This is a genomic window from Xanthomonas sp. JL1 (assembly GCF_038405005.1).
Genome location: NZ_JBBYGR010000054.1, coordinates 1 through 42,939, shown reverse-complemented (window position 1 = coordinate 42,939; position 42,939 = coordinate 1). Strand labels below are relative to the sequence as shown.

At 64.6% G+C, this 42,939-nt stretch carries 42 protein-coding genes and 2 other RNA genes; 21 read left to right on the top strand and 23 right to left on the bottom strand.

Annotated features, from left to right (window positions below):
- A partial coding sequence (locus WJW29_RS12970; protein ID WP_054061577.1) for an IS5 family transposase occupies nucleotides 1-300 on the bottom strand: 300 nt, incomplete at its 3' end.
- A gap of 412 nt (nucleotides 301-712) precedes the next feature.
- On the opposite strand from WJW29_RS12970, the gene WJW29_RS12965 reads away from it, so the two are divergent.
- The gene (locus WJW29_RS12965) at nucleotides 713-2,221 is read left to right on the top strand and encodes a S10 family peptidase (RefSeq protein ID WP_011259536.1); all 1,509 of its coding nucleotides are present in this window, start codon (nucleotides 713-715) and stop codon (nucleotides 2,219-2,221) included.
- Nucleotides 2,222-2,278: 57 nt separating this feature from the next.
- Here WJW29_RS12965 and WJW29_RS12960 read toward each other — a convergent pair whose 3' ends face one another.
- The 3 genes from WJW29_RS12960 to WJW29_RS12950 form a co-directional block, all read right to left on the bottom strand.
- Nucleotides 2,279-3,040: a YdcF family protein gene (locus tag WJW29_RS12960; RefSeq protein ID WP_012444542.1), complete on the bottom strand. Its 762-nt coding sequence runs from the start codon at nucleotides 3,038-3,040 to the stop codon at nucleotides 2,279-2,281.
- Nucleotides 3,041-3,116: 76 nt separating this feature from the next.
- Entirely contained in the window at nucleotides 3,117-4,244 is a 1,128-nt protein-coding gene (locus tag WJW29_RS12955) for an inorganic phosphate transporter (RefSeq protein WP_011259538.1), read from the bottom strand.
- A gap of 9 nt (nucleotides 4,245-4,253) precedes the next feature.
- On the bottom strand, nucleotides 4,254-4,880 hold the full coding sequence (locus tag WJW29_RS12950; protein ID WP_012444540.1) for a DUF47 family protein: 627 nt from the start codon (nucleotides 4,878-4,880) through the stop codon (nucleotides 4,254-4,256).
- 272 nt (nucleotides 4,881-5,152) lie between these two features.
- On the opposite strand from WJW29_RS12950, the gene WJW29_RS12945 reads away from it, so the two are divergent.
- Together WJW29_RS12945 and WJW29_RS12940 are read left to right on the top strand one after the other, a co-directional pair.
- Complete coding sequence (locus WJW29_RS12945) at nucleotides 5,153-6,493, top strand: hemolysin family protein (protein WP_011259540.1); 1,341 nt, start codon at nucleotides 5,153-5,155, stop codon at nucleotides 6,491-6,493.
- Nucleotides 6,477-7,145: an exopolysaccharide biosynthesis protein gene (locus WJW29_RS12940; protein WP_011259541.1), complete on the top strand. Its 669-nt coding sequence runs from the start codon at nucleotides 6,477-6,479 to the stop codon at nucleotides 7,143-7,145. The genes WJW29_RS12945 and WJW29_RS12940 overlap by 17 nt, the downstream gene beginning before the upstream one ends.
- 31 nt (nucleotides 7,146-7,176) lie before the next feature.
- Here the strand turns inward: WJW29_RS12940 and WJW29_RS12935 are convergent, their stop codons facing one another.
- Both WJW29_RS12935 and WJW29_RS12930 read right to left on the bottom strand, forming a co-directional pair.
- Nucleotides 7,177-7,677: a pyridoxamine 5'-phosphate oxidase family protein gene (locus WJW29_RS12935; protein ID WP_011259542.1), complete on the bottom strand. Its 501-nt coding sequence runs from the start codon at nucleotides 7,675-7,677 to the stop codon at nucleotides 7,177-7,179.
- Between the two features lie 60 nt (nucleotides 7,678-7,737).
- Nucleotides 7,738-8,739 (bottom strand): LLM class flavin-dependent oxidoreductase, encoded by a 1,002-nt coding sequence (locus WJW29_RS12930; protein WP_011259543.1) that lies wholly within the window; start codon nucleotides 8,737-8,739, stop codon nucleotides 7,738-7,740.
- A 315-nt stretch (nucleotides 8,740-9,054) separates the two neighbouring features.
- Here WJW29_RS12930 and WJW29_RS12925 point away from each other — a divergent pair.
- Nucleotides 9,055-9,131, top strand: a non-coding RNA gene (locus WJW29_RS12925) — sX9 sRNA.
- A gap of 412 nt (nucleotides 9,132-9,543) precedes the next feature.
- Entirely contained in the window at nucleotides 9,544-10,959 is a 1,416-nt protein-coding gene (locus WJW29_RS12920) for an MFS transporter (protein WP_011259544.1), read from the top strand.
- Between the two features lie 116 nt (nucleotides 10,960-11,075).
- On the opposite strand, the gene WJW29_RS12915 is transcribed toward WJW29_RS12920, so the two are convergent.
- The 3 genes from WJW29_RS12915 to WJW29_RS12905 form a co-directional block, all read right to left on the bottom strand.
- Nucleotides 11,076-11,152, bottom strand: a non-coding RNA gene (locus WJW29_RS12915) — sX9 sRNA.
- A 114-nt stretch (nucleotides 11,153-11,266) separates the two neighbouring features.
- Entirely contained in the window at nucleotides 11,267-12,988 is a 1,722-nt protein-coding gene (locus tag WJW29_RS12910) for an ABC transporter ATP-binding protein (protein ID WP_012444535.1), read from the bottom strand.
- Nucleotides 12,989-13,081: 93 nt separating this feature from the next.
- A complete protein-coding gene (locus tag WJW29_RS12905) occupies nucleotides 13,082-14,140 on the bottom strand; it encodes a hypothetical protein (protein ID WP_011408904.1) in 1,059 nt (352 codons plus the stop codon).
- Between the two features lie 132 nt (nucleotides 14,141-14,272).
- On the opposite strand from WJW29_RS12905, the gene WJW29_RS12900 reads away from it, so the two are divergent.
- Nucleotides 14,273-15,793 carry a radical SAM protein gene (locus tag WJW29_RS12900; protein ID WP_012444533.1) on the top strand — a complete coding sequence of 507 codons (1,521 nt, stop codon included), beginning with the start codon at nucleotides 14,273-14,275 and terminating at the stop codon, nucleotides 15,791-15,793.
- An 89-nt stretch (nucleotides 15,794-15,882) separates the two neighbouring features.
- A complete protein-coding gene (locus tag WJW29_RS12895) occupies nucleotides 15,883-17,097 on the top strand; it encodes a nucleotidyltransferase family protein (RefSeq protein WP_011259548.1) in 1,215 nt (404 codons plus the stop codon).
- Nucleotides 17,098-17,200: 103 nt separating this feature from the next.
- Here the strand turns inward: WJW29_RS12895 and WJW29_RS12890 are convergent, their stop codons facing one another.
- From WJW29_RS12890 to WJW29_RS12825, 14 genes are all read right to left on the bottom strand, one after another.
- Nucleotides 17,201-18,313 (bottom strand): glycosyltransferase family 4 protein, encoded by a 1,113-nt coding sequence (locus WJW29_RS12890; protein ID WP_011259549.1) that lies wholly within the window; start codon nucleotides 18,311-18,313, stop codon nucleotides 17,201-17,203.
- Nucleotides 18,310-19,440, bottom strand: coding sequence for a glycosyltransferase family 4 protein (locus WJW29_RS12885; protein ID WP_041182180.1), 1,131 nt, complete (start codon nucleotides 19,438-19,440; stop codon nucleotides 18,310-18,312). The genes WJW29_RS12890 and WJW29_RS12885 overlap by 4 nt, the downstream gene beginning before the upstream one ends.
- A gap of 121 nt (nucleotides 19,441-19,561) precedes the next feature.
- A complete protein-coding gene (locus WJW29_RS12880; protein ID WP_011408908.1) occupies nucleotides 19,562-20,260 on the bottom strand; it encodes a class I SAM-dependent methyltransferase in 699 nt (232 codons plus the stop codon).
- On the bottom strand, nucleotides 20,257-21,492 hold the full coding sequence (locus tag WJW29_RS12875; protein ID WP_027703449.1) for an amidohydrolase family protein: 1,236 nt from the start codon (nucleotides 21,490-21,492) through the stop codon (nucleotides 20,257-20,259). Before WJW29_RS12875 ends, WJW29_RS12880 begins: the two co-directional genes overlap by 4 nt.
- A gap of 12 nt (nucleotides 21,493-21,504) precedes the next feature.
- On the bottom strand, nucleotides 21,505-22,347 hold the full coding sequence (locus WJW29_RS12870; protein WP_011259553.1) for a class I SAM-dependent methyltransferase: 843 nt from the start codon (nucleotides 22,345-22,347) through the stop codon (nucleotides 21,505-21,507).
- A gap of 280 nt (nucleotides 22,348-22,627) precedes the next feature.
- Nucleotides 22,628-23,479, bottom strand: a complete 852-nt coding sequence (locus tag WJW29_RS12865; protein ID WP_011259554.1) for a Wzz/FepE/Etk N-terminal domain-containing protein — start codon at nucleotides 23,477-23,479, stop codon at nucleotides 22,628-22,630.
- 45 nt (nucleotides 23,480-23,524) lie between these two features.
- Entirely contained in the window at nucleotides 23,525-24,658 is a 1,134-nt protein-coding gene (locus tag WJW29_RS12860; RefSeq protein ID WP_041182463.1) for a hypothetical protein, read from the bottom strand.
- The gene (locus tag WJW29_RS12855; RefSeq protein WP_011259555.1) at nucleotides 24,655-25,605 is read right to left on the bottom strand and encodes a glycosyltransferase; all 951 of its coding nucleotides are present in this window, start codon (nucleotides 25,603-25,605) and stop codon (nucleotides 24,655-24,657) included. The genes WJW29_RS12860 and WJW29_RS12855 overlap by 4 nt, the downstream gene beginning before the upstream one ends.
- Entirely contained in the window at nucleotides 25,602-26,855 is a 1,254-nt protein-coding gene (locus tag WJW29_RS12850) for an O-antigen translocase (RefSeq protein WP_011259556.1), read from the bottom strand. The genes WJW29_RS12855 and WJW29_RS12850 overlap by 4 nt, the downstream gene beginning before the upstream one ends.
- Nucleotides 26,852-27,976, bottom strand: a complete 1,125-nt coding sequence (locus tag WJW29_RS12845) for a DegT/DnrJ/EryC1/StrS family aminotransferase (protein ID WP_011259557.1) — start codon at nucleotides 27,974-27,976, stop codon at nucleotides 26,852-26,854. The genes WJW29_RS12850 and WJW29_RS12845 overlap by 4 nt, the downstream gene beginning before the upstream one ends.
- Nucleotides 27,964-28,896: a GNAT family N-acetyltransferase gene (locus WJW29_RS12840; RefSeq protein WP_011408912.1), complete on the bottom strand. Its 933-nt coding sequence runs from the start codon at nucleotides 28,894-28,896 to the stop codon at nucleotides 27,964-27,966. The genes WJW29_RS12845 and WJW29_RS12840 overlap by 13 nt, the downstream gene beginning before the upstream one ends.
- On the bottom strand, nucleotides 28,883-29,836 hold the full coding sequence (locus WJW29_RS12835; protein ID WP_011408913.1) for a hypothetical protein: 954 nt from the start codon (nucleotides 29,834-29,836) through the stop codon (nucleotides 28,883-28,885). The genes WJW29_RS12840 and WJW29_RS12835 overlap by 14 nt, the downstream gene beginning before the upstream one ends.
- A 3-nt stretch (nucleotides 29,837-29,839) precedes the next feature.
- The gene (locus tag WJW29_RS12830) at nucleotides 29,840-30,511 is read right to left on the bottom strand and encodes an acetyltransferase (RefSeq protein WP_011408914.1); all 672 of its coding nucleotides are present in this window, start codon (nucleotides 30,509-30,511) and stop codon (nucleotides 29,840-29,842) included.
- On the bottom strand, nucleotides 30,508-30,939 hold the full coding sequence (locus tag WJW29_RS12825; protein ID WP_011259561.1) for an FdtA/QdtA family cupin domain-containing protein: 432 nt from the start codon (nucleotides 30,937-30,939) through the stop codon (nucleotides 30,508-30,510). The genes WJW29_RS12830 and WJW29_RS12825 overlap by 4 nt, the downstream gene beginning before the upstream one ends.
- Before the next feature lie 304 nt (nucleotides 30,940-31,243).
- Here WJW29_RS12825 and WJW29_RS12820 point away from each other — a divergent pair, with 304 nt between their 5' ends.
- The 14 genes from WJW29_RS12820 (at nucleotide 31,244) to WJW29_RS12755 (ending at nucleotide 42,782) form a co-directional block, all read left to right on the top strand.
- Nucleotides 31,244-31,864, top strand: coding sequence for a cytochrome b/b6 domain-containing protein (locus WJW29_RS12820; RefSeq protein ID WP_011408916.1), 621 nt, complete (start codon nucleotides 31,244-31,246; stop codon nucleotides 31,862-31,864).
- Nucleotides 31,865-31,947: 83 nt separating this feature from the next.
- Entirely contained in the window at nucleotides 31,948-33,288 is a 1,341-nt protein-coding gene (locus WJW29_RS12815) for a hypothetical protein (protein WP_012444527.1), read from the top strand.
- 25 nt (nucleotides 33,289-33,313) lie between these two features.
- Nucleotides 33,314-33,706, top strand: a complete 393-nt coding sequence (locus WJW29_RS12810) for a c-type cytochrome (protein ID WP_011408918.1) — start codon at nucleotides 33,314-33,316, stop codon at nucleotides 33,704-33,706.
- Nucleotides 33,707-34,148: 442 nt separating this feature from the next.
- Complete coding sequence (locus tag WJW29_RS12805; protein WP_041182181.1) at nucleotides 34,149-34,937, top strand: hypothetical protein; 789 nt, start codon at nucleotides 34,149-34,151, stop codon at nucleotides 34,935-34,937.
- Nucleotides 34,938-34,988: 51 nt separating this feature from the next.
- Nucleotides 34,989-35,582, top strand: coding sequence for a sigma-70 family RNA polymerase sigma factor (locus WJW29_RS12800; RefSeq protein WP_011259566.1), 594 nt, complete (start codon nucleotides 34,989-34,991; stop codon nucleotides 35,580-35,582).
- Nucleotides 35,579-36,235: a zf-HC2 domain-containing protein gene (locus tag WJW29_RS12795; protein WP_012444524.1), complete on the top strand. Its 657-nt coding sequence runs from the start codon at nucleotides 35,579-35,581 to the stop codon at nucleotides 36,233-36,235. The genes WJW29_RS12800 and WJW29_RS12795 overlap by 4 nt, the downstream gene beginning before the upstream one ends.
- On the top strand, nucleotides 36,232-37,557 hold the full coding sequence (locus tag WJW29_RS12790) for a S8 family serine peptidase (RefSeq protein WP_011259567.1): 1,326 nt from the start codon (nucleotides 36,232-36,234) through the stop codon (nucleotides 37,555-37,557). Before WJW29_RS12795 ends, WJW29_RS12790 begins: the two co-directional genes overlap by 4 nt.
- A 10-nt stretch (nucleotides 37,558-37,567) precedes the next feature.
- Complete coding sequence (gene ccmC / locus WJW29_RS12785) at nucleotides 37,568-38,326, top strand: heme ABC transporter permease CcmC (RefSeq protein ID WP_011259568.1); 759 nt, start codon at nucleotides 37,568-37,570, stop codon at nucleotides 38,324-38,326.
- Nucleotides 38,323-38,529, top strand: coding sequence for a heme exporter protein CcmD (gene ccmD, locus WJW29_RS12780; RefSeq protein WP_041182182.1), 207 nt, complete (start codon nucleotides 38,323-38,325; stop codon nucleotides 38,527-38,529). The genes ccmC and ccmD overlap by 4 nt, the downstream gene beginning before the upstream one ends.
- Entirely contained in the window at nucleotides 38,526-38,996 is a 471-nt protein-coding gene (gene ccmE / locus WJW29_RS12775; protein WP_011259569.1) for a cytochrome c maturation protein CcmE, read from the top strand. Before ccmD ends, ccmE begins: the two co-directional genes overlap by 4 nt.
- 63 nt (nucleotides 38,997-39,059) lie before the next feature.
- On the top strand, nucleotides 39,060-41,048 hold the full coding sequence (locus WJW29_RS12770; protein ID WP_011259570.1) for a heme lyase CcmF/NrfE family subunit: 1,989 nt from the start codon (nucleotides 39,060-39,062) through the stop codon (nucleotides 41,046-41,048).
- The gene (locus WJW29_RS12765; RefSeq protein ID WP_011259571.1) at nucleotides 41,045-41,587 is read left to right on the top strand and encodes a DsbE family thiol:disulfide interchange protein; all 543 of its coding nucleotides are present in this window, start codon (nucleotides 41,045-41,047) and stop codon (nucleotides 41,585-41,587) included. Before WJW29_RS12770 ends, WJW29_RS12765 begins: the two co-directional genes overlap by 4 nt.
- Nucleotides 41,587-42,078 (top strand): cytochrome c-type biogenesis protein, encoded by a 492-nt coding sequence (locus WJW29_RS12760; protein ID WP_011259572.1) that lies wholly within the window; start codon nucleotides 41,587-41,589, stop codon nucleotides 42,076-42,078. Before WJW29_RS12765 ends, WJW29_RS12760 begins: the two co-directional genes overlap by 1 nt.
- Complete coding sequence (locus WJW29_RS12755; protein WP_011259573.1) at nucleotides 42,072-42,782, top strand: hypothetical protein; 711 nt, start codon at nucleotides 42,072-42,074, stop codon at nucleotides 42,780-42,782. Before WJW29_RS12760 ends, WJW29_RS12755 begins: the two co-directional genes overlap by 7 nt.
- The last annotated feature ends 157 nt before the right edge of the window (nucleotides 42,783-42,939 follow it).

Genomic DNA, 42,939 nt, shown 5'->3' with positions numbered 1-42,939 from the left:
CCCTGTTTCTCGCGGGCCGCGCCAACCTGATTTTTTAAGCGCCCGCTCCAGCAGGCTCATTCCTTCATCGTCCACTTCGCTCCACTTGGCAAAGTAGGAATGCACCGTGCGCCACTTCGGAAAGTCACTGGGCAACGCACGCCACGGGCAACCTGTCCGTAGCAGATACAGCACTGCGCACCACACCTCATACATATCCACTGTCACAGGCTTGGTGCGCTTGCGGGCTTGCTCCAGAATCGGGCGGATTTGCTCGAACCGCTCACGGCTCACGTCACTTGGATCGTTCTTCTCGCGCATTCGTGGAGTTTGCACGGCTTGAATAAGATCGTGAACAGGTTCTAGGCGTTGAAAGCCCCCCTCCCCTCGGGAGAGGGGGTGGCGTGAGGGTACGGGCAAAGCCTTGTGCAATTGAACATTGCGAGAGCTTCGCCCGTACCCTCATCCGCCCCTGCGAAGCACCTTCCTCCCCGGTGAAGGAGGACGATGTCCCGATCTGAGAAGGGCGTGTTATCGATTTTCTTTGACGTCGATGCTGATTGCAGCGGACTGCGCCCCCCCCCCCTTGAGTCAGACGGCTGCCTGCTGCGGCACACACTGCTCCAGGCCAGGCAAGCCGCATCGGTCAACGCGCCATCCATGCCTTCCTGCACATCCACCGGACTCTGCAGCGGCCTAGCATCGGCACTCCCCTGCTCCGACGTCGATGCCCATGCCCTCCTTTCTCCGTGCCTGCCTGCTGACCTGTGTGTTACTCAGCGGAACGGCGCTGGCCGATGCGCCAGATACAGCCGATAAAAGCGATGCGAAAAGCGACGCCAAATCCGATGCCGCCGCCAAACAGGCGCCCCTGCCGGCCGATGCCAGCGTGCGTCAGAGCACGCGCGTGGCCGGCCGTAGCCTGAGCTACACCGCCACGGTCGGCACGTTGCCGGTGCGCGATGCACAGGGCAAGACCACCGGCGAGGTGGTGTTTACCGCCTACACCGTCGATGGCAAAGACCGTCCAGTGACGTTCGCATTGAACGGTGGGCCGGGCGCCGCATCGGTGTATCTCAACATGGGCGCGATCGGGCCGAAGATCGTCGATTTCGGCACCGAAGGCGACAGCGCGTCGGCACCGGCCGCGCTGCGCGACAACCCGGGCACGTGGCTGGACTTCACCGACCTGGTCTTCATCGACCCGGTGGGCACCGGCTTCAGTCGCGCATTGATTGGCGACGACGATGCCAAGAAGCAGTTCTACAACCCGCAGGCGGATGTGGAATATCTCTCGCGGATAATCTACGACTGGCTGCTCAAGAACCGCCGCCTGCAGGCACGCAAGTATCTGGTCGGCGAAAGCTATGGCGGCTTCCGCGGCCCACGCATTACCCATTACCTGCAGACACAGCTGGGCGTGGCGATGAACGGCGTGGTGCTGGTGTCGCCATACCTCAACCCGACCCTGGACGACAACAGCGACGTGTCGCCCCTGGCATGGATGCTGACATTGCCGTCGATCACTGCTGCGCACCTGGAGCGCCAGGGCCAGCTCAGCGACAGCGCGATGCGCCAGGTGATCGACTACACCCGCGGCGACTACGCGGTGGCGCTGATGAAAGGACGCACCGACCCGCAGGCGACCGAAGCGATGTTGCAGCAGGTCACCCGCATGACCGGGCTGGACCCGGCGTACGTGCGGCGCTCCGGCGGGCGCCTGGAAACCCAGGCGTATCTGCGCGAGGTGTTTCGCGACAAGGGCGAATTGGGTAGCCGTTACGACTCCAACGTGACCGCCTTCGACCCGTTTCCCAACGATGCCGAACAACGCGCCAACGACCCGCTGCTGGACAGCATCATTGCGCCCACCACCACCGCGATGGTGGATTTCGTCACCCGCGTGGTCGGCTGGAAAATCGATGCGCAATATCGCGCGCTCAACTACGACGTCAACAAACTCTGGGACTGGAACGACGAACTGCGCAAGGGTGCGGTGACCCAACTGCGTCAGTCGGTGGCGATCGATCCGAAGTTGCGCGTATTGATCGCGCACGGCTGGAACGACCTCTCCTGCCCGTTCATGGGTTCGGTCTTGACGGTGGATCAGATGCCGGCGATGGGCAGCGACCCGAAACGCGTGCAGGTACGCGAATATCCGGGCGGCCACATGTTCTACAACCGCGCCGACAGCCAGAGTGCGTTCCGCAACGACGTCAAGGCGATGTACGAAACGCGCTGAATGCATCCATCGCCGGACGTCTCAACGTCCGGCGATGGATGCGAAATAGCGTGGCGCCTACACTGCGCCAGGCGCGGTTGCTTTTACGTTCGAACCCATCCATTGGTAGAGCCGATAGCGCGCCATGCCCAGGTATTCGTGCAGCGCCACATCGGCCAGGGTGAAGTTGTAGCTCTGCGGCAGGATCGACCAAGTGGCAGTCAGCCAATCCGCGCGCACCGGCGTGGCATCGATGCCGAAATGGCGGAAATACAATTCGGCGCGGCACAGATGCGTGGCCGATGACACCAGCACGATGCGATCGGGCCGGTATGCGCGCAGCAGGGGCTGGCTGAACTGCGCGTTCTGCAAGGTGTTCATGCTTGAGGGCTCCATGATCACGTCCGCCTGCGGAATCGCCAGGTCAACCAACACACGCCGATACACCACCGCCTCAGACAACCCCAGCCCGCGTGGATCGCCGCCGCTGATTTCGATCTTGCAATCGCCACCGCTGTGCCGACATTGCTGATACAGCCGCGCCGACTCGACGATGCGGCCATAGGCGAACATGTTGGCTTCGGCTACCGCGTCACGCCCTTCCGGACGCACGGTGCCGGCGCCGAGCAACACGATGACGTTGCGCGCACCCCATGCGTTGAAATCGTTGACCCCGGTGTGCTGCAGGTGGTGCAGCATCCAGGAAGGCAATGGGCCGCAACCGACCGCAAACACCAGCAACACACTGGTAAGACCCAGCACGCGGGAAAAGCGCCGCAATCCGAGGCGGTCGATCAACCAGGCGAACCCGAACAATACGCACACCAGGGCCAGCATCATCGCGGAAGGATCTCATTCATAACGGGCGGTTAGAATCGCAGCGCGCCCACGGTGCGTGACCGTACCGCGACACAGCTCAGGTCCAGCCGAACAGTTCGAACAGCATCAGGATCAGGTACGCCACGCCGCCAGCGGCCGGGATGGTCAAAATCCACGCCCAGACGATGCGCTCGATCACGCCCAGGCGCAGCGACCGCGGGTTCTTGGCAAAACCCACGCCCATGATGGCGGTGGAAATGCTGTGCGTCGTGGAAACCGGCATACCGAAATGCGCCGCCACGGTCAGCACCGTTGCCGAGCTGGTTTCTGCGGCAAAACCGTGGATGGGATGCAGCTTGACCATCTTGTGGCCGAGCGTCTTGATGATCTTCCAGCCGCCCGAGGCGGTACCGGCGGCCATCACCACCGCGCAGGTCAGCACGATCCACATCGGGATGCCGGCGCCAGCCGCCAGGCCGGTACCCGGATGCAGGAACGACAGCCAGCTCGGCAGATCGTCCAACCCACCGGCCGACTGCGCGCCGATCAAGGTCATCGCGATGATGCCCATGGTCTTCTGCGCGTCGTTATGGCCGTGGGCGTAGCCCATGTAGGCGGCCGAGGCAATCTGCGCCTTGCCGAAGAACGCATTGACCCAGCGCGGCCGCGCCAGCCGCCCGATCGGCCCACCGAGCCTGGACATGCCGGCGATGATCGCCCACAGCAGCAGCATCACCACGATGCCGAGCAGGAAGCCGGCGATCGGCGAGGTGATCATCGGCACGAACACCTTCCACAACAGGCCCTTGTTCTTGGCCCAGTTGCCGATGTTTTCCGACCAGATCAGCGCGTCCCAGTTGTTGTGCGCCGCGGCCAGGCCAGCGCCGCACAGGGCGCCGATCAAGGCGTGCGAGGACGACGACGGCAGGCCCTGCCACCAGGTGACCAGGTTCCAGATGATCCCGCCCAGCAACGCGCACAGAATCACCTGGGGGGTGACGTCGACCACATTGGTGTTGAGCAAGCCCGAGGCGATCGTCAGCGCGACCGCGGTGCCGGTCAGCGCGCCGATCAGGTTCATTCCGGCGGCCAGCATCACCGCCCAACCTGGCGAGAGCACCTTGGTGGCGACCACAGTGGCGATGGAGTTGGCAGTGTCGTGGAAGCCGTTGATGAACTCGAACACCAACGCAGCCAGGATCACAACCAGAACGAAGGTAAGCACGCGGCGACCTCAGCTGTTCTTCAGCACGATCTGGTAGACCACCACACCGGCCTCGCGGCAACGGTCGATGGCCTTTTCCAGAATCTCGAAGAACTCCTTGAGCAGGAACATCTGCAACGTGTCCAGGCGGCCGGAATAGATGTCGCGGTACAGCTCCAGCATCAGCCGGTCGGCTTCGTTTTCGAGCATGCGCAGCTTGTCGTTGAGCGCGCTCACGCGATCGATGTTCATCTGCGGCAGGTATGTCACCATCTCCACGACCACACTGGCGGCCTGCTCCAGCATCGCGGCGCGCGGAGCGAAGTCGATATGTTCCAGGTGCTTGGTGGCCAGCGAATAGCGGTCGGCGAATTTCTCGACCTGCTTGGGAATCTTGTACAGCGCCGAGCCCAGCGCTTCGATGTCTTCGCGCTCGATGGGGGTCATGAAGCTGTCCACCAGCGCCTGGCCGATCTTGTCGGAGGCGGCGCGTTCGCGCAGGCGGGCCAGCTTGAAGGCATCCAGCGCGGGTTGGCGGTCGGACTCGCGCATCATGGCGTGCAACGCATTGGTGCTGTCGTAGGCAGCCTGCGCCGCTTCGTTCAGAAGCCAATAGAACTGCTTGCCGGAACCGAAGATGGTCTGCAACGAGAACATGGGTGGACAACTTCCTGCCGTCAAGGGAGAGACGGCGCCGGGCGCGAATTATGACCGTTCCATGACCTCTCTGGGTATCTCACGCCGGGAACCGCCCTTCACATCGGCATTTCCCGGCTCGAACCACCCTGTGGTTTGGTACCATGACCCGCGCCTTTGGGCGCCCCCTATGGAAGACGACCCTATCCCCCCGTGTTGCCGCCCGGCCTGTTCGCCCGCCGGCACACCCAGTGCTCCCCAGCCCTCCCCTTCACTGACCGGGGAAGACGCCCGTGGTTGAGTTTCTGATCGTCATCGCCCTGATTGTGTTGAACGGCTTCTTCGCCATGTCGGAGATGTCGTTGATGACCTCGCGCAAGAGCCGCCTGAAGCAGATGGCCGGCTCGAGCAAACGCGCTGCGCGGGCCCTGGCATTGGCCGAAAGCCCGGAAAACTTTTTGTCCACGGTGCAGATCGGTATCACCCTGATCGGCATCCTGACCGGCGTGTTCGGGGGCGAAGCGATCGGTGAGGCCATCGCCAGCTGGCTGCAGGGCGTGTTCCCGGCCCTGGCGGCCTCGTTCGAACTGGTCGGCAAGCCGCGTCCGTATTCGGTCGTCATCGGCAGCACCCTGGCAGTGGCGCTGATCACCTTCCTGACGCTGATCTTCGGCGAGCTGGTGCCCAAGCGGCTGGCGCTGCGCAATTCCGAAGACGTCGCAGGGGTGGTCGCAGTACCGATGGGCTGGCTGGCCAAGATTGCCGCGCCCGGCGTGTGGGTGCTGGCGCGCTCCACCCGGCTGGTGTTGCGCATGTTGGGCATGGGCAAGAACGAGTCGGCATCGATCACCGAAGAAGAGATCCGCATGCTGGTGGCCGAAAGCCACGAGGCCGGGGTGATCGACGCCCACGAGCGCGACATGATGAATCGCGTGATGCGGCTGGGCGACCGCACCGCCGACAGCCTGATGACCCCGCGCAACCGCATCGCCTGGCTGGACGCCAACGCCGAGCCGGAACGCAATCTGCAGGTGATGCGCGAGCACGAATTTTCGCGCTACCCGGTCTACCGCGGCAGCGACCAGGACATTGCAGGCGTGCTGGAAGTCAAATCGCTGGTCACGCGCATGGGCGGGCACGGCGAGAATCTCTTCCAGGCGCTGCGCGACACGTTATTCGTGTCCGAATCCACGCATGCGATGAAGCTGCTGGAAATCTTTCGCGAAGAACAGCAGTCGATGGCACTGGTGGTCGACGAATATGGCGAGATCCGCGGATTGGTGACCATCAGCGACCTGATGGGCGCGGTGGTCGGCCGTTTGCAGGCGGTGGAAAACACCGACGAAGATGCGCTGGTGATCACGCGCGCCGACGGCTCGCTGCTGATCGACGGCTCGCTGCCGGTGGAAGAACTCCGCGAAGTGCTGGGCGCCGATTTGCCGGACGCCGACGAAGGCGATTACCACACGCTTGCGGGCCTGTGCATTTATTACTTCGGGCGCATTCCGCAGGCCGGTGAATTCTTCGATTGGGCCGGTTGGCGCATCGAAATCGTCGACCTGGATGGTGCGCGCGTGGATAAGTTGCTGTTGAGCCGAGTGGGCGACGAGGACAGCGATGACATCGTCGGATGACGGCAGCGCGCCGCGCCACGACAGCAGCGAGCAGATGCGTTACCGCAACGAACGCATTCGCAGCTTGCTGGCGGCCTTCAGCGAGAGAGACCCGGACCAGGTGTTACGTGTCCGCCAGATCCTGGCCGATCTGCAACAAAGCGCCTTCGGCGTATTTTTGTTTCTGGCGATCCTGCCCTCGTTCATCCCGATTCCCGGCGTTGCCGGTGGCATCAGCGGACCACTGACGATACTGATCGGGCTGCAGATGATGTGCTGCCTGCGCAAGCCGTGGGTAACGCGCTTCATCGGCGAGCGTGGGCCGCGCCGTCGCACCAGCCAGCGTTTCGTCTCCACATTCGGGCCGACAATGCAGCGCCTGGATCGCCTGCTCAAACCGCGTCTGCACGGCATGCTGGACAGGATGCCGGCGCAAGTATTCACCGGCCTGCTGCTGGTACTGATCGGCAGTTTGCTGACGCTGCCGATCCCGTTCACCAACTATCTTTTCGGATTGATCCTGCTGCTATTTGCCCTGGCCCTGCTCGAGCGCGATGGCGCGCTGATGCTGGCGGGCTGGGCCGCCGCGCTGATCTCGGTGGCCGTCTTCGGCGTCACTTCCGACCAGCTGGTAGACCTGATTCGCGACTGGTGGCCGGACGCCTGGCGCTGAGCGCGAAGCGTGCGGCGCGTGTCTGACGCCGTTACTTCAGATCGACCACGCGGTTATCCGACAGGCTGGCGGTATCGTCAGTCACTGCCGTCATCACGAAGTACAGCGCCTTGCCGAGCAGCCCGCTGGGGCCATCCCAATATTCGGCCGATTCGGCGCGCACGTGGATCAAACGCAGGTTCGGGTCGTCCTTGCCGCCCGGGAAGAATATTTTCATGGCAGGCGACCACAGTGCGTCGATCTTGGCGCGGTCGTGAACCACGCGCGCAGTGCCGGCCACCGAGACATAGGTGTTCTTCGATGCCAAGGCATAGGCCACGTTGACGCGCGGATCGGCGGCGATTTCCGTCACTTTCGGGCTGTCGGCAGCAGTGGCGAACCACAGGTCGCCATCGAACTCGACTTGCTGCGTGCCCAGCGGGCGGCTCACCAGTTTGCCGTCGGCCGAGACGGTCGTGAACATCGCGATGTCCACGCCGCGGATCAATTCGGCCAGCTGCTTGATGCTCTCGCTGCGTGCCTGAAATTGCATGCTGATCTTCCCAATGGATGGGCATGCATCACAGCGGATCGTTGCGCAAAGCGACGTGAATCACGCCAAAGTCACATCCAGCTCGCGGCATGCCGCAGCGGCGATTTCGAAGGAGCGCAAACGCGCGGCGTGGTCGTAGATGTTGGCGGTGAACAACAGTTCGTCCGGCGTGTGGCGCTCGATGAAATCAGCCACGCCTTGGGTGATCTGCTCAGCATCGCCAAGCACCGTGCAGGCCAGTGCACGCTCTACACCCGCGCGCTCATGCGGCTGCCAGAAGCTGTCGATATCATCGATGGGCGCGGGAATCTTGCCCGGCTTGCCGCGACGCAGATCGACGAAGCTCTGCTGCTGGCTAGTGAACAAACGGCGTGCCTGCGCTTCGGTGTCGGCCGCCACTACGTTCAAAGCCAGCATCACGTGCGGCGTGGCAAGCTGTGTGGATGGGCGGAATTCGCGGCGATAGATTGCCACCGCTTCGTCCATCGCGTCGGGCGCAAAATGCGAGGCAAACGCAAACGACAAACCCATCGCTGCCGCCACGCGTGCACTGAACAGGCTCGACCCCAGCAACCACACCGGCACCTCCAGCCCGGCGCCGGGCACGGCCTGCACCAGCTGCCCTGGCACCGCTGGCGCGAAATAGCGCATCAAGTCGGCCACGTCCTGCGGGAAGTGGTCGGCGCTGTCGAAATCGCGGCGCAAGGCGCGTGCGGTGGGCTGGTCGGTGCCGGGTGCACGGCCCAAGCCCAGGTCGATGCGCTGCGGATACAGCGAAGCCAGCGTGCCGAATTGTTCGGCCACATGCAGCGGGGTGTGGTTGGGCAACATGATGCCGCCGGCGCCCACACGGATGGTCTTGGTGCCGCCGGCGACATGGCCGATCAGTACGGCGGTGGCGGCGCTGGCGATGCCCGGCATGTTGTGGTGCTCGGCCAGCCAGTAGCGTTGATAGCCCCAGCGCTCGGCGTGCTGGGCCAGATCGAGCATGTTGGCGAAGGCCTGGGTGGTGTCGCTGCCTTCGCAGACTGGCGCCAGATCGAGCACGGAAATGGGGGGCATCGGATGACTCCGGAGAAACTGATGGGCCACAGATGGGGCTGGTCTGGCAGGTTTGCCAGCGGCTTGGTTGGTGGCGAGGGGGATTACAGCATTCCAGCAGTCGGACAACGGCTGGGTTGGTGGGCTACGACCAGCCGTAGCTGCGTTGTTGAGCTTGCTGATGGGCGAGCGCATTGCGTCTGCGGGTTGGGTGATGCTTCGGTAACGATGTGGTCGCGTTCGCTCAGTCTCTGCGAGTGCCTCATTTCGATATAAGAGCGGCTAACAAAACGACTGCGCAGCTGCCAGGCGGGCGCGGCCGGTGCTCGGTGCGGGATGTACCACGCGTCCACTGCGGTTCTGAGCGCGCCGTGTGCGCCCACCTGACAGCGGCTCGCGACGTGTTGTTAGCCGCTCTAAGTGTCTGCGCATGCGAGCACTGGAGCGGCAGCCAGCAGAGCGGAGTGAGCCGCGGCCTGCTGGACCATGTGCCCTGGCATCCTCACCCCAACCTCCGCTGCGCGCCCCGGCCCGCGCTTGCAGCACGGACGCTCCAAGGCACGCGCGCTCATCGCGCGCAAGGCCGTGCCTTCTCGCCCCGAGGGGAGAGGAGCTCTTCGCTGGGCACGTTGGTGGTCAGTGCAGGCGGATCGCCTTCTGGCTGCTGATGTTGCGGGTGAAGATTGCGAATTGCACCTGCTCCGTGCGCGATACTCGGCGCCCCCGGCCCCGGAGACGAACGCATTGACTGCGCGACGAAGCTCGGACGCTGTGGGAGCTGGACGCTGGCTATGATGACCATGCCCTTGCTGCGGTTGTTCGCCCATGTCTCCGAATGCCCCGCCTGCCCTTGCACAGCTCTCGCCTTCCGCACAGATCGCGGCACGGATCGATCGGTTGCCGGCCAGCGCGACGCTTTGGCGGTTGGTGGGGTTGCTCGCACTAGGCGGGTTTTTCGAGTTGTACGACCTGTTCCAGACCGCCTACATCAGCCCCGGGCTGATTCGCGATGGGATTTTTTCCAGCGGTGCGGACGGGGTGTTCGGCATGTCCGATCAGGCCGCATTTGCGGCGGCCACCTTCCTTGGGCTGTTCGTCGGTGCCGCATTATTGAGTCCGTTCGCCGACCGGTTCGGGCGTCGTCCGGTGTTTACCTTCGCCTTAATCTGGTACACCGCCGCGACCGTGGCGATGGGCTTGCAGAGCACCGCCGCCGGGGTCATCGTGCTGCGCTTTGTGGTCGGTATCGGGCTGGGAATCGAGCTGGTCACCATCGACACCTATCTGTCTGAACTGGTGCCGCGGCACATGCGCAGTGCGGCGTTCGCGTTTGCATTTTTCGTGCAATTTTTGGCGGTGCCCACTGTTGCGCTCACCGCTTGGCTGTTGGTGCCACATGCGCCATTGGGTGTGAGCGGCTGGCGCTGTGTGGTGTTGCTGAGCGGCGCGTTTGCGCTGGCGATCTGGTGGCTGCGTAGCCGCTTACAGGAATCGGCGCGCTGGCTGGCCGCACACGGCCGGCATGCGGAAGCGGATGCAGTGGTGACCGAGCTGGAGGCGCGCTGCATGCGCGATGCGGGTGCGCCATTGCCCGAGCCGCAGACGGCCACATCGTTGCCTGCTGGCGTCGTGCCGACAGCGCTGCTATGGCGCGCGCCGTATCGCGCGCGCATCGGGATGTTGGTGGTCTTCCATGTGTTTCAGGCCATCGGCTTCTTCGGTTTCGGCAACTGGCTGCCGGCGCTGATCTCGGCACAGGGTGCTGGGGCAGGGGTGACCAAAAGCCTGGCGTATTCGTTTGCGATCTCGCTGGCCTACCCGCTGGCGCCCTTGCTGTTGCTGCGGTTTGCGCAGCGCTGGGAAAACAAATGGCAGATCACTGCATCGGCGTTGGGCGCGGTGCTATTCGGTGGGCTGTTCGCGTTACAGCATCAGGCTGTCGGCATGGTGCTGTGCGGAGCGATGGTTGCGTTCTGCAACGCCTGGATGAGCTTTGCCTATCACGGCTATCAGGCCGAGCTGTTCCCGACCGGCTTGCGCGCGCGCGCGGTGGGCTTCTGCTATTCCTTCAGCCGCCTGTCCACGGCAGTCAGCAGCGTGCTGATCGGTTGGCTGCTTGCGCAAGTCGGCAGCCAGGGTGTCCTGGCCTTCATCGCACTCAGCATGTCGATCGTGGCGAGCGTGATTGCCGTGTTCGGGCCACGCACGCGCAATCGGGCGTTGGAAGAGATTGCGGGCTAAAACGGCTAACCCAGTGCCAGGCGCGCGCCTGGCGTGCGCAGCCGGTGCGCCGCGTACCCGGCCCATCCGGTGCCTGCGTGTCTTCGACTCAAGCCTGATGATTGCGCGCAAAGAGCGGCTAACAACACGTAGCGAGCCGCTGTCAGGTGGGCGCGGACGGCGCGCTCAGAACCGCAGTGCACGCGTGGTCCATGCCGATCCCGAGCACCGTCCGCGCCCGCCTGGCGGTGAGCGCAGTCGTGTTGTTAGTCGCTCCAAGTGTTGTCAGCGACTTGCGGAGCGACCGACCCGCCAGCGTGTCACGCGCCTAGCGCACGTCGTACGGTGTGGCCATTTCCGACGAACTCATATGCATCCGCCGAACAGGCGTACCATTCAGGTTCACCGTGCGATCCGCCACGGCGGCCAAGCTGGTGCGATGCGAAACCACCAACAGCACGGTAGTCGGCAGACGCGCGCGCAAGGTGCTTAGCACCTGATGTTCCGCATCGGCGTCCAGCGCGCTAGTGGCTTCGTCCAACACCGCCAGGGTCGGCCGACGCAGCAGCACCTGCGCCAGCAACAGGCGTTGCGATTCGCCGCCGGACAGGCGCCCGTCCTGCGCGTCGATCGGCGTGTCCAGGCCTTGCGCATCGCGCTGCAGCCGCGAACACAGGCCAACGTCGGCCAGCACCTCCCACATGCGTGCATCGGAAGCTCCGGGCAGCACCCACTGCAGGCAATCGCGCACCGTGCGCTGCCACGGCCGTACGCCTTGGCCGATGTAGGCGCTGTGTCGCACCAGATGTCGATACGCGGAAAACGTCAGCCGGCGCCCGCACATGTGCGCAACGAACTGCGCCGGCGGTGTCTGACCGGAAAGCACATCCATCAGACTGCTCTTCCCCACGCCGGAGGCGCCGACCACTAGCATCATCTGACCTGGCACCAGCCACATCGACTCGAGCGCGAGCTGGGGTAACGGCGACGCCAGCCCGATGTGTTCGATATGCAGTGTGGCCGGCAGTGGCTCGGCCGTTTGTTCCGGCGCATGTGCACGCGCAACGCCAAGGTCCACATAGCGGCGCCACAGCTGCAGCGCCGGCCATGCCGAACGCAATTGCTGCACGCTTTGCCGCGTGGTGACCAGGTACGGCAGCAAACGGCCCAGCAACAGACTGACGGTGATCAGCGCGGCGCGATCGGCACCCTGCCAGCGATTGGCCAACACCAGAATGCCGGCGATGGCGACCACCGCAGTGAGCTCGAGCAGCAGTCGACTGCCGGCAACCAGTTCCTGCTGTTGCGCATACCCGTGCCCCAATCGCGCCGAAATGCGTTCGTAATGCGTGCTCTCGACGTTTTCGCGCTGAAACGAACGCACGTGGCGCAAACGACGCGGAAAATCTTCGCTCAGCCAGAACAGCTGCGTCATGTCCGCCACATAGGCACGGCTGATGCGCGCCTGTGCATCGCTGCTGGACATACGCACGCCCAAGCACGCCAGAACCGCCAGCAGCGGTGTGGCGATCAACAGCGCAGGGGCGATCAGCACCGCGATGCACACGCTCACCAGCGCAGTGATCGCCGCGACCAACAGCTGCAGCACCGCGCTAAAGCCTTGCGTGGCGATCTCGATGTTGTAGGTGAGCACATTGGCGATTTCTGCCGAGCTGGCACCGGACAAGGCAGGCAATGGCGCGTCGATCAGTGCCGCATGCACGCGTCCGCGCAGGCCGATGGCATAGCGGCTGGTCAAGCGTGCGGCCAGCCGTGCGCTCTGCCAGCGCAATGCGGCAAACAGCAGGCTCACCCCCACAAACATGCCTGCCTGCATGGCTAGTCCGCCCGGTAATGCCAAGCGATAGCCAGCCAGTTGCACGCCATGGCCGGGCTGCACCAGCGGCAGCAGGCACACCGCCACGATGCTGCCGACCAATGCGGCGGCCAACGATAACGCGACGTAAAGTGCAATCGTCGGCATGTCTGCCGGCACCAGGGTGCTCACGAAGTGATGCAGCACGGTGCGCATGCGCTGCTGCGCAGTCATCGCCCACCGCTCAGCCGCGCGTAACATGCAGTCTCCGCCACGCTGCCAAAGCCTTCGGGCCATTGCCTCTGTAGTGCGCTTGCATGAAACGGCTCATTGCAATAGCTGCAGCAACGCATCCACCGACGCTTGCGGATGCGTGCCACGGTGCAGCGTGAACATGCCGATGCGCTGCACTTGTTCCACAAACCGCTGCCAGCCGGGCTGACCGGTGGCATAGGGTTGATCGTGGGCCAGGCAGGCTGCGACCTGCTCGTTCGGCACCGCGACCAGGCGTTGCGTCGAGACGCTGGCCGGCACCCTGGACAACATCACCACCGCCTGCAACTGCATGGGCCTGGGCGCGAGATGCGCATGGCCATGGCGGATATCGACCTCGAATTTCTCAACGCTGCTGCGGCGCCGGATCACCGGCGATGCGCTGATCCAGGCGCGCGTCTGCGCGTCGACCAAGCCCAGCGCTGCGGCACGCAAATGGAGGAAATTGGCGACGCCGGTGGTAAGCAGGCTGTCCGGTGCCACGAACACGCCGTCTTCGGAGAGGACCTCCAGGCCATGCAGCAGGCTGTGCAAGGCCAGCGTCGATTTGCCCGCACCGCTGGCGCCAAGCAGCAACACGCTACGGCCGCGTTGACCGACGCAGGCGCCATGCAGCGGCACCAGCCCGATGCCACGTGCGGCCAGCAGGAACACGGCAAATTCGATCAACTCGTAACGCAGGTGATACGCGTGGGCGAGCATGTCTTCGGACACCACCAGCATTGCGTGGCGCTGCGGCACCGACAGCATCAGGTAATTGCAGGCATCAATGACGCCGCACAACAGGCCACCACTGGCGTGCGTGCGTACCGCCGGCGGTTCTGCATCGATGCTGCCGGGCGCACGCGGCAGCAGGTCCAGCGTGACATGAAATTCCGGCGCGCCCGGCAAGCGATGCGCGGGCAAGCCGGCATAGGCAGCATCGACCAGTGCCAGTAGCGCTTCGCTATCGCTTTGAAAGTGGAACAGCGCGCCAAGAATCTGCCGACGCACGGTCAAGCGCCGTGGACGCTGTTCGCCGAACGGATCTTCCGCCACTGCAGCCCCAGTTGCGATAGCCGTTGTGCCACCGCTCAACGGCGTGTGTTGCGCCCATGTGGCCGACTGCGGCATGCCTGTATCCAATGCACTGAATCAGCCGGTGTGTGTCGCTTCTCTAGCGAAAGGTTGCATCACCTGTTGCCGTGCCTGCGCACAACGCTACGCAACCAAAGGCGCCCGCGTGCGCACCTACTGCCGAGCCGAATGCCGGTGTCCGCGCACGCCGCCGCTGCGCTCACCTGGCGACAGAACGAGAGCCTTGTGCAGATGCTAAATATCCAGGTCAGTCATTCGTATTTCCTGCGTTACGACCCCAAGCAATGGGAGCGCGGCAAGCCCTATCCCCCATTGGCCACGCTGCAGATCGCTGCGCTGCTGCGCGAACGCGGGCATGCGTTGAGTCTGTTCGATGCGATGCTGGCCGACGATGTGGAGGACTACACCCCTGCCCTGCGTGCGGCGCAGCCGGATCTGGTGGTGTTCTACGAAGACAACTTCAACTTCCTCACCAAGATGTGCCTGAGCCGCATGCGGGACGCTGCATGCCGCATGATCGGGCAAGCCCGCGCGGCCGGTTGCCGCGTGTTGGTGGCAGGCTCGGATGCCTCCGACAACCCGGATGTCTTCCTGGCTGCAGGCGCGCATGCGGTGTTGATCGGTGAAGGCATCGCCCCGTTGATCACCTTGCTTGCGCGCGTCGAAGCGCAGCCGGACATCGCCACCGATCAATGGCTGGCAGGCGTGGCGCAGATTGCCACCAGCCAACCTGCGGTTGCGCGTGTGCATCCCGGCGCGCAACCGCCGGACGCACGCCTGAGCGGCCTGCCGGCATGGGATCTGGTCGACATGCCGCGTTACCAGCGCTTCTGGCAGCAACGGCATGGCTACTCCAGCCTGAACATGGCGGCCTCGCGCGGCTGTCCGTTCCGTTGCAACTGGTGCGCCAAGCCGATCTGGGGCAATCACTACAAGCGCCGCGGCGCCGAAGAGGTGGCCACGGAAATGATTCACCTCAAACGCCGTTTTCAGCCCGACCATATCTGGATGGCCGATGACATCTTCGGCTTCCACATCGATTGGGTGGAGACGTTTGCGCAGCGGTTGAGCGATGCCGATGGCGCGATTCCCTTCACCATCCAGACCCGCGCCGACCTTGCCAGCGAACGCATGGCCGCAGCGCTGGCTCGCGCTGGTTGCATGGAAGCCTGGATCGGTGCCGAAAGCGGCAGCCAACGCATTCTCGACAAGATGACCAAGGGAACGCAGGTTGGTGAAGTGATCGCTGCGCGTGAGCGCCTGGGTGCGCAGGGCATCCGCGTAGGTTTCTTTATCCAGCTCGGCTATCTGGGCGAAGAGCTCGACGACATTCTGGCCACGCGAGCACTGGTAACGCAGGCCAATCCGGACATCATCGGCGTCAGTGTGTCGTATCCCCTGCCAGGCACAAAATTCTACGAAGAAGTGAAAAATCAGCTCGGCAGCAAAACCCATTGGCAGGATAGCGACGACCTGGCGATGATGTTCCGTGGCGCTTACGATTCCGAGTTCTACCGCAGCGTGCGCGATCTGTTGCACACGCAGGTCGATCTACAACACGCACGCGCCACGATGACGGCCAGTGCATTTGCGCAGGCATCGGAACAGCTGGAAGCACGCTGGTCCGCCTTGATCGCCAGCGAAGGTCAGCACCGCACCGAGCCGCTGATCCACTGTGCTGCGCGTTAGCCACGGCAATTGGCCACCGTACTGGTGCGCTAGCCCTCGCCTGCTCTCACGTTGTTTCCTCCATCGTTTCGCCTGACCGGACCACACGCATGCAGCCCTCCCTTCGCATTATCAAGCACTGCCTGTACACCGCGACTGAGCGGCTGGCGCAGGAGCTGGCCCAGCCGGGCGATGCATTGCCGCAATGGGACCGGCTGCAATGGCAGCTGGCGGCGGCGGCAGCGGCGGCACATGGCGTGTCGCCGCTGCTGCAGCGCCGCTCGTTGTGGCAGAACGCCGAATGGAACACCTTCCTGAGCGAGCAGCGTGGCCATGTCGAAGACCGCCATCGGCGCATCGCGCTGTTGCTGACCCGTATCGATGCCGCTGCGCGCGGTGCCGGCATCGCACTGGTGGGCCTGAAAGGCACTGCGCTGCATCGACTGGGCGTGTATCTGCCCGGCGACCGCCCAATGGCCGATATCGATCTGCTGGTGGAGCCGGAAGACGCGCCTGCGGCGGCCACGCTGTTGTGCGAACTCGGTTATGTCGCTTCTTTCGAACAATGGAAGCATCAGGTGTTCAAGCCGATGCAGGGCGAGGCTGTTGCCGGGTTGGGCGAACACCGCGATGCGCCGATCAATATCGAGTTGCATACGCGCATCCAGGAACGTTTGCCGGTGCGCAGTGTGGAGATCACTGCCCGGATCCGGCCGGAGCGCCCGCAACCGGGTTTGAACCCCTATCCGTCCATCGGTGCATTGATGTGTCACTTGCTGCTGCACGCGGCCGGCGGTATCTGTCACCGCAGTATTCGCCTGATGCATTTGCATGATCTTGCCTTGCTGGCCACGCGCATGGGTCCGCGCGATTGGGAAGAATTGTGGGAAGACGCCTCCATGCCACCGTGGTGGGCGCTGCCGCCATTGCTGTTGCTGCAGCGTTATTACCGCGCAGTGGTCCCGGCTGCGCTGATGGCACGCCTGCATGGGGTCTGTCCTGCGCTGCTGCGCCTGAGCGCGGCACGGCAAACGCTCACCGCCGCATCGTGCTCCCACCTGTGGCTGTCGGCGTTGCCTGGGATTGAATGGTCGCGTTCGTTTGGCGAGGCGCGGCAGTATCTGCACAACCGCGTGGTGCCTTCGGCAGAAAGCCGCAAGGAACGCGCAGACATGCTGCAGACCCAGTTATGGCTGCAGGATCAGCCGTGGCTGCGGCAGACCCAGGCGCGACGTCTAATAACGCGCCTGACTCGGCCAGTGCCGCGCACCGACATGTTGTACGTGGTGCGTGCGGCGCTGGATGGCTATCTGCAGCCGGCGTGAGATTACATTTCACGATGCGGCACGCGCCACACTGTGCCTTCAAAGAGCGAGTGCAAGGTCTCCGACAACAGCGCACCCTGCGTTACCACGCACATCAGCGCACTCAACGCAGCTGTTGCGGCTCACACAACTGACGATACACCTGCTCGAACAACCGCGTCGTCGATGCAGCGTCTTCACGGACGGCGCGGCACTGCGCCGCCCAGGCCAGACGCAAACGCAGTTCGTCGTCGCCGAGCACCTGACGGATGGCCTCAGCCATCCCGGCCCAATCGCCCGGTGGCACTGCCAGTGCCGAGATCGGTGCCCATTCGACCAAATGCCCGACGGCAGTGCCCACCGTCGGAACACCGGCAACGGCAGCTTCCAACAGCACCAACGGCCCGGCCTCGTGCAGCGAAGACATCACCAGCAGGTCGGCCGACAGCATGATCGGGCGCAACTCGCGCTGGGTCTTGAAGCCGAGAAAACGCACCTGTTGCTGCAAGCCGAGTTGCCGCACCAGACATTGCATGGCGCCATCTAATGTGTCGACGCCCACCATGTCCAGGGTGAAGGCGACACCGGCGCGCGTGAGTGCGGCCATCGCCTGCAACAAGGTGGTCTGATCCTTGACCGGGTTGAGGCTTGCGACATGCAGCAAGCGCGCAACGGATGCAGTGCGTGCCCGCGGCGCCACCGGTGGCCAGGCGCGCAGATCCACGCCCAGCGGCACGCGTTGCGCCGCGATGCCGAGCGCTTGCAACGACTCGATAATGGGCGCGCTTGCAGCCGTCACCTGATCGGCAAGCCGCAGGATCACTGCCTCGCGCAGACGCCCGCGCCAACGCCGGCGGCCGCCGTAGCCGATGCGATGCAACGCGACCAGCTCGCCGCCAGCGATATGCACCACGCTGGGACAGCGCAACAACTGGGCAGCGGTCACCGCGATCAAGCTGCAATAGCCCGAAAAAATGGCCTGGATCACATCGAACGACGCACGCCGGTGTTCATCGCCGATGGCAGCGATCGCACGTAGCCTTGTACGGTGAGCGCCGATGTTATGCACCTTTGCGCCGCGCAGGCTCCAGGTGGCGGGCAGCGGCTCTTGGTGCAGCACGAAGACGTGCACCTCGTGACTGCGTGCCAGCCACTCGATCAAGGTCAGAAATACCGGTATCACGCGGACTTCCCCGCTGCGATCCACACCACCCGGGACCACCAGTGCCAGTTTCATGCGCTGGGCCCCGGCGCGGCAGCGCGCAATTGCATGTAGGCCTGCACCCAGCGCTGGCCCACTGCGGCAAACGACAGGCGCGCGTCGAAGTGCGCGCGCACCTGAGTGCGTGAGGGACGCTGCCGCGAGACGCGTAGCAACAGTTCCGACAGTGCCGATGCATCGCCTACCGACCACAACTCGCCCACTGCGCCGTCATCGCTAAGCGCACGGAACGACGGAATTGCACTAAGTAGCGGCAGGCAACCGCAGGCGTAGGCTTCCAATGCGGCATACCCGCAGCTTTCTGCGTGGCTGGCAGAAACGAAGATGTCGGCCGCGCGCAACAGTTCCTGCACGCGCGCATGCTCGACCTTGCCCAGCAAATGCACGCACTTCGCCAGCTGCGGGTTTTCGCGCAGGCGCTGCTGCACCTGCTCCATCAGCGGTGCCTGGTCGAACACGCACCACAACCGCAAGCCGGGCACCATGCGCGCAGCCATGGCTACCGCGTCGAGCACGCAAAGCGGGTCCTTGGCTGGGCTTAAATGCCCGATCCACAACACACACGGATCGCCGTGCAAGCGCGTCTGCTCGCGTGCCTGCAACCGATCGCCCGGCGTAAAGCGGCTGCTCGATTCGGGGATCGCAAACAACTGCGTGCTGCTGCGAAACAGCCGTGCGCGCGTGAACGGCTGCGCCAGCTCCAGCGAGGTGAACGCAATGCCGGCCGCGGCAGCATAGCGGGCGCGCCATCGGCTTCTGCTCCAACAGCGCGGCGGTCGGTTGGCGTGATCCTGCAGCAGGATCGGCACATGCGGCAGCAGGCGTTCCAGACGCCGCGCATCACCAGCGAACTCCAGGCCGTGCACATGCAGGACATCCGCCTCGATCTCGCGCACCAACGCGGCAAGCGTGCGCGCACGAGGTGCGCTGCCACGCTGTTGCAGATCGGCAAAGCGGTAGTGCACGCCCTGCCGGCGCAGCTGGGTGTTCAAGGCAGATTCCTGGATGACCGACACACGCACCCCCGCGCTGGCGACGGCCTCGGCAATGTCGGCCAGCGTTGGCCAGTGCGCGAACACCTGCTCCGCACTCAGACCATCGGGTGTGGGAACCAGATTCAGCTGTGCGACGTGCAGGCTCATGTCGTCGACAGCGCTTGCACGTCGACTAACGCAACCTCGCCGCAATGCGCTGCGCTCGTAGCGTGCCACTGACGGGCAGCGTCTACGTCACAGACAGCCGATGCCGCGTGCAACATCTTGCTCACGCGACGCGTCGCAGCCGCAGCACCAGCGCAACCGGCACCTGCAACGCCGTCTGGTCGAAACGCGCACCGGCCGGAATATCCGCAGGGTCCAGCATCGGCTCGGCAACGGCTTCGATTGCGAAGCCGAGTGCGGTGCACGCCGAATGCCAGTGGCTGTAGAGATGTTGCGTATGCCGCACAGCGTAGTGCTGCCGGTCCGCTTTGAAATCGCGTCGCCAGCCCAGCGCGTGGCCGATCGGATGCACGTCGCTGCACAGCACGATGCCGCCGACGCGGGTGACGCGATGCAGTTCTTCCAGGGCGGGCCACAGCCGTTGCAGATGCCCCACCACCAGACCGCACACGCTGAGGTCGGCTACCGCATCGGGCATCGGCAACTGATCCAGCCTGCCTTGTTGCAAGCCAATCCGCGCGGCCTGCCACTCCTGCGCCAGCTCGGCGCCGGCACGTTGCAGCATCTGCGGCGACAGATCGACACCGGTGACATGCCTTGCGCCGCGGCGCAATGCGTGCAGCATGTAGCGGCCGCTGCCGCAACCGGCGTCCAGCACGTGCTGGCCCTGCAGGCTGGCCGGCATCAAGTCGAGCATGGCGCGTTCTTCGGCCAGCATCACCGGGTTGTGCGCGTGCGGCGGATACGCCTGCGCCCACAGCGCATATGCCGCGGCGGGTTCGAGGACCGGCACTGCGCTCACGAAAATGCTCCATCGGCAGCCAGCGCACGCGCAACCTGCGCGATGGTCTGCGCCGGTTGCTCCAGCGATACGCACTGCAGGCCGGGTTCGAGCGCGAGTACCGCCGGGTCTGCGAGCGTGGCATCAAGGAGTTTGGGCCGCCCATCCAGCAATACTTGCACCGTCGAGATGCCGGCCGCCTCGAACCACGGCGCAAAATCCGGATCGGCGATGCGCGGTTTGCCATCGCGGATGACCGCACGCAAGTCGCTGCGCTCGCAACCGATGATGCTGCTGGCGGGCTCGCCTCCACGGTCGCGCACGATCAGCAAATCCGCGGTGGCGTCGGGTGCAATACGTCCACGCGTGGTCATGCGCAAAATGCGCGCAGACTCACTGGTGGCCAGGCCAAGCAACAGATCTCGCGCCAGCCCGCTCGCGCTGGCGATGCGCAGTTCTTCCAGCAGGTCGCGTGCGCCGCTGATGCGTGAATCGCTGCCCAGCGCCAGCCGGCCGGCCATGCACAAGCGCCACGGGTCCAGCGTGCGGCCAAGCAGTGCCTGATTGCTGGACGGGCACCACACGACGGCGGCACCACGCGCAATCACCCGCTCGATATCCGGCTCGCTCATGCCCACGCCGTGGATCAACACCGTGTTGGCGGCCAGGCAACCGAGCCGGTCGAGTTCCTCGAGCTCAGCACGCGCTACGGCGTCGGTGCCTTCGGCCAGATGAATCATCCACGGATGCGTAGCCGGGGTTGCGGCGAAACTGCCTTGCACCGGCGGGCCATAGCCTGTCCAGCCCAGCGCGTAGCTCCAGCCGAACGCGCGCAGCACGCTCACCGGGAAATGCGCTTCATCCAGCGTGGCGTGCCATGGGTCGTGCTGCGCCACGCAGGTGACGCCGGCCAACAGGTTCTTCAAGCCCCCATGGCGCAGCCGTACCGCCTTGGGCACGCGCAGTGCGGCGGCAACATCCGGGTGCTGAAAATGCGCATGAAATGCCTCGATCCACGCATAGCTGTTGGCGAACGGCGCGGCCTGCGGCAGCGGCGGCACGCAGTTGACCTGCAGGTGCTCGTGCGCATTGATCAAGCCCGGTGCCAGCACATGCCCCTGCAGATCCAGGCGCAAGGTGCCGGTGCCGGGCGTGCCACCGAAGCGCCCCGCGCGGATGGTCACTGCGGTGCGCGACGCACCCGCTGCTGTCATCGCGCGCGCGCCCTGCAGGCAGACATCGGCCATGGCCATCGGCGCCTCCACTCAGCGCTTGCGCATCACGATCAGAAAGTGATCGCCCATGTCGCGTAGCAGCGGCAACCCACCCAGCCGATCGTCGCAGCGCCCCAGGCGCTCGGACAGGCGCGGATTGCGCTCGCAGAAATCCACCAGATACGGCGGCGGCAGGAACAGGCTCAATGCGCGGTAATCTTCCAGCACGAAATGCTTTTCGAACGCGCGGTAGAACTCGCGCGGCAGGTGGTACCAGGTCCAGATGGTGTGGCCGTTCATGCCCACCGCAATTGCCCCCTTGGCGGCTCGCACCGCCGCGCGTTTGAAGCGCCCACGCAAGGCGTAATGGCCGATCTCCCACGGGCAGATCCGCCCGATCACGGAAAACACCAGGCAGCCATCGGCACGCAGCAGTCGTGCGCATTCGGCGGCGACGGCCGGCAGATCCGGCGCGCAATTGAGCGGGCCGAAGTTGGAATACATGCCATCGAAGCTGCCTTCCAGCCGATCGAGCTGCTGGATGCCGACATGCGCGGCGGTGAGGCGCTCTTCCAGACCCTGAGTCGCCGCGCGGTGGCGGGTGCGCTCGACCATGGCCGGCGACCAGTCGGTGGCCAGTACGGAATACCCGCGACGTGCGAATTCGCCAGCGTCCAGACCGGTACCGCAGCCCAGATCGATCAGCCGCGACCCCACCGGCAGCGCGGCAGCCACCGTGTCCCACAATGTGGTGCGCATGCGCTGGATCAGCGCGTTGTTGCCACGCGGGCCATCGTAGTCGGGAGCCACGCTGTCGAACGCGCGTTGCGTTTCCAACAGTTGCTCGGGCGCCACCGTGCCGCCCCGCGCCGCATGCTCATTGAGTGACGACATGCGCAGCCTCCCAGACTTGTCCTGTTGTTTTCACCACGCTCTCCGGTCGCAACGCCACCAACGCGGCATCGTTTGATAGACCCGTGAGTGCGCGATGTCGCCGGTTTGGTTGCAGCGCACTGGATGGTGGCCGAGCTGGCTCAGGCGATCACACCCGACACGCCTACATTGGCTCAACGTGCAGCATGCAACGTACGGCCTGGCGTTCGCTCTCGTATCGCTGGGGCCTGCTGCTTGCGCATCTCATTCCCCTGCAATCCCCCGCTGCCCACCACTGCCGTCACGCACCAGCGCGTACAGCAGCTTGCGTACGACGACGCACCGCATTGCGCAACACCGCGGCCAGCACGCCCAAGCCTGCCCCCGCCAGCAGGCCGGCGGCCCAGGCGGTGATCGCATTCGGATACGCCTGGCGGTCCGGCACGTACAACGGCCACGCCAGCGATGTCTGGTAGGTATAACGCACGGTCAGGCGTGCGACCAGATCATCGCGCTCACTTTTCAACGCGCGGATGGTGGTGTTGCTGTCGGTCAACAGCACACCGGCCAGCACCTGCGCAGGCGTGGCAGCGGAACGACCCTGCCCGGCTTGCAACTGCTTCTGCAACTGCGCGCGGGTGGCGGTGGCCGCGCGCAGATCGTCGCTCAAACCTTGCAGGCGGGCACGCGCGAGATCGAGCGCAACCGTATTTGTGTCGCCATGCAGCATCCGCAGTTGGGTGACCGTGGCCATGGCCAAGGCGCGCGCCCGCCGTGCCGACTCGGCGCGGATGGTGACACCGATCAGGTTGGCGTATGGGTCCGGGTCCGGCTTCAGGCTGCCGCGATACAACTGCGCAGCCCGGCTATTGAGCGGCACCCGCGCCTGGCGCAACACCGCATCCTGGAACAGCCGCGTTTTCATCCGGTCGATCACGCGCTGGAACGGCTCAACCTTGGGGTCGCGGCCAGCAGGTGTGGGGCCGATCTCGCCAACCTGAATCCACGCGGTCGCTTCCCATTGGGGCTTGGCCAGCTCGGTGAATGCGAACGTCAGGCCCAGCACCAGCACCAGCGCAGCCACTGCCCAGCGCCATTCCCGGCGCAGGATCCGCCACAGGTCGATCAGATAGATTTCGTCGTGTTGATTCATAGGGTGCGGCTCTGCAAAGGGGGCGGTGAATGGAGTGCTGCACGCTTACGCGGCGGACGGATGTGCGGACAGGCGGTTGGGCAGCAGCACCGTGCAGGCATGCAGCACCAGGCACAGCGCGATAAAGCCGACGTTGGTCCAGGTGAACGCCTGTGGCGCGAATGGCGACATCAGGCAGGCGTAGGCGATACGCAGAAAGATCAGCACATGGAAGATCGACAGCGAGCCATTGAGCCGGCGCACGCTCCACACCAGCCCGGCATACAAGGCCAGCAACGCCAGCAACGCTCCGGGAGCGCCCCACGCCATCAAAAACGGAAAGAATTCGGTACCCACATTGATGTTGGGCGCATCCAGCGGAATCCCGGTGCCGGCTGTCGCAATCGAGCCGCTGAACGGCACCAACTGATTAACCAGGAAACTGGCATTGACGTAACCCTTGGCCAATATCGCGCCGAAGTTGTACGGCCCGGCGCTGATGTAGAGCAGCAGCCATTGCACGCCCTGCGGCATGGCGCGATAGAACGCACTGAACGGCAATGCCACCGTCGCCAGGGAACCGGATCGCAACGCGCCAAGGATGGAGAACACCCCGGCACCGGCACACACCAACAGACCGAGGGTCTTCCACGGCAAGCGGCGCGCCGGGTCGCGGCGCAACAACGTCACCAGCACGAACGAAAACAGGCCGGCGAAGATGCGGTTACGGTCGATCACCACGATGGGGAACACAAAGCCCAATGTCACCATCGCCGCACGCAGCCCGCGATGGCGCACGCACAGCAGGGCGATCGGTGGCAGGATCCAGCACATATTGGAGATATGCCGCACATGCGCACGCAAGGGGCTCAAGGTGGCGTACGACGCTGGATCGCTGAACAAGGGAATCGGAAACAGCACCACATCGGCGATGCAGAACATCGTCACCGCCGCGGCCAGTGCCATCGCCAGAAATGCATCGCGGGTACCGGCGTAACGGTAGTGGCGAAAGCGCTCGACCGACGGCACCCATGTACGCACTACCGCATCGAGCGCGCAGGTGGCCGCTGCCGCAAGCGCCAGCAGCACGATGCCTTCCAGGTAGCCGTCGGGTAGCGCATAGGTCAGCCACGTCACCGCACAGCTGAGCAGCATCGGCAATGCCAGATAGGTCGCCGGACGACGCAACAGCGCGCTCATGCAGGCTCCGCCGCGCACGCGGCGCGCCTTGGCCGCCATCGCGCAGGCAGCGATAACCACGCATAGGCAAGCAAATGCGCGGCTACCTGATGCGGCCGGCGCCGTAGAAACGCCACCTTGGCTGCGATGTAGTGCGCCTGCGCACGCAGCAGCGTGCGATCAGGTTCGTCGAACAATGGCGCGCAACGCAGCGCCACCTGCCGCGACTCGCGCAAGTTGGCGATGCGTGCCGGCACATGCACGGTCTTGCTGAGGTTCTTGCCATGCAGGCGATACGCGCACACCGGCAGATCGACAAAGCCCAGCGCATCGCGTGCGGCCAGGCGCAGAAAGAAATCCCAGTCTTCGATGCGCAGCGACTCGTCCCAGCCGGTGCATGCATCGAATGCGCTACGCCGTAGCAGCGCCACTGCACCGCTGACCGCCCAGTGCCTTATCACCGCGCGGCGGATGCCGGACTCGGCGCCATACAGATCCGTATCCACCCCGTGCAGATCGCGCATGGCGCTGCCATGCAGCAGTTGCCCATGCGCATCGACCACCCATGCATCGCCAATCACCGCGAGTTTTTGCGGATGCGCACCTAGGTAACGCACCTGCGCATCCAGCCCGCCTGGCAGCAGGTAATCGTCGCTTGCGCCAAGCCGCAGGTACTCTCCCCGCGCACGTAAGGCCAGTTCGTTGAGCGTGGCGGCCACACCACGATTTTCGCGTTGCACGAAGTGCACCGGTAGCCGATGCCCATGGTCGCTGATCCACTGGCTGATCCTTTCGCCGGTGGCATCGCTGGAGCCGTCGTCGATGATGACGATCTCCTTGCATGGATACGGATCCTCCAGGACGCTGTCCAGGCAACGCTGCACGAAACGCTCATGGTTGAACGCAGGAATCAGCACCGACACCCGCGGCCAGCGTGCACGTGCCGATGCGGGCGTTTGATCGTTCATGCCGTGCGCCTCAGATAGCGCCGCACCACAACGATGTTGAACAGCAGATACAGCACGTAGTTGGCTGCGAAGGCGTACATCGCACCGATCAAGCCGAACTGCGCAGTGAACAGGTACACCAGCGCCAGATAGCTCGCCGCGAAGATGCATTCGGAGATCACCAATAGCCGCGTCATCGCCTTGGCCAGCATCACGTACGACAGCACGAACGCGGCGATTTTGACCACGTCGCCCAGCAGCTGCGGGCCGTACAGCGGCGCTGCCGCTGCAAATTGCGCATCGAACAGCAGCAAGGTCACCCAATCGCGGCAGACATAGACGCCCAGCGCCATCACGATCACCGCCGGCATGACATAGCGATATGCGCCACGCAGTTCCTGGCCCAAGGCGACAGCGCCGCGCAGCGAGGCCAACTTGGGTAAGTAATACACATTGATGGCGGTGGTGAAGAACAGCAGATAGGCATCCGAGACCCGGCTCACCGCCTGCCAGTAACCGACTTGCTCCCAGCCGAATTGCAGCGCCAGATGATCACGCACCAGGATGGCCACCAGCTGCGGCACCAGCGTGGAGGTGAGCGTCATCACCGAAAAAGCAGCCAGCTGACGGGTCATCTCCGCATCGAAGCGCATCCGCCACATCGCCGGCTGAAAATAGGAGCTACGCCGCAGCGCCGGGACGGCCGCCAGCAGCCACAGCACCTGGCTCAGGACCAGCGCCAGCAAGGCCCCATGCAACTGCGCCCGGCCGGAGAGCCACGCCACCAGTGCAACGCTCAGCACGGCGCCAGACACTTGCACGAAGGCGAGCCGCCGCACATCCATGAAGCCGTTGATCACCGCCAGCATGTAGTTGAGCAACGCGATACCCAGCTGCGCGATCGCCAGTACACACATCAGCGGGCGGTAGCTCGCATCGCCCAGCAGGCGCTCAGCAATGGCTCCACTGAACGCCATCGCCAGCAGTGCCATCGCGCAGGCTGCGCAGAACGCATACCAGAGCGCCGCACTCAGCAAGCGCGCCAACGCGGGTGCGTCGTCGCGGTACTGCGCCACATACTTGACGATGCCGGCACTGATGCCACCACCGGCCAGTACCGCCAACACCGACATCAGGTTGAGAAACTGGCCAAGCCGGCCCACGCCTTGCGGCCCGGCATAGACGGCGACCAGCTTGACCACGACCAATGCCGCCAGCAGCTTCGCCAGCGTTGCAACGCCGGTGTAGGCGCTGCTGCGCACGACATTCATGCGCCGCTGCCGAACGACTGGCAGGCGGCGATCACCTGCGCAACCGCTGCATCATCGAGCGCCGGCCCCATCGGCAGGCTCAGTACCTCCTGATGCAAGCGATCGCTCAGCGGCAGGCACGCCTGGCCCAAGGTGGCGTACGCCGGCTGTCGGTGCGGTGGCACAGGGTAATGAATCTGCGTATGGATGCCCTGTTGCAACAGATGTTGCTGCAATGCATCACGTTGTGGGCTGCGCACCACGAACAGATGCCAGACGTGTTGCTGCTCGGCCACCAACGTGGGCAGCACGATCAATGGGTGGTCGATGGCTTGCAGATAGCGCTGCGCCACCGCTCGCCGCAACGCGATCTCTTCTTCGAGATAGCCCAGCTTGACGCGCAGAAATGCAGCCTGCATTTCATCCAGACGCGAATTCACGCCCTTGCAGAGGTGGTGATACTTCACTTCCGAGCCATAGTTACGCAGCGCGCGAATCCGCTCGGCCAGGCCGGCATCCGAGGTCGTGACCGCGCCACCATCGCCCAGCGCGCCGAGGTTCTTGGTCGGGAAAAAACTAAATGCCGCTGCATCGCCGAAAGCGCCGGCGCGTCGCCCCTGCGCACTGGCGCCGTGCGCTTGCGCGGCATCTTCGATCAGCAGCAGGCCGTAGCGGTGGGCCAGTGTCTGCAGGGCCTGCATATCGGCCAGCTGCCCATACAGGTGCACCGCCATGATGGCGCGCGTGCGTGGCCCGATGGCCTTCTCCACCCTGACCGGGTCCAGGTTGAAGGTGAGCGGGTCCGGCTCCACCGGCACCAGCACCAGATGGTTCTGGCTGATCGCCAGAAACGTCGCGATGAAGGTATTGGCCGGCACGATGATCTCGTCGCCTTCGCGCAAGACGCCCAACTCGCGGTAGCCGCGCAGAATCAACGCCAACGCATCCAGTCCATTGCCCACGCCCACTGCATGCGTGGTACCACAATAACCGGCGAATTCGTCTTCGAACGCGGCGAGCTCTTGGCCGAGCACATACCAGCCGGAATCGATCACCCGCGCCGCAGCGGCTTTGAGTTCATCCGCATAGCGCGCATTGACGGCGCGCACATCCAGGAAAGGCACATCCATTACAACATCCATCGATAGAAATCCTGCACCACGGCGCGCGCACCGAAGCGTTCCTTTTGTTCCACCAGACCTTCGTTCAGCACCTGTCCGCCCTGCTCGGTCGAGATGCCGAAGCTGAAGTAGTCGCGCTGCGCATACACATCGGTAATCAGGTCGGCCAGCAGCAGACTCAGCGCATCCAGCTGGCGACCTTGCTCGGACACCGCCAGATATTGGGTGTGCACGCTGCGCCCGAAATCGAACACCAACGCCGCTGCCACCAATTGCCCATCAGCGCGCGCTTCATGCAACACAATCTGCTGCGCAAAACGGCCTTGCAGCAGTTGCAGCTCATCCAGCCGATGCGTCGGCGCTACACCATGCCGCTGCAACACCTGGGTCAGCAGGGCATGAAACCCGTCGAGCTGGGTTCCGCGCTGGATCTGTATCCCGGCCTTGCGCGCCCTGGCGATGGAACGCCGCCGCTCGGCACTGAAGGCAAGCGGCCCGCGTAACGCAATCGCCGACGACAGATCGCGCCGATAAAGCGGCGCGCCCACCCGATGCAGCGCGTATAACTCTTCTTCGGCCGGATACGCATGAAAGATATGCGGCACCGGCTTATAAACAAGCTCGCGCACGCCAAGCGCACGGTAGTGCGTGGCAATCTGTTCGAACACCTGCAAAGTCGCACCGGCACGCAGCGCCATCGACGACAACAGCCCGGCATACGTCAGCCCGGCATGGCTGCTGACGCAATCGCCCTGGAGATTGGCCGGGAACACCGCCACCACCTCGCCCCCACGTTCGACGAGCAAGGACGCATCCACAAAACGCGCTGCGTGATAGTCCATGTAGCCGCGCCGATGCAGCAAATTGCCATTGCGCGAGGACGCCACCAGCGCGTCCCACGCGGGCGCATCGCCTGGCGCGTATGGCCTAACCGAAAGCATGGCAGCCCTGCAACTCCACCGGCAACGCCGCGTCGGCCAAGCCAAAGCCGGCATGCCCCATCGCATTGCCGTTGTAAAACATCAATACGCGCTCGCCGTGTTGAATCAGGGCCGGGTAGCACAGTGTCTGCGCATCCCAGCCGTCATCGGATAGCGCAAGCCCTAACTGGCTATCGTCGCGCTCCCAACGCACGCCATCGTCGCTGAAGGCGATGCCGGGGACGTAGCCGCCATGAATGTCGCCACGGGTGAAATACATCAAATAGCACTTACCGAGCCGGTACACACGCGGACGCCCAATGCGGTACTCGTTGCCCTGCGGACGCAGACACATCGCATCATGGATGGGGATGCAACGCAGGTCGTCGGTCTGTGCGTAGCGGATGTGGTACCGCGGATACGGCTGGCCACCGATCGTTTCCCAGTCGTCGCCCACCGCGTACCACAGCCGCCAGTGGCCGTCTTCGTAGCGCGCCGAATGCACCGCGGCAATCGTGCTGCGCCCAGGCGCGCGATCCAGCAATGGCGTTTCCTGCCGACGCTGAAAGCTCTCTCCACGGTCGCTGGACACCGCCAGACCAGTGAAGGCGAGAAACTTGGCCTTGGCCACGCACTGGAAACCCACATAGAACATGTACAGCCCGTCCGGCCCGGCCACCACGTCGCCCAGAATCATGCCGTTATCGTCGAAGCATCCATCGCGGCCGATGTCGAGCACCGGCTGCCTGCTGACGCCAACGATCTGCGTCGGTGCATCGGCGCGTACATCCACATAACCAATCCGGCTCACGCCCTGCGCATCGCGAAAGCCGGCATACACCCGCAGCACCTGCGCAGAGAGCCGGTGCGGGGTGGGCGTCAGTGCGGCGTGATGCATCCAGCCGCCAACCCCATCACGTGCGACGTCGAACACCAGCCCGCGCTTGTTCCAGGCAAACACGGGTCAGAGCTCCACGTCGAAGCTGGATCTACCCGCCACCGCGCGCGCCGGCGAGCCAACGTAGACGCGCTCGGCTTCGGTATGTCGGGTCACCAGCGCGCCAGCACCGATGATATTGTTTGCGGCAATGTGCACCTTGTCGCTGAGCGTGGCGTTGACGCCGATAAAGCTGCCCTGCCCGATCTCGCAATAGCCGGAAATCACCGCATGCGAGGCGATGAACACATGGTCCCGCACCGCCGTGCGGTGACCGATATGGTTGCCGCTCCACAAGACGCAGTTGTCGCCAATACGGGTAAATGGCTGGATGACATTGCCTTCGAAGATGAAACAGTTGGCACCGATCTGCGCGTTATGCCAGACGAACGCGCGCGAGCTCACATAAGTGGCGCAGCGATAGCCCCGTTGCACCACATCCTGGAAAAAGCGTGTGCGCAGGCGATTGAGTCGGGTCGCCGGAATCGCAACGAAGACTTCGTATTGCTCCGGCGGGTAGCGTTGCTCCAGTTCTTCGTAGGCCACCACTGGCAGCTCGGCTAGCGTGTGCTGCAACAGAAAGTCGCGCTCCACGCTGAAGGCCACCACCGTGTAGTGGCTGTCATGCTGGAAGTATTCGCAGGCGATCTGTGCGAACTCGCCAGCGCCGATGATCACCAATTGTTTGGGCGCGCTCATGCTTCCAGCCTGCAAGCTTGCGGCTGCGTGCCACTGCGCACTTCGCTCACGAATTGGTCGTAATCCAGGATGTAATCGCCCGGATCGTAGAACTGGTCGGCCAGCACCATCAGCACGCAATCGGCACTGAAGCGGTACAGATCGCGCCAGACCATGCGGCCGAGCAGCAGGCCTTGCGAGGGGTCGTCCAGCACCACTTCGCTGGGGCCGTTGCCTTCGTCGAGCAGAATCGTCACCGAGCCGTGCAAGGCTACTGCAAATTGATTGAGCTGGCGGTGCGCGTGCTGGCCGCGATGCACGCCGTCGCGCGTGCCGAACAGGTAATACACGCGGCGGATCTCGAACGGGATATTGCGCTGCTGCTCCAACGAAATGAGCAGCCCGCGATCGTCACCGTGGGTGTGCAACTGGATGCATTCGATGGCCATGATCGGAGAGGCGTACCGCTGACTGCACGTAGTGCGACATGCCTGAGTGCGTCGGGTTGCGCGAAAGGTTGCGCGCGGTCGCGGCCCTTGCGAGGCGGTGTCCGCGCAAGCGCAATCGAACGTGTCGTATCGCCCCGAGATGCAAAACGTGCGAGCGATGTGCAGAGGCGACGCAACCTTTTTCCGACATCGCCGCACCCATCGGTGCACGTTCACCTGGCCGCCGTTCGGCCGGCGTGGGGAGCCAGGCCTGGCAGCACAGCGCGCTGCCGGAACCAACGACCACCACCGGAAGACAGATCAGATGCGTTCATCCCCCCAGGCGCCCGCCAGCGCTCCCGTCCACGGCAAAGACACGGTGCCACTGGTGGAACAGGCGCCCGCAGCCGCGCGTGTGCTGCCCTTACCCAAAGCGATGCGCGTGCTGCACTGGCTCACCGTGCTGTGCCTGATCATGGCGGCCACGCTGATCCTGCTGCGCGCCGAACTGGATGGCCGCGCATTGCGTCAGTGGCTGCTGGAAGGCCACCGCCACTTCGGCCTGCTGGTGCTGCTGCTGTTCGCACTGCGCATCGGGTTGCGCCTGCGTCTGCGCACGCTGCCGCCAGGCCCTCCCGCGTCGCTGCCGATGCGTCTGGCCGCTGGCGCCACGCATGTGGCGATGTACGGATTGATGCTTGCGCTGCCGCTGCTGGGCTGGTCGCTGAGCAGCGCCTACGGCAAGCAGGTGTATTTCTTCGGCATCCCCTTGCCCGGGCTGGTCGCGCCGGACGGCGACCTCGGCGACACCCTGGGCACATGGCACTTGAATGCCGCATGGGCGTTGCTGGCGCTGGTGCTGCTGCACATCGGCGCCGCGCTCTGGCATCACCTGGTGTTGCGCGACGGCCTACTGCGCCGCGTGTTGCCGGGCAAACGCGCATGAACCGCCGCCCCCCGCCGTCTGTCATTGGTTTCCTCGCCCGTTCCCGCACCGCTGCCTCCCGCACCGTCGAACAAGGACTTTCCATGCCCATGTCCCAGCCCACTGCGCGTCGCACTGCCGCGCGTACCGCCTCCCTGACCTCCTTGTTGTGCGTGTCCGGCCCATTGCTGCTGGCCAGTACGCAGGCGCAGGCGATTCCCTCGTTCGCACGCCAGACCGGCTCGTCCTGCGCGGATTGCCACGTCGGCTCCTACGGCCCCTCGCTCACGCCCTACGGCATGCGCTTCAAGCTCGGCGGTTTTACCGATACCGATGGCGACGGCACCAAGATTCCGGTGTCCGGTCAGCTCACCTGGTCGCGCAACAACCCTAACCGCGGCGACAGCACCTCGCGTCTGCGCGAAGCGGATCTGTATCTGGGCGGCCGCCTCAGCGACAACATCGGCGGCTATTCGAAGATCCGCTCCAACAACAGCGGCAATGCGACCTTCGATACGCGCCTGGACGATGTCGATCTGCGCTTCGTCAGCAAGCCGTTCCAGATGGCCGGCAAGGACACCATGATCGGCGTCAGCGTCAACAACAACCCGGGCATTTCCGACCCAGTGCACGTGTTGCCGAACGCCTCCACGCTGACGCCGGCCTCCAATGGCGGGGCGTCCACCATGCTCAGCTCCTCGGCACTGTCCAACCGCGTCATCGGCGCCAGCGTGTACGGTTTGTACGAGCGCAATTGGTATGGCGAAGTGGGCAGCTACAGCGCGCTGTCGCCGTCTGCGCAGGATCGTCTCGGCTGGCCGGTCAACGGCGACCCGGGCAAGCTCAGCGACACCGGCTATGCGCGTCTTGCGTATATGAAGGACATGAAGCGCCAGTTCTTCTCGGTCGGCCTGACCGCGCTCAATACGCGCCGCCAGCCGCTGCGTGTCGGGCCCAGCGACGACCTCACCGATTTCGGCTACGACCTGACCTACCAATTCCTCGGCACTCGTGAGCACGTGCTGTCGCTGGCCTACGTCAATATCTACGAGCGCCGCAAATACGGCAGCCCGCTGATGCCCACCGACCCGACCATGCCGGCGCTGGACCGCGGCAGCGTGCGCGATCAGACCATCAGCATGAACTACGCCTTCAAGCAGAGCTACGGCGTGCTGGCCGCGCACATGATCAACACCGGCTCGTTCGATGCGGCGCGCTATTCGCCGGTGGGCATCCCCGACACCACCAGCAATTTGATCCTGCTGTACTGGACCCCGTTCGGCAAGGAAGGCACCTACACCTCGATCGCCAACCTGCGCGTATCGGCTGGCTGGTTCCGTTTCGACAAGTTCAACGGCAGCACGTCCAACGTATTCCGCGGCCCACCGATCACCAATCCGCGCGACCTCGACAGCTTCACCCTGTCGGTCAACCTGGCCTTCTAATTCCCCCGCACCTGTACGGATCTACATGAACTCACCACGCAAGCTCCCCGTGTTGTGCGTCCCGCTGGCTGGTCTGTTGCTGGCAGGCGCACTGCCCGTGCCATCGGCACGCGCTGCCGACGGTGCCGGCACCTTCCTCACCGAATGCGGCGAATGCCATAGCGCCAAACAGGGCAAAAACAAGAAAGGCCCGTCCCTGTTCGGCGTGGCCGGCCGCCCTGCCGGCACCGTGGCTGATTTCAGCGGTTACTCCGACGCGCTCAAGAACAGCAAGTGGACCTGGACCCCGGCCCAGCTCAAGACCTACTTGTCGCACTCCTCGACCAAGGCCCTGCCAGGTACCAAGATGAAGTACGACGGCCTGGACGATCCGAAGGAGCTCGACGCGTTGATCACCTACCTCAACACCTTGAAGTAGGGGCGATCAGCGCGCGGGGCGCGTCGGCATCCGCCGGGCGGACGATGGTGGACGGAACCGCTGCGCACACGGCCTGCCTGCGGCTGCAGTCTTCGGTCTTCCGTCCACGGCGCCGGCAAGGCGGTCTTCGCTGGCACCGTGGCTGTGGCGGGTGCGCTTTTCCAGCTGCGGTGGCCTGTCCGTTGGCCGCCTGTCCGGTCCGGACCTGGGGACATCCTGCACAGGCCGGACAGGGTGGATGTGCGTTGCCGGACGTTGTGCCTTCGCGTATACGCACGGAATCGCCGCAGCCGTGGCGGTCTCGCCCACCGTCATAGGTCACCATCGCGCCCCCCGTTTCACGCCCAGTTCGCACGCCCTTGCAGACCGTTCCAGCTTCCAAGCCGCTCCCCCTGCAACCGCGACGCCATTGCGCCCGTGGGTGTTTCCCGTGGGCGCACTAATGGGTATTGACGTACGGCACGAACATTCCGAGATACCGCCAGTCGCGTCCGCTCAGCGGCACGAGCGCCTGCATCCGCGACGCAGGCACCCCCGGCTGCTTGGATGGCTGCTCCTCACGCTGGCATCTGGCTCCTGCGGCAGCACCCTGGCCAATGACTTCGGCGGTGCGGTGGCGGTGACCTCCAGCCTGATCGACCGCGGCATCTCCATCGCACCCAACAAGGTCACCGTACAGGCGGCCGGTTACTGGCTGCCCTCCCCTGGCTGGTCGGCCTCTACCTCGGTCGCGCTGCAGTCGACCGACTGGAGCGACCCGGTGGCAGTCACCGCCCAGGTCGGGCGCGCCTGGATGCTGGGCGACCGCTGGCAGATGCAGGCGAGCCTGCTCTACTACGGCTACCCGACCGACCGCTCCACCCGCACCTTCAACCGTCAGGAAGGCAGCCTGGCCTGGTCTTACCGCGACGTCGTGACGTTTGCGATATCCACCTTCAACTTCCCGCGCGCCGACCAGTCGCCGTGGAATGTCGCCTTAGACATCACCGGCAACGTCCCGCTGAGCGACGATGTCAGCCTGTCGCTCGGTGCCGGCTCGTCGCGCTTTCCGGCGATGGCCTACGGTGCGCCTCACTCCGGCCGCTATCAGTACGGTCAGCTGGGCCTGAAGTGGAGCCGCCTCGGATGGACGCTGAAAGCCGAGCGCATCCTGACCAGCGGCAATACCCCGCGCATGCAGGGCGGCCCCGGCGAAACACCGTGGCTGGGCACGGTCTCCAGAACCTTCTGATCCATACGCAACCTTTTGCCTACCGACGCGCACTGACGTGCGTTACCTGCCATGCCTGCCTTGATGAATGACACCGACACCCTGGGCGATGCCACCGACCGCATGCTGTTGCGCCGCATGGCTGCGGGCGATCGCGACGCATTGGCGAGCATGTACCAAAACTACCACAGCCGCCTGTGCCGGTTCCTGTCGCGGCTGACCCGCCGCCCGGACATCATCGAAGAGGCCATCAACGATTGCTTCTGGATCGCCTGGCAGAAAGCCGGCGACTTCCGCGGCGATTCGCAGGTGTCCACCTGGATCATGGGCATCGCCTACCGCTGCGGGCTCAAGTGCCTGCGCCAGCATGATGGCGAGGCCATCGACGACACCGCTGTGGTGGAAGACCACGCCCCCAGCGCCGACGACAACGACGACCGCGAACTGCGCGACTGGCTGGACAAGGGCATGGAACGATTGTCGCCGGAGCAGCGCCTGGTGATCGAGCTGGTCTACGGCGTCGGCCACAAGCTCGAAGAGGTGGCCGACATCATGCAGTGCCCGGTCGGCACCATCAAAGCCCGGCTGTTCCACGCCCGGGTCAAATTACGCAATGTGCTGCCCGGCCTGGCCGGCGGCGCCCCTTACACGGAGACCATGCAATGAAGACGTTTTTCATCGCGCCTGGCAAGGAATGCTCGCACGCCTGGGAATTGATGCCGGCGGTCCTGTTGGACAGTGCCACCGAGGAAGAAAACACCTGGCTGATTGCGCACGTGGCCAAATGCGCCTCGTGCGGCGCCGAATTCGCCCAGCAGAACCGCCTGCGTCAGGCATTGGCGTTGCCATCGGCAGTCAAGCTGGACCCAAACGCCGGGCTGCAGCGCCTGCTCGGCCGCCTGGATGCACCGGAGCACCACACCGCACCTGCGCGCACGCCGGCAGCGCACCGCTCCGGCAGCTGGACGGTGCGCGCCCTGGCTGCAGCAGCGCTGGTGCAAGCCATCGGGCTGGGCGTGATGGGCTTCAAGCTGGCCTCGCCCGCGCCGTCGCACGATTACCGCACGCTCAGCAGCGCCACGACGTTGCCGGTGCCGGAAGGCGCCATCCGTGTCTTACCCGACGCGAAGATGACCGTGGCCGACTGGGACCGGCTGCTGCATACGCAGCAGTTGCAGGTGGTCGGCGGCCCGAACGACCTGGGCGCCTACACCGTGGTGCCTGCTGCACTGCAACCGCCGGCCCAGCCGCAGCAAACCGTGCAGCAACTACGCGCCACCCCGGGCATCCGGCTGGCGGAAATCGTCTCGGCCCCATGAATCGTCTGTTCGCCATCGGTCTGATCGCCGCGCTCGCCGGCCTGGGCGCGCACGCCAACGCACACGCTGCCGCAGCGCTGCAGGAGCCGGTCGCCGATGGTGCCGGCCCCGCCATGCCGCCGGCCGATGCGCAGATGCCCGACAGCAGCCGCGACATCCTGCTGGCGGTGGCCAACCCGCTCGCCGCGCCGCCAGCCCGCGCCGGCTCCAGCCTGATCGGCTATGCGTCCAGCTATTACGGCGCCGGCCAGAAGGCGGCCGCGCACATGGACAGCATCAAGCAACGCTACAAATTGCGCGAAGTCTCGGCCTGGCCAATCACTTCGCTGGGTCTGTATTGCGCTGTGCTGCAACCGCCGCCGGGCGTGTCGCGCGATGAACTGGTCAGTGCACTCGCTGACGACGAAGGCGTGGAGCTGGTGCAACCGGTGCAGGATTTCTCGGTGTTCTCCGCCGACGCGTCGGAAAAGACCACCCCGCTGTCCAGCTACAACGACCCGTACGTTGACATGCAACGCGGCTTCATCGACACCGATGCCGCCAGCGCGCAGACCGTGACACAGGGGCGCGGGGTGGTGATCGCGGTCGTCGATACCGGCGTAGATACCAACCACCCGGATCTGAAAGCGCGCATCCGCGACGTGCACGATCTGGTCGATGACAAACCAGTCATGACCAGCACCGACTCGCACGGCACCGAAGTGGCCGGCATCATTGCCGCCGGCAGCAACAATCACCAAGGCATCGTCGGCATGGCCCCCAAGGCCATGTTGAGCGTCTACAAGGCGTGCTGGTACGCGCCCACCGTGGGCGCCACTGCACGCTGCAATACCTTCACCCTGGCCAAGGCGCTGGCGGCGATCAACAACAGCTCCGCGCGCGTGATCAATCTGAGCCTGGGCGGCCCGGCCGATCCGCTGTTGAGCAAGATGCTGGAGCAGCTGGTGCAACAGGGCCGCATCGTGGTGGCGGCAATGCCGCCGAACGAGCGTCTGGACGGGTTTCCCAACGACGTACCCGGCGTACTGGTGGTGCGCAGCAGCAGCGCAACGCCGGCCATGCCGGGCGTGCTCAGCGCGCCCGGCACGGACATCCTGACCACGCAGCCGAACGGCCGTTACGACTTTACCTCCGGCTCGTCGATGGCCACCGCGCATGTCAGCGGCATGGCCGCGCTGCTGTTGTCGCTGCAACCGTCGATGGATGCCAAGGCCTTGCGCGCGCTCATGCAGCGCACCAGCAAGGTCTCCGACGGGCAGTTGCAGGTCAACGCCGGCGCCGCAGTGCAGGCGTTGGCGCCTCACGCCAGACACTCCAACTGACGGCACCGGCATGGCCAAGTGGATTCCCTTGTGGCTGCACCAACTCAGTTCGCCGCCCACGTTCTATCGCCTCGCCGGCAACGTGCGCCCGTGGGCGCTGGGGCTAGCGTTGCTGCTCGGCGCAGTGGCCGCGTACGGCGGCCTGGTGCTGGCGCCGCCGGACTATCAGCAACACGATGCCTATCGCATCATTTTCATCCACGTGCCCAGTGCCTGGATGAGTCTTTTCATCTACGCGGCGATGGGCGTTTCGGCATTCATTGCGCTGGTGTGGCGGATCAAGCTGGCCGAAGTGGTGACCATGGCCTCGGCGCCGATCGGCGCGGCCTTTACCTTCATCACCCTGTGCACCGGCGCACTGTGGGGCAAGCCGATGTGGGGCACCTGGTGGACCTGGGATGCGCGGCTCACCTCGGAGTTGCTGCTGCTGTTTCTGTATCTGGGCGTGCTGGGTCTGTATCACGCCGTGGAAGACCGTCGTCAGGCGATGCGCGCAGCCGGGTTGCTGGCGCTGGTGGGCCTGGCCAATCTGCCGATCGTGCATTATTCGGTGGTGTGGTGGAACACACTGCACCAAGGGTCCACCGTGCGCCTGCTCGGCCCCTCCAAGATGAGCGCAGACATGCTGTGGCCACTGCTGACCATGATGCTGGCCACCAAGTGCTACTACGTCGCCAGCCTGTTCGGCCGCGTGCGTGTGGAATTGCTGGCTCTTGAAAGTGGCAAGGAGTGGGTCCGCCGCATCGTGTTGGCGGAGCGCACCGCATGAGCACCTTCCTGGCGATGGGCGGCTACGGCCACTACGTGTGGACCGCTTATGCATTATTCGTGCTTGTGCTGCTGGCCGATCTTGCAGCGCCCTGGCTGCGACGTCGCCGCTTGCCGCGCGCACTGCGCGGCAAGCTGCAGCGGCAGGCACCGCGGCCTGCACGCGATCAACCCGCCCCAGTGCTGGAGCGGGAGGCGCCATGAATGCCACGCGCAAACAACGTCTGTGCTTGGTGATCGGCGTCCTTGCCGCCGCCGCGCTGGCCGTGACGCTCATCGTGTTCGCGCTGCAGCGGAACATGAGCTATCTGTTTACCCCCAGCCAGGTACGCGCCGGCGCAGCGGCCGGCTATCAGCAGTTCCGGCTCGGCGGCATGGTCAAGGCCGGCTCGATCCAGCGCGCGGCCGATTCGCTGAAAGTCAGCTTCACCGTCATCGATAAGAACGCCGCCACCCCGGTGGAGTACACCGGCATTCTTCCGGACCTGTTCCGCGACAACCAATCGGTCATCGCCAACGGGCGCATGCAGGGCGGGCGCTTTGTCGCCAACGAAGTACTGGCCAAGCACGACGAAACCTACATGCCGAAGGAGTTGAAGGATGCGATGGCCGAGGGCCACCTCGGAAAACCGATCCCCGCCACCGCCGCACCGCTGACCACGCCGCGTTGATGCGCTTGTGGTTGGTGCCACGTCCATCGATGACTCCGTTCCGTTTCACCTTGCGATTCGCCCATGACGCCTGAACTCGGCCAGATCGCCTTGATCCTGGCGCTATTGTTATCGCTTGCCCAGAGCGTGTTGCCGTTGATCGGTGCGTGGCGTGGCAACACCGCGTTGATGGACATCGCGCGGCCTGCGGCGGTGGGCCAGGCGGTGTTCGTGTGGATCGCGTTCGGCTTGCTTGCCTGGTCGCTGTTGTCGCTGGATTTTTCGGTGGGCTACGTCGCCGCCAACGCCAACATCGCCCTGCCCTGGTACTACCGCTTCGCCGCGGTGTGGGGCGCGCACGAAGGCTCGTTGCTGTTGTGGATCGCCATCCTGGCCACCTGGACGGTGCTGTTGGCCGCCTTCAGCCGACATCTGCCGCAGCACTTCGCCGCCCGCGTGCTGGCGGTGCTGGGACTGATCTCGGTGGGCTTTCTGGCTTTCATCCTGCTGACCTCCAATCCATTCGCGCGGCTGTCGCCGATTCCGCTGGATGGCAACGAACTCAATCCGGTGCTGCAGGATCCGGGCATGACCTTCCACCCGCCGGTGCTGTACACCGGCTATGTCGGCTTCTCGGTGGCGTTCGCATTTGCGGTCGCGGCATTGCTCGGCGGCGAACTGGAACAGGCCTGGGTACGCTGGGCGCGACCGTGGACCAATGTCGCCTGGGCCTGTCTCACCGCCGGCATCGTCGCCGGTAGCTGGTGGGCCTATGCGGAACTGGGCTGGGGCGGCTGGTGGTTCTGGGACCCGGTGGAAAACGCCAGTTTCATGCCATGGCTGGTCGGTACCGCATTGATCCACACCCAGGCAGTGACCGAAAAACGCGGCAGCCTGCGCGCATGGACCATCCTGCTGTCGATCCTGGCGTTCTCGCTGTCGTTGCTGGGCACCTTCCTGGTGCGCTCGGGCGTGCTGACCTCGGTGCATGCCTTCGCTGCCGATCCGCGTCGCGGCTTGTACATCCTCATTTTTCTGGTCGCGGTGGTCGGTGGTTCGTTGCTGTTGTATGCACTGCGCGCCCCCAAAATTGCCAGCGGCAAACCCTTCGCCGCCGCCTCGCGCGAAACCGGCATTCTCATCGGCAACCTGTTGCTTACCGTGGCCGCGGCCATGGTGCTGTTGGGCACCTTGTTCCCGCTGATCGCCGATGCCTTTGGCCTGGGTAAGGTGTCGGTAGGGCCGCCCTACTTCGGCCTGCTGTTTCCGCTGTTGATGTTGCCGGTGCTGCTGTTGCTGCCGTTCGGTCCGTACCTGCACTGGGGCAAAGCCGAGGCCGCACCGTTGCAGACACTCGGCACGCGCGCCGGCATCGCCGCGATTGCGTGCGCGCTGGTCGGCAGCGTGTTTGCCGATGGTCAGGCCAAGGCGATCGCCGGCATGGGCGTCGCCGCATGGGTGGCCGCGGGCACCGCGTTGTACGTGGTCAAACGCTGGCGCGAGATGCCGCACGGGCGACGCTTTCCCGCTGAAATGGCCGGCATGCTGATCGCGCACGCGGGCGTGGCGGTGTTCGTAGCCGGTGTGCTGGTGTCCGAAAGCCTGTCGGTAGAACGCGATGTGCGGCTATCGCCCGGCGCGAGCGCGCAGATTGCCGGCTACAACTTCCGCTTCGATGGCGTGCAGCTGATGGATGGGCCGAACTGGAAGGCCGAACAAGGCAGCGTGCAGGTCAGCCGCGACGGCCAGGTGGTCGCGCAATTGCATCCGCAAAAACGTCTGTACAGCAGCGAGCGGATCCAGACCGAATCGGCGATCGATCCCGGCATCACCCGCGACCTGTATGTCGCGCTCGGCGAGCCCTTGGACGACCAGCACATCGAAAACGACTGGACGCTGCGGCTGTACTACAAACCCTTCATTCGCTGGATCTGGGCCGGCGGCCTGCTGATGATGCTGGGTGGTCTCGTCAGTGCCTGCGCACGTCGCTTTCGTGCACCGGCGACTGTCACTACATCGGCCACATCTGCGGCGCATCCGGCTGTCGTCATCGCACAGGAATCGCTCCGGTGAATCGTCTGCTGCCCTTGCTGGGCTTCCTGTTGCTGGCGGCGCTGTTCGGCTTCGGCATCCTGTGGACGATGCAGCACAATCCGCGCGATGTGCCCTCGCCGTTAATCGGCAAGCCCGCACCGGCGTTCTCGTTGCCGCGGCTGGATCAGCACGAACAACGCGTGAGCCGCGATCAATTGCTGGGCAAGCCGTACGTGCTCAACGTGTTCGGCAGCTGGTGCGCCGAATGCGTGCACGAGCACCCGGTGTTGATGGCGCAGGCCAGCCGCCTCGGCGTGCCATTGATCGGCTACAACTACAAAGACGTGCCCGCCGATGCCACCGCCTGGCTCGCGCGACTCGGCAACCCGTATGCAGTGGTGATTGCCGATGAAGCCGGCCAGACCGCCATCGACTTCGGCGTGTACGGCGCCCCAGAGACATTCCTGATCGATGCGCAAGGCGTGATCCGCTACAAGCACATCGGCGTGCTGACGCCGGATGCCATCGACGACGAGTTGCTGCCGGCCATCGCCGCGCTGCCCAAGGGCACGCCATGATGGCGTCGGCGCGTCACGCACTGCTGTTGCATTGGCACTGGCGCACACAAGGCCGCCGTGTGCGTCTGTTGCTGGTGTTGCTGCTCGGCGTGCTACTTGCCCCCTCGCTGGCGGCGCAGGCCGTGGACCCACTACCGTTCAAAAACCGCAGCGACGAAGCGCGCTATCAGCGCTTGACCGCACAGTTGCGCTGCCTGGTGTGCCAAAACGAAAACCTCGCCGATTCCAACGCCAGCCTCGCGCGCGACCTGCGGCATCAGGTGTTCGCGCAGCTGCAGGCCGGCAAGAGCGATGCGCAGATCAAGCAATACATGGTCGAGCGCTATTCGGATTTCGTGCTGTACGACCCACCGGTCAAGCGCGGCACCTGGTTGCTGTGGTTCGGGCCGGCGCTGATGTTGGCTGGTGGTGCGGGCGTGGTGATCCACACCGTGCGCAAACGTGCGCGCATCGGGACACCGGTGGCGCCTCAGGCTGAGGAAGAGTGGTGATGATGGGTTTTTATGTCGCAAGCGCAGCGTTGGTGGCGTTGGCGTTGCTGCTGTTGTTGGTGCCGCTGCTGCCCCGGCCCACCGGTACTGGCAACGCGCGCTACAGCTTGCCGATCCTGCTGCTCCTCGGCCTGCCGCTGGCCACGGCCGGTTTATACCGGCTGGTGGGCGCGCCGGAGGCAATGGCCACGCACGTGTATGCAGCGCGGCCACCGCAAGCCGAAGCAGTGGCACCACCAGCGGCTGCTGCCGGGCAGGCACAGGCTGCGAGCACCGCTGACGACACGCAGGAACAAGCGCTGGAACGCTGGATGCAGCAGGCCAAAAGGGACGAGCACAACGATCGCCCCGCCGACGCGCGTGAGGCCTATGCGCAAGCGCTCAGGATCGCACCCGACATCAGCGCCGCCATTGTCGGCTGGGTGGCGGCAGATATGGCCACGCACAGCGACTTCGCCATCGATGCCGCGTCGCGCGCAAGATTGCAGCACGTGATCGCCCGCGAGCCGGACAATCAGCGCGGTTTGTGGTTACTGGGCATCAGCGATTTTCAGCAGCAAGACTTCGCCGCGGCCACCGCACATTGGCGCCATCTGCATGGCTTGCTGGAGACCGGCTCGCCAATGCAGAAAGCGGTGGCAGACAAGATCTCGGTGGCCGAATCGATGTCCAGTGCGCGGCAGTCCGAGCGTGGCGCGCGGTGACACAGGCGGCTCCTGCGCGGCTGGGCCTAATGTGAGATGGCTACCACGTTATGCCGATTGAACAGCGCGTGCATTAGGTCTGCGCCTCACCCTGGTCGTCGAGGGTTGCCAGGATCACCCGAAGTTGTGTACTGCCATGCGGCCTCGGAAGCTATGT

Bases quoted from the DNA above. Each gene is read 5' to 3' on its own strand.
- ccmE (WP_011259569.1), top strand. From the start codon at position 38,526: ATGAATGCCACGCGCAAACAACGTCTGTGCTTGGTGATCGGCGTCCTT.
- WJW29_RS12800 (WP_011259566.1), top strand. From the start codon at position 34,989: ATGCCTGCCTTGATGAATGACACCGACACCCTGGGCGATGCCACCGAC.
- ccmC (WP_011259568.1), top strand. From the start codon at position 37,568: ATGGCCAAGTGGATTCCCTTGTGGCTGCACCAACTCAGTTCGCCGCCC.
- WJW29_RS12815 (WP_012444527.1), top strand. From the start codon at position 31,948: ATGCCCATGTCCCAGCCCACTGCGCGTCGCACTGCCGCGCGTACCGCC.
- WJW29_RS12905 (WP_011408904.1), bottom strand. From the start codon at position 14,140: ATGCCGCAGTCGGCCACATGGGCGCAACACACGCCGTTGAGCGGTGGC.
- WJW29_RS12795 (WP_012444524.1), top strand. From the start codon at position 35,579: ATGAAGACGTTTTTCATCGCGCCTGGCAAGGAATGCTCGCACGCCTGG.
- WJW29_RS12850 (WP_011259556.1), bottom strand. From the start codon at position 26,855: ATGAATGTCGTGCGCAGCAGCGCCTACACCGGCGTTGCAACGCTGGCG.
- WJW29_RS12960 (WP_012444542.1), bottom strand. From the start codon at position 3,040: ATGATGCTGGCCCTGGTGTGCGTATTGTTCGGGTTCGCCTGGTTGATC.
- WJW29_RS12760 (WP_011259572.1), top strand. From the start codon at position 41,587: ATGGCGTCGGCGCGTCACGCACTGCTGTTGCATTGGCACTGGCGCACA.
- WJW29_RS12875 (WP_027703449.1), bottom strand. From the start codon at position 21,492: ATGGCCATGGCCGATGTCTGCCTGCAGGGCGCGCGCGCGATGACAGCA.
- WJW29_RS12950 (WP_012444540.1), bottom strand. From the start codon at position 4,880: ATGTTCTCGTTGCAGACCATCTTCGGTTCCGGCAAGCAGTTCTATTGG.
- WJW29_RS12855 (WP_011259555.1), bottom strand. From the start codon at position 25,605: ATGAACGATCAAACGCCCGCATCGGCACGTGCACGCTGGCCGCGGGTG.
- WJW29_RS12810 (WP_011408918.1), top strand. From the start codon at position 33,314: ATGAACTCACCACGCAAGCTCCCCGTGTTGTGCGTCCCGCTGGCTGGT.
- WJW29_RS12885 (WP_041182180.1), bottom strand. From the start codon at position 19,440: ATGAGCCTGCACGTCGCACAGCTGAATCTGGTTCCCACACCCGATGGT.
- WJW29_RS12895 (WP_011259548.1), top strand. From the start codon at position 15,883: ATGCAGCCCTCCCTTCGCATTATCAAGCACTGCCTGTACACCGCGACT.
- WJW29_RS12830 (WP_011408914.1), bottom strand. From the start codon at position 30,511: ATGAGCGCGCCCAAACAATTGGTGATCATCGGCGCTGGCGAGTTCGCA.
- WJW29_RS12790 (WP_011259567.1), top strand. From the start codon at position 36,232: ATGAATCGTCTGTTCGCCATCGGTCTGATCGCCGCGCTCGCCGGCCTG.
- WJW29_RS12965 (WP_011259536.1), top strand. From the start codon at position 713: ATGCCCTCCTTTCTCCGTGCCTGCCTGCTGACCTGTGTGTTACTCAGC.
- WJW29_RS12920 (WP_011259544.1), top strand. From the start codon at position 9,544: ATGTCTCCGAATGCCCCGCCTGCCCTTGCACAGCTCTCGCCTTCCGCA.
- ccmD (WP_041182182.1), top strand. From the start codon at position 38,323: ATGAGCACCTTCCTGGCGATGGGCGGCTACGGCCACTACGTGTGGACC.
- WJW29_RS12770 (WP_011259570.1), top strand. From the start codon at position 39,060: ATGACGCCTGAACTCGGCCAGATCGCCTTGATCCTGGCGCTATTGTTA.
- WJW29_RS12825 (WP_011259561.1), bottom strand. From the start codon at position 30,939: ATGGCCATCGAATGCATCCAGTTGCACACCCACGGTGACGATCGCGGG.
- WJW29_RS12820 (WP_011408916.1), top strand. From the start codon at position 31,244: ATGCGTTCATCCCCCCAGGCGCCCGCCAGCGCTCCCGTCCACGGCAAA.
- WJW29_RS12930 (WP_011259543.1), bottom strand. From the start codon at position 8,739: ATGCCCCCCATTTCCGTGCTCGATCTGGCGCCAGTCTGCGAAGGCAGC.
- WJW29_RS12805 (WP_041182181.1), top strand. From the start codon at position 34,149: ATGGGTATTGACGTACGGCACGAACATTCCGAGATACCGCCAGTCGCG.
- WJW29_RS12870 (WP_011259553.1), bottom strand. From the start codon at position 22,347: ATGTCGTCACTCAATGAGCATGCGGCGCGGGGCGGCACGGTGGCGCCC.
- WJW29_RS12860 (WP_041182463.1), bottom strand. From the start codon at position 24,658: ATGAGCGCGCTGTTGCGTCGTCCGGCGACCTATCTGGCATTGCCGATG.
- WJW29_RS12890 (WP_011259549.1), bottom strand. From the start codon at position 18,313: ATGAAACTGGCACTGGTGGTCCCGGGTGGTGTGGATCGCAGCGGGGAA.
- WJW29_RS12910 (WP_012444535.1), bottom strand. From the start codon at position 12,988: ATGACTGCGCAGCAGCGCATGCGCACCGTGCTGCATCACTTCGTGAGC.
- WJW29_RS12900 (WP_012444533.1), top strand. From the start codon at position 14,273: ATGCCGGTGTCCGCGCACGCCGCCGCTGCGCTCACCTGGCGACAGAAC.
- WJW29_RS12940 (WP_011259541.1), top strand. From the start codon at position 6,477: ATGACATCGTCGGATGACGGCAGCGCGCCGCGCCACGACAGCAGCGAG.
- WJW29_RS12845 (WP_011259557.1), bottom strand. From the start codon at position 27,976: ATGGATGTTGTAATGGATGTGCCTTTCCTGGATGTGCGCGCCGTCAAT.
- WJW29_RS12865 (WP_011259554.1), bottom strand. From the start codon at position 23,479: ATGAATCAACACGACGAAATCTATCTGATCGACCTGTGGCGGATCCTG.
- WJW29_RS12840 (WP_011408912.1), bottom strand. From the start codon at position 28,896: ATGCTTTCGGTTAGGCCATACGCGCCAGGCGATGCGCCCGCGTGGGAC.
- WJW29_RS12935 (WP_011259542.1), bottom strand. From the start codon at position 7,677: ATGCAATTTCAGGCACGCAGCGAGAGCATCAAGCAGCTGGCCGAATTG.